This window comes from Streptomyces sp. NPDC059787 (genome assembly GCF_042732315.1).
In the GTDB taxonomy this organism is placed as follows: Bacteria; Actinomycetota; Actinomycetes; order Streptomycetales; family Streptomycetaceae; genus Streptomyces; species Streptomyces atrovirens.
In genome coordinates this window covers 1-44,363 of sequence record NZ_JBHWHX010000051.1, presented here as the reverse complement: position 1 = coordinate 44,363, position 44,363 = coordinate 1, and the positions used below count along the sequence as shown (strand labels likewise).

Genomic DNA, 44,363 nt, shown 5'->3' with positions numbered 1-44,363 from the left:
CGCCGGAGGGGCTGATTTCAGCCCCTCCGGCGTTTGAGGAGCGGGGCCCGGGGCGGAGCCCCAGGTTCGGGACGGGTAGGGGCGGCGGGGGCGAGAAAAAATCAGGCCGGACGGACCACAGCCGCCCGCGCCGCCGCCCGCGTCCCGGCCAGGGTGATCGCCGCGACCCCGGCCACCGCCACCAGCCCGACCCCCACCGTCCCGCCCCAGCCGCCCGCGTGGAACGCCAGCGCCCCCACCGTGCTCCCCACGCTGGACCCCACGTAGTACGCGGACTGATACAGAGCCGACGCCTGCGCCCGCCCCACCGTCGCCGTCTTCCCGACCGCCGACGACGCCACCGCGTGCCCCGCGAAGAACCCCGCCGTGATCAGCACCAGCCCCAGCAGCACCACCGGCAACGACCCCGCCAGCGACAGCAGCAGCCCCGCCGCGGTCGTCCCGCCACCCGCGTACAGCGCGCCCCGGCGGCCCAGCCGCCCCACCAGCCGCCCCGCCGCCGACGCCGAGACCGTGCCGACCAGGTACACCAGGAAGATCGAGCCCACGACGCCCTGCGGCAGCGAGAACGGCGCCTCGGTCAGCCGGTAGCCGATCACCGTGTAGACACCGCCGAACACCGTCATGAACAGCGCGCCGATCGCGTACAGCCGCCGCAGCAGCGGATCGGCGAGATGCCCGCGGACGGTCCGCACCAGCACACCCGGCCGCAGCGAGCCCGCCCGGAAGTGCCTCGGCGCCGGCAGCAGCAGCCGGAACGCCACCGCGCACGCCACCGCGACCACGCCGATCACCCCGACGGCGACCCGCCAGCCCCACTCCTGCGCCACCCAGCCGGTGATCACCCGGCCGCTCATCCCGCCGACACTGTTACCGGCGACGAACAGCCCGATCGCGGTCACCAGCGCCTTCGGCGTGACCTCCTCCGCGAGATACGCCGTCGCCGACGCCGGCAGCCCGGCCAGCGCCGCACCCTGCAGCGCGCGCAGCGCCACCAGCGCGCCCAGCGACGGCGCGAACGGCACCAGCAGTCCGAGGGTCACCGCGACGGCCAAGGACGCCGTCATGACCGTACGCCGTCCATAGCGCTCCGACAGCGCGCTCATCGGCAGCACGAACAGCGCCAGCCCACCGGTGGCCGCCGCCACCGTCCAGCTCGCGTCGCCCGCGCTCACCGCGAAGTCGCCGGAGATCAGCGGCAGCAGGGCCTGGGTGGAGTACAGCAGCGCGAAGGTCGCGACGCCCGCGAGGAACAGGGCGAGACTCATCCGGCGGTAACCGGGTCCGCCCGGAGACATCCGGGACTCGGAGACGGGCGGCTGGACGGAGGGAACGGATGCGACGGCGCCCACACTGGTGGACGCCCCGGTACTGGCGGGAGTCATGCCTCGAAGCTACGTACGCCCCCGCTCATCCGTCCAATGCACGGAATCGCCATAATCGTTCCCATGGAGCATCAGCAGAGGTCACGGAGTCGGCTGTCACGGACCAGTGACACACGAGACACGGACGACATGTCGAGACTGCTCGCGCCCCGCCTCGCCCACTTCGCCGGCGTTGCCCGCACCGAGCACGTCACCCGCGCCGCCCAGGAGATGCAGGTCCCGCAGTCCACCCTCTCCCGCGCGATGGTCCGCCTCGAACAGGACCTGGGCGTCGAACTGTTCGCCCGCCACGGCCGCACGGTCTCCCTCACCCCGGCCGGCCGCACCTTCCTCACCTCCGTCGAACGCGCCCTCGCCGAGATCGAGCGCGCCGCCGACGAGGTACGCGCCGACGCCGACCCCGCCACCGGCAAGGTCGCCTTCGGCTTCCTGCACACCATGGGTGCCGAGACCGTGCCCGGCCTGCTGCAGGCCTTCCGCGCCGACCACCCGCGCATCCGCTTCAGCCTGGTCCAGAACTACGGCGAGGCCATGCTGGAAGGCCTCCGCGCGGGCGAACTCGACCTGTGCCTGACCTCCCCGGTGCCCGACGCCCCCGACCTGGTCGCCCGCCGCCTCGACGAACAGAAACTGCGCCTGGTCGTCCCCGTCGACCACCGCCTCGCCGCCCGCCGCCGCATCCGCCTCGCCGAGGCCGCCGACGAGACCTTCGTGACCCTGGAACCCGGCTACGGACTGCGCCGCATCACCGACGACCTCTGCACCCAGGCCGGCTTCAAACCCCGTATCGCCTTCGAGGGCGAGGAAGCCGAAACCCTGCGCGGCCTGGTGGCGGCAGGTCTGGGCGTGGCCCTCCTCCCCCCACCGGCCTTCCCCCGCCCCGGAGTGGTCGAACTGACGGTCACGGCCCCCAGAGCAGCGAGGGAGATCGGAGTGGCCTGGCTGTCCGGCCACCCGGACACACCCCCGGTGGCGGCCTTCAAGAAGTTCCTGCTCTCCAAGAGAGGCACACTGCTACCCACCTAGGGGCGCGGGGAACTGCGCGACCGACCACCGACGGCCCGCGGCCGCGCCACGACATGACCCCCGACGGCGCTACCGCCGCAAAGACTTCCCGAACCCCGCAGCGAGCGGCATCCGCAACCCCAACGGCGGAGGCGCCGCCAAGGCATCCTGCACGGGCCGCGAGAACGCCCGCCCGAACAACACCCCCATCACGAAGTCCTCGGACAGCGCCAGCACCTCGTCCCGGTACTGACTCAACCCGTGCCCGTCCGCATGGACTTCGAACCGGCACACCTCCCGGTTCGCCTTCTTCGCCCGCGCCGCCAGCCGGAACGACAACTCGGGATCGCTGCGCGCGTCATTCGTGCCGTGCACGATCAGCACCCGCCGCCCGGCGAGCTGTTTCACCGGTTCGGGTGGCGCCGCCACGTCCTCCTCCGGCAGCCAGGGTGCCAGCGCCAGCACGGAGTTGACGGCCTCGTGGCCTCCCGCGCGGAGCGCGGCCCTGCCGCCCATGCCGAGTCCGGCGAGGCAGACGGGGACGTCTCCGTAGCGCCGTACGGCCTCGTCGGCGGCCCATGCGGCGTCGCGCGCGAGATGGGCCTCGCTGCCGTTCCAGCCCCGGTAGCGGTAGTGGACGACATGGGCGGCGAGGCTCTCGTCGCGGCCCGCGCGGGTGAGACGGCGCCCCAGGGCGCGTACAGAGGCGGCCGCCAGCACGGCGGACGGTCTGCGGCCGGACACCTCCTCGCCGCCGGGGAGCAGCAGCACCACCCCGCCCACCGCCGTCGGCTCCGGGCCGAGCGCCCTCCCCAGCCGGGCCATGCGAACCGGCATCGCTTCCTGTGCCATGGCAGAACATTCTCAGAAGTGCGGGTGTACTCCACCCGGCCGTGCGATCACTGTTACGTATCGGCGCTTCCGCCCAACCGGTGATCTACGCGCGTAGGAGTTAGAGTGCGGAAATGACGAGCCAGACCAACGCGAACACCCCGACGACGGAGCAGATCCGCCGGGCGCCCAAGGTTCTGCTGCACGACCACCTCGACGGCGGGCTGCGCCCCGGCACCGTCGTGGACCTGGCCCGCGAGAGCGGGTACCGCGGGCTCCCCGAGACCGATCCCGACAAGCTCGGCCTGTGGTTCAGGGAGGCCGCCGACTCCGGCTCCCTGGAGCGGTACCTGGAGACGTTCTCGCACACCGTCGGCGTCATGCAGACCCGTGACGCCCTCGTCCGGGTCGCCGCCGAGTGCGCCGAGGACCTCGCCGAGGACGGTGTCGTCTACGCCGAGGTGCGCTACGCGCCCGAGCAGCACCTCGAAGGCGGACTGACCCTCGAAGAGGTCGTCGAGGCGGTCGACGAGGGCTTCCGGGAGGGGGAGCGGCGTGCGCGGGAGAACGGCCGGCGCATCCGGGTCGGCGCCCTGCTCACCGCGATGCGGCACGCCGCCCGCGCCCTGGAGATCGCCGAACTCGCCAACCGCTACCGGGACCTGGGCGTCGTCGGCTTCGACATCGCGGGCGCCGAGGCCGGCTACCCGCCCACCCGGCACCTCGACGCCTTCGAGTACCTGAAGCGGGAGAACAACCACTTCACGATCCACGCCGGCGAGGCGTTCGGGCTGCCGTCCATCTGGCAGGCCCTCCAGTGGTGCGGCGCCGACCGGCTGGGGCACGGGGTGCGCATCATCGACGACATCCGGGTCCGCGACGACGGCACGGTCGAACTCGGCCGGCTGGCCTCCTACGTCCGGGACAAGCGCATCCCGCTGGAGCTCTGCCCGAGCTCCAACCTCCAGACCGGGGCCGCCGCCTCGTACGCCGAGCATCCCATCGGTCTGCTGCGCCGGCTGCACTTCCGGGCCACGGTGAACACCGACAACCGCTTGATGTCCCACACCACCATGAGCCGGGAATTCGAGCACCTGGTCGAGGCATTCGGTTACACGCTCGACGACATGCAGTGGTTCTCCGTCAATGCGATGAAATCCGCGTTCATTCCTTTCGATGAACGGCTGGCCATGATCAATGACGTCGTCAAGCCCGGATACGCCGAGCTGAAGTCCGAATGGCTGTTCCGTCAGACTGCCTCCACCAGCGGTTCTCCGGTAACGGAAAGCTGAGAGCGGCGTCCGCGGGAAACGTGAACACCGTCGACGTCCACCATCCGTCCGCATTTCGATGTTTGCGGCGGTAGGGGCCCCGTGCTTACGGTCTCAGCACCGCTCACTCCCCGTATCCCATTTCGAGGACGCATTTACATGAAGCAGTCTGCTGCCAAGACCCTCGGTGTCGCCGTGCTGGGTGCCGCCTTCGCCGCCGCCGGTGCCGGCGCCGCCAACGCGGCCCCGGCCGTCCCGGACGCCGCCCCGGCACTGGACACCGTCACCCGGGCCGTACCGGCGGAGAAGCTGTCCACCGCGCTGCCCGGCTCGGACCGGGCGCTGGCGACGGGCCAGGAGGTGGCCGGCACCGGTGTGGCGACCGCGCAGCCGGTCGCCCGGCAGGTGAGCCAGGAGGCCCCGACCGGTCTCCTCGGTGGCATGCCGCTGCAGGAGCTGCCCACCCAGGGCGTCGCCCTCAACGGGGTGCCGATCGGAGCCTGACCCCGCCAGGCGGAAACGCGCCGATGGGGCGCGACCCGGAACCGGGTCGCGCCCCATCGGCGTACTCGCGGGAGACGGCGTCGTGGAGCTACCAGGCCGCCCGAGCCTTGTCCTCCGACGGCAACAGGATCCACAGCGCTATGTACAGCAGGAACTGCGGGCCCGGAAGCAGGCACGACAGCAGGAAGATCACCCGCATCGTGGTCGCGGAGGTACCGAAGCGCCGGGCCAGCGCGGCGCACACTCCGCCGATCATGCGGTCGTTGGTGGGGCGGGCGAGGCGGCTCATTACGGCTCCTTGGTGAGCGATGCGAGGCCTCCCGAGTGGCTGCCTCTCTACACTCCACGTTACGGAGACGAAGGGGGCAAAGCGTCGCTCCACGGGGCGATCCCGACCCTGGGAATCGTCGGGGTCCTACCCTGAGCCGGCTCCTCCGGGAGGAGGGAGGTGACGGAGCGCCGTACCGCCCGGCGGCGCAGCCAGGCGCGGCCCGCCGGCACCACCGCCGCATGCGCGAGCGCCGCGCCCGCCGTGTTCAGGAGCAGCGAGTCGACGTCCACGACCTGGCCCGGCACCGCCGTCTGCAGCATCTCGACGGCCAGCGACACCAGCGCGGTCGCCGCCGTGGTGCGGATCAGTGAACCCAGCCGCGAGACGGCCGGCCGGCCCCCGGCCATCGGCAGCAGCACACCCAGCGGCGCGAGCAGCGCCAGCCCCTCGCAGATCCGGCGGACCCCCGTCGTCCAGCCCAGCGCGAAGTCGCCCCGGATGCCGTCCAGCGGCCGCAGATTGGCGGGCATCACCCAGGGGACGTCCAGGGGGCGCAGCGTGTACCAGGCGACGAACGCGAGATACGCGCCCAGGAGGAGACCCCCTGTCACACGGATACGGGTCGCGGCGGAGCCGCCGATGAAGCCTTGACGCTGCACGCCCCCCTAGACGCGGCCTTCGGCACGATCGGTTCCGGGACGTCACCCGTTCACCGCATGAGGCGTGCGCCACAGCCGCGCGCTCACCCGCCGGTGGCCTCCGAGGACGGCGGTTCCTCCTCGTCCGGACGGGACCGGACCTCGTCCGTGCACTCGTAGCGGCGCGGCCGGGCGTCGTCGGGGCCGCCCAGGATCACCGAGCCGTCGCCCTCGGCCGCCGCCGAGTCGGAGAAGGTGCACACGATCTGCGCGAGCCCGGCGGAGGTGAGGTCCGCGGGCGAGGTGCTCAGCCGCAGCGTGTCCTCGGGATCGCCGGGCCGCGGACTGCCCACGGTCGTCCCACGCCGTACCCGCGTGCTGTACCCGGCCCGCTGCTCGGCGTCCGACGGCTCCCGCGACAACTCGTCCAGCAGCCCCTGCGCCACCAGCACGCGCCGAGAGTCCGCCGCCCCGTCCGGCACCCGCACCGTCCGGTCGACGGCCACCAGCGACGACCCGCACAGCAGGAACACCTGCACCGGCAGCCCCCGCTCCGCCTGCGTCGACGCCTCCGGCCCGGCCGGGGAGCAGCGCACCCGCGACGGTGCGGGACCGAAGTCGGTCGGCACCTCCGTGGCCCGTATCCCGCACCCGGCGAGCAGCGCCGCGAGCGCCCCCGCCGCGAGCAGTCCCCGCGTACGCCGCGGGGTGGTCCGTACGTTCATCAGGCGTCCCCCTCGGCGCCCTCGTCCCCGATGGCGCCGTCCTTCTCCGAAGGGCTCTGCGCGGACACGTCCCGCGGCAGCCGCAGGGTGAACACGGCACCGCCCTCGGGGGAGTTGGCCGCGGTGATCTCGCCGCCGTGGATATGGGCGTTCTCCAGCGCGATGGACAGACCCAGGCCGCTTCCCTCGGAACGCGGCCGCGAGGCGCTCGCCTTGTAGAAGCGGTCGAAGACGTGCGGCAGGACCTCCTCCGGGATGCCAGGACCGTGGTCCCGCACCTCGATGACCACCGTGCCCCCGTCCCCGGCGCCCTCCGTGTCGTCCTCCCGTACCGAGACCCGTACCGGCGACCCGCCGTGCTTGAGCGCGTTCCCGATCAGATTCGCCAGGATCACGTCCAGCCGGCGCGGGTCGATCCGGGCGTGGATGCCGCGCTCGGCGTCCAGGTCGACCGCGTCCAGCCAGGCACGCGCGTCGATGCAGGCGGTGATCTGGTCGGACATGTCGACGTCGTCGAGGACCAGCCGGGCGGTGCCCGCGTCGAAGCGGGTCACCTCCATCAGGTTCTCCACCAGGTCGTTCAGCCGCCGGGTCTCGCTCACCACCAGCCGTACCGCGGGCTCGATCATCGGGTCGATGCCGCCGCCCTCGGACTCCAGCTCCTCCTCCAGGACCTCCGTCACCGCCGTGATCGCGGTCAGCGGCGTACGCAGCTCATGGCTCATGTCCGCCACGAACCGCCGGGACGCCTCGTCGCGCCCCGCCATGTCCGCCACCCGTTTCTCCAGCGCCTCGGCCGCCTTGTTGAACGTCCGGGAGAGATCCGCCAGTTCATCGGTGCCCGACACCCGCAGCCGGGTGTCCAGCTTCCCCTCACCGAGCCTCCGCGCGGCGACACCGAGCCGCTGCACCGGCTTCAGCACCGTCGTGGCCGCCGCGTGCGCGAGCAGCGCGGAACCTATCAGCGCCAGCCCGGTGGCGATCCCCAGCGACCAGGCCAGCGAGTTGAGGTCCTTGGCCTCCGGCTCCAGCGACTTCAGCATGTAGCCGGTCGGCCCGCCGCCGATCACCCGCGTCCCCGCCACCAGGTACGGGGTGTCGCCGTCGACGATCCGCTGCCAGTACAGATGGTGCGGGTACTTGTTGTTCGACGTGATCTCCTGCTGCTCGGTCACCGCCTCGCGCAGCGAGACCGGCACGTCCTGCAGCGAGAAGCCGTTCAGCCCGCCCGAACTGCCGTACACGGTCCGCCCGTCGGGGTTCTCGGCGACCAGCAGCACGGTGAAGCGCTGGCTGCTGGTCGCCATCTGCCCGGCGGTGTGCTGCAGTTCGTCCTGCGTCGGACGCTCGGGCAGCGAGCCCGCCCGGTTGCGCATCTCCTGCTCGAAGTCGCGCAGCACCGCGTCCTGGGTACGGGTCAGCACCGACTCGCGGTTCAGCCAGTACGCGATGCCGGACGCGGACACCGCGGCGGTGAGCGCGACCAGCCCGAACACCACGACCAGCCGCAGCCGCAGGCTGGTGAACCGCAGCCGTGACCAGACTCCCTTGCGCGCCGCGGACCAGCCGCGGGTCTCCCCGTCGTGCTCCTGTGTCACTGAGGCGGATCCAGTCGGTAGCCGACACCGCGCACGGTACGGATCAGGGTCGGGGACGACGGCACGTCCTCGACCTTGGCGCGCAGCCGCTGGACACACGCGTCCACCAGACGCGAGTCGCCCAGGTAGTCGTGTTCCCACACCAGCCGCAGCAACTGCTGCCGGGACAGCGCCTGCCCCGGCCGCCGGCTCAGCTCGAGCAGCAGCCGCAGCTCGGTCGGCGTCAGCTGGAGGTCCTCGCCGTTCTTCGTCACCGTCATCGCCGAACGGTCGATGACCAGGCTGCCGAAGGTCGCCGAGTCGGTGGACTCCCGCTCCCCGCGCCGCAGCACCGCCCGGATCCGGGCGTCCAGCACCCGGCCCTGGACCGGTTTGACGACGTAGTCGTCGGCGCCGGACTCCAGCCCGACCACCACGTCGATGTCGTCGTTGCGCGCGGTCAGCAGGATGATCGGCAACTGGTCCGTGCGCCGGATGCGCCGGCACACCTCGAACCCGTCGATGCCGGGCAGCATCACATCCAGCACGATCAGATCCGGCCGCTGCTCGCGCAGCAGCTTCAGACCGTCCTCACCGCTGGCAGCGGTCGCCACCCGGTGACCCTGGCGCGTCAGTGAGAGCTCCAGGGCCGTACGGATGGCGTCGTCGTCCTCGATCAGCAACAGGGAAGGCACGGACCCATTCTGGCCCATGGCGGCCCCCCTGTTCGACCCATGGACGGCAGATGCCCATTGAGCACGCATACGTGCCGCTACGTGCACGGACACCTGTGAAGGATCCGTGGGCCCACCGTGACCGACCTCTGTGACACGCCTGTGACAGTCGGCTGACACGGCCATGAAGGTCCCCGGGCAAGCTTCTCGGCACAAGCACAACAGCACGGCAGAACACCGGAAGTCCACGACGGGGGGCGCGAGATGAACACGCTGCACGGCACCAGCACCAGCGCAGTGATCACGCGTCTGCACGATGTGCACCGGGGTTCCGAGAAGTCCGGTGCGGCGGGCATGCGGGGGTGCGCCCGCGGCACCGGGCGTCAGCACACCACGATCATGACGGTGGTTGACGCACCCACGGGGGAGACGAACGGGGGAAACGCGTACAGGGAGGGCTCGGGGGAGCGCCGCTCGCTGTCGGAGGCGGAGTTCACCGCCTACGTCCGGGAGCGCCGCGCCTCCCTGTACGCCACCGCCTACCACCTGACCGGCGACCGCTTCGAGGCCGAGGACCTGCTGCAGAGCGCGCTGTTCTCGACCTACCGGGCGTGGGACCGGATCAGCGACAAGGCGGCGGTCGGCGGATACCTCCGCCGCACCATGACCAACCTGCACATCAGCGCGTGGCGCCGCCGCAAGCTGAACGAGTACCCGACCGAGGAACTGCCGGAGACGGCCGGTGACACGGACGCGATGCGCGGCACCGAGCTGCGCGCCGTGCTGTGGCAGGCGCTGGCCCGGCTGCCCGAGCTCCAGCGCACCATGCTGGTCCTGCGCTACTACGAGGGCCGCACGGACCCGGAGATCGCGGACATCCTCGGCATCAGTGTCGGCACGGTGAAGTCCAGCATCTGGCGGTCGCTCCGCCGGCTGCGCGAGGACGAGGTCCTCAGCTTCGGCCGTGACGAGGAGGACGCCTTCGGGGAGCTTGTCGCCTGAAGGTACGGGGGAGTCATGGGGACGCCGGGGGACGTCACCGTGACAAGCGCGGGGGCGTCGGGGGACGTCGCCGTAGCAAGCGGGGGACCGCGGGGATGCCGGGGGGCATCGCCGTAGCAAGTGGGGGAGCGCGGGGGCGTCGGGGGACGTCGCCGTGACAAGCGGGGGACCGGAGGGGGAAGCACGAGGGGGTCACGGGGGACCTCTGCGGATCCGGGGGACCAAGAGGGATCCGGGAAGATCACGGGGGATCACGGGGGAGTGCGAAACAGCGGGACTGGAGGGCCGGGGGGCCCGCCCAGTCCCGCCTTTCGTGTGCGCGCGGGGGCCGTCAGGCCGGGGTGCTCGTACCCGTCGGCGCCGTACGCCCGGCGACCGCCGCCCTCGCGAGGCGGCCCAGCGCCTCGTCCCGGTCGCAGGCGTACGCGCCCAGCGCCGTCTGACGGGCCACGATCGACCGCTCCAGCCGCATCAGCCGCCAGCCGCGGCGCAGCAGGAACGGCACCGACTTGCGGCCCTCCTTCAGATCCCGCAGGAACCGCCGCCGGAACGTCCGCACCGGGCCGCGGTTCAGGCACAGCGCGTCGGCCAGCAGGCCGAGTTCACGGCAGCGCTCGACGATCTCCGCGGCGAAGATGCCCTCGGCGATGAACAGCGGGGTCCCGCCGATGTCGACGGCCGTCTCGCCCGTACGGGCGCTCAGCGAGATGTCGTAGACGGGAACCGGCGTACGACGCGTGCGGCACAGCCGCTCGATCGCGGCGACGGCGGTGTCCGCGTCCCAGGAGCCGGGGTGGTCCCAGTCGATGTCCGTGCTGCCCGCCACGAGGGGGAGGGTCGGGTCGTCGGCCTCCTTGTAGAAGTCGTCGAGGCGCAGCACGGGAAGACCGGAACGGGCCGCGATGAGGGACTTGCCGGAGCCGGAGGGGCCGCAGAGCAGCACGACTCGCGCGGATATGGACGACTGGGAGGAGCTCACGGGACACCAGTTTGAGGCATCGCCCGCGCGACGTACGCCCCGCGGTACGGCTTTGAAGCGCGCGTCACACCTCGACTACTCTTCGCGTCGACCCGATCACCCGGTGAAGACGGCAGGTGGCAGAGCGATGGCCCGGCACAAGACACCCAGGACGCCGACCGTCCGACGCGCCCTGACCGTTCTCGCGACCGCCTCGGTGGCGCTCGGGGCCGGCGCGGCGACGGCGGCGGCCGCGGACTCCGCCCCGCTCCTCGACGACACCGGCCGGGCCGTGGGCACGGTCGCGGACCTCAGGCCCAACCCGCTGGCCGGCACGGGCGTCGATCCGCTCGACAACGGCGTCGGCACGCAGGTCGCCGACTTCCGTCCGGTGGACTCGCGGGAGGTGACGGGGCCGGTCGCCCAGGCGCGGTCGGTCGGCGGCATCCCGGTGGCGGGGCGGGCGACGGACGCGCTGAGGAGCTGACCCCTGCCGTCCGCCACGCCCTCGTCCGTCCTGCGGGGAACTGTCCCTGATGTCGTCGACGTACGGCCGCCAGGCCGCTCCGCCCGGTATCAGGGCGGGTCCGGACGTGTCCTTACGGGTGTGTGAGGACCTGCGCGACGCGCTCAAGGCGGTGGGGGCGACGTTGCCGTCCCCCGGACTCGGCGCACCCTCGTGCGCCGGGTCCGCTCCGCTCGCCCGGCCGTCCCGGCGCCGTGCGCGCCGCGATGTGCCGCAGGAGGTCGGCGTCCTCGTCACCGTGGGCATGCCCCATCGCGCTCGGGCCGCCGTCCCGCCCGGGGGAGCGGCCGAGGCGTCCGCGGGTTCGGGATGCGGCCGTGACGTCCTCGCGGCGCATCAACCGCTCCACCGATCAACTCAGTTGACGCGGTGACAGGTCGAGCGGATCCGCCTCAGTCGGTTGGCGTCAACTTCCCTTCGCACACGGTGTCTTGTGAGCCGAGCCTTGTCCGGGTGCCCCGTCCGCCCGGCCGGAGCGGCATGGTTTTTGTGGACATGTCATGCATGGGCATTAAGATCATCCAACCTTTGACCGAGATGGATGGGAAGGTTCCCCTGTGTACGACCGCACGCCGATCGCCCCGGTTCCCGGCCGGCGAAGATCCCGCATCGGACGACGAGCCCTGGCGGCAGGCCTGTTGGCCGCTCTCGTGTGCGCCCCGCTGCCCCTGTTCAACGAGCCCGCGTCCGCCGAGGCCGCGGAGGCGGTGACCGGGGCGGCGACCACGGCACAGCAGAAGTCCGGCGCGCGGAGCGAGATCGTCTCCGAGCGCACCGAGTCGACCACCACCTGGGCCAACGCCGACGGCACCACCACCGTTGAGGCGTATACCGGCCCGATCCGGGTCAAGCAGGCCGACGGCGGCTGGCGGCCCGTCGACACGACCCTCGTGGCCGAGGACGGCGTGGTGCGGCCGAAGAACGCGGCCGCCGGCATCACCTTCTCCGGCGGCGGCGCGGACGAACCCCTCGCCGAGGTCTCCCGCGGCGGCCACACCCTCGGCCTCGACTGGGACGGCAGGCTTCCCGAACCCCGCCTGGACGGCTCGACCGCCGTTTACGAAGGCGCCGTCGAGGGCGGTGACGTCGTGGTGACCGCCCTGAAGGAGGGCTTCTCCCACTCCGTCGTCCTGCACGAGCGCCCCGACGGCCCGGTCAGTTACCGGCTGCCCGTCTCGGCCGACGACCTCACCCTGCACGAGACCGCCGACGAACGTCTGCGCTGGAACGACGGCAGCGGCCGTGCGGTGGCCACCGCACCGCTGCCGGTGATGTGGGGCTCGGGCGAGAAGCGCGCCTCCGGCGAGCCCGAGGACCTCGCGGCCATCGACGTCACGATCGAGCGGGACGCGGACACCGGCGACCAGGTCCTGGTCCTGCGACCCGACGCGGAGTTCCTCGCCGACCCCGAGCTGAAGTACCCGGTCACCATCGACCCGACCGACTCCCTGCTCGGCCCGGTGACCGACACCTGGGTCCAGTACGACGACTACCTCACCTCGCAGCGCGGCTCGACCGAGCTGAAGGCCGGCACGTACAACGGCACCGAGAAGGCCCGCTCGTATCTGAAGTTCGACGTGGCGAAGTACGCGGGCAAGCACGTCCTCGACACCGACCTGCGCCTGTACTCGTACTACTCGTCCACGTGCAGCACCAGCAACTCCGGCAACCAGGTACGCCGTATCACCTCGGCCTGGGACCCGTCGGCCCTCACCTGGGCCGAGCAGCCCACGACCACCACGACCGGTGCCGTGACCTCCACAGCGGCCAAGGGGTACAACTCCAACTGCCCCGCCGGGCATGTCTCCTGGGACATCGACGGCATCGTCCAGGCCTGGGCCGACGGTCAGCCCAACCACGGTGTGCGGATCGCGGCCGTCGACGAGACCGACCCGCTCACCTGGCGCCGCTATCACTCGGCGAACCAGACGGACGGCTCGCACAACGCCGCCTACGAGCCGTCCCTGACGGTCACCTACAACTCCAAGCCCGGTACCGCGGCGGCCGTTTCCCCGCTGACCGGCGCCTACACCTCCGACACCACACCCACGCTGTCCGCCAAGGCCACCGATGCCGACGCCCAGCAGCTCACGCTGACCTTCGAGGTGTGGACGGCGACCGGCACCGCGGCCCTGCAGTCCGGCACGTCGGCCGCCGTGGCCTCCGGGGCGGTGGCCACCCGCACGGCCACCGCACTGGCACCGGGTGACTACAAGTGGCGGGCCCGGGCGTCCGACGGTACCGACACCGGTGCCTGGTCGGCCTGGCAGACATTCACCGTCGACACCACCGCGCCGTCCGCCCCCGCCGTCACCTCCACCAGCCACCCCTCGGCGTCGGCCTGGTACAACGCCACCACCTTCGCGGGCACGCTCGCCGCGACCGACGCCTCCGGCGTGAGCGGGTACGCCGTCAAACTCGACCAGAACCCGACGACCGCTGCCGGAACGACCGTCACACAGACGGCGGCCGGGGTGAACTGGTCCGGGCGCACCGACGGAACATGGTGGGTGCACGCGGCCGCCAAGGACAAGGCGGGTCTGTGGTCCTCGACCCAGCACCGCGCCTTCAACGTCGACACCACCGCCCCGGGCGCTCCCGGCGGTCCGGCCTCCTCCACGCATCCCGTGACGACCAGCGCCTACGCCGACCGCACCGCGACGTTCAACTGGTCCGCGCCCGCCGACCTGTCCGGCATCGCCGGTTACGCGGTCAGTGTGGACCGCGTCACGGACACCCTGCCGGCCACCACCGGCACCGCGCAGACATCGACGAAGTTCACCACCACCGTCGACGCGGACGGCACCTGGTACCTGCACGTCCGGGCCAAGGACCAGGCGGGCAACTGGTCCTCCACCGCCGCGCACCTGCCCTTCCGGGTCGACACGACGCTGCCGCCGAGTCCGGCGATCAGCTCGTCCACCCACCCCGACCAGACGGGCGCGTACCGGAGCGGTTCCTTCCAGGCGACCTGGACGGCGCCCTCCGGCGCCTCCGCCGGGTACAGCATCGTCGTCGACTCCGCCTCCGACACCGTGCCCGACAGCACGGCCGAGACGACCGGCACGTCGTACGCGACGACCCGCACCGAGGGCGTCTGGTACCTGCACGTGCGCGGCGTCGACGGCGACGGCACGGGCGGGGCGACCGCGCACTACCGCTTCACCGTCGACACCACCGCGCCCGGCGTCCCGGCCGTGACCTCCGCGACCTACCCCGCGGACGCCTGGGCCGGCGGCGCGCAGGTGACCGGGACGTTCACGCTGACGCCCGACGGCGCCGACACCCGCATCCTGACCTACCGCGTCGACGGCGACACCGAGCGGAGCGTCACCACCAGCGGCGGCCCGGTGGTGCTGCCGGTCACCCCGGCCACCGAGGGCAGCCATCAGCTCGTCGTCACCGCGACCGACCGGGCCGGCAACGTCTCGGCCGAGACCGAGCGCGTCTTCCACGTCGGACGGGCGGCCGTGACCGCGCCCGCCAACGGCGAAGTGCTCGTGGGGTCGGCCGATCTCGCGGTCAGCGCGCCGGCCTCGCTGACGGAGGTCACCTTCCTCCAGCGGGCGTCGTCCGCCGATCCGTGGCAGGTGATCCCGGCCTCCCAGGTCACCCGGACCGACTCCACCACCGTCTCGTGGCCGGTGCCGCTCACCGGTGGCTCGGCCCCGAAGCTGGTGTGGGACACCTCGTCCCTGTCCGGCAGCGGCAGCCGGCAGATCGGCGCCCGCTTCAGCGGGCCGTACGACCCGCCGGGGGCCGAACCGGTCTCGGTGATCGTCGACCGGGTGGAGGTCATCGAGGACGGCGGGGGCGACGATGTCCAGGAGCCGGAACCCGCTCAGGCGTACGCCCTGGAACTGGCCGAGGAGCGCGCGGCGGAGAATCCCGACGCCTTCGCCCCGCCCTACGTCGATCCGGCGACGGGCGAACTGGTCGCGCCGGTCGTGGAGTCGGCCTCGGCCGACGAGGCGTCCGCACCGATCCGGGTGACGCAGGTTCCGGCCGACGAAGGCAGCGGAGCGCCCGCCGAGGACACGGAGGACGACACCAAGCCCGACACCGAGACCACCGAGACGGAGACCCCCGCGCCACCCGCCGACGGGGCCGCGGAGTCCACCGGCGAGGAGTCGTTCGAAATGCCGGAGGACACCACGGAGACCACACCCGAGCCGGCCGGGCCGACGGTCACCGAGGAGGTCGCCCCACGCACCGAAGTGGTGGAGCACAGCGTCACCGCGCTGGAGTCCGTGCGTGACGAGATCCTCCAGCTGCCGGAAGCGGAACTGCCCGGCGTGGGCGGGCTGCGCGTCGCGTCCGTGGACGCCGTGCACAACCGTGTCGTCGTGGAGACCGAGACGGCCGCTCCGGAGCTGGTCGCGGCTCTGGGCGAGCGCTACGGCACCGACTCGGTGGCCGTGCAGGTCACTCCCGGTGTGGACGCGCTGGACCCGCAGGCGAACCGCTACAACGACACCTCGCCCTACTACGGCGGGGCGCGTATCTACTCGCAGCTGACCATGAGTTCGGCCACGTGGTGCACGGCGGGCTTCAGCTGGAAGTACAACGGCAAGTGGTACATGGTGACCGCGGGCCACTGCACCACCGGCAACGGTGCCGTCCTGAACCCCAGCAAGAGCGACTACATAGGTCCGGTCGTCCGGGACAACTGGAAGAACGGCTCCGGCTCGGTGAAGCTGTCCGGCCAGAAGTACTACTCGGGCGACCTGGCGCTGTACCGGGTCGAAAGCGGCAGCTCCGCGTCGGCCCGGATCTACAAGGGCGGCAAGACGTCCAGCTCGTCGCGTCCCGTGCACGACTACTGGCGGCGCTGGGCGCAAAGCGGTGACAAGGTCTGCACGGGCGGCATGATGACCGGCGAGAAGTGCGGCTGGAAGGTGACCGACACACAGGCGACCATCCGCTACTCGGGGGGTACGACGGCCAAGAACATGGTCGTGGCCAAGAAGACGTCCGGCTCCTGCACCATCAAGGGTGACTCCGGCGGCCCGGTGTACACCGTCGACGGCAGCGGGCGCGCCTTCGCCAAGGGGATCATCTCCGGCGGCGGAGGTGGCGGCGGCGACAACAGCGGCGGCTTCTTCGACCCGTGCTGGCTGTACTTCACCGACATCGGACTGGCCAACAGCGCCTTCCCCGGCACCGTAGCGAGGTACTGACATGCGCCGAGCCCTGTTCGTCCCGCTGCTGGCGGTGGCCCTGACCGGATGCTCGGCCCTCGGCCGGGACACGCCGTGCACCGAGGCCGCCGCGGACTCGCAGGTGTCCGTCGTGTGGCGGCCCGCCGACTTCGGCGGGCCGGATGCGGCGAGGCTCCGGCTGTGCGTGGACGGCGTGTGCGAGGAGCAGGCGTCGGGCAGTTCCGACGACCCGTTCATGTCGCTGGCGGTCCGTCTGCCCGACGACGTCGGCGCGAAGACCGTGGAGGTACGGCTCGTCGTGACGTCCGCGAAGAGCGGTGACACGGTCGTCGAGGACAGCGCCGGAGCCGAGCTGACGGAACAGCACCCCAATGGCACGTCCTGTCCGCCCACCGTCTGGACGGCGACGTTCCGTGCCCACCCCGCCGAGGGCCTCACCTCACCCGAGGGCATGAAGCTCCAGGGCTGAGCCCCTGCGCGAGGCGCCTGTTCCCGGTGTCACCGGGAACAGGCGCCTCGCGTCTCGTCGGAGGCTGAGCGGGGGAGCCGGTCCGGGCAGCACCTGTGCCGTGACCGGCTCGGGGACGCCGTAGCCACAGCACCGGCCTCGTCCTCGGCGTCACCCTCTGTCGCCGTGTGCCGGGCCGCCTTCGAGGTCCTGTTCACCGAGGTCAGCCGGATCACCGGGGCCACCGGGCTCAGCGACGGCCCCGCAGGACGCCGAGCGCCGCGATGCGTACCTTCCGAACGGGTCGATCGCCGGCGACGGACGCCGTGTCGCACCCGGCCGGCGGTGCCCGAAGAAGGCCGCGGCTCATCTGGACGGAGATGAGCCGCGGCCTTCATCAAGGGGGGCGGAGAGCCGGCGGTGCAGGGCGGCCGGTCAGTAGGCGGAGCCCGACGCGCCCAGCGAACCCGTCGGGTGCCAGACCGTCTTGGTCTCCAGGAACGCCGTCATGCGGTCCGTGCCGGGCGTCGCCGACCAGTCGTCCACAGGCTGTGGACGCAGGACGCGCTTGAGGTTGTCCGCGGCCGCGATCTCCAGCTCCTTCGCCAGCGTCTCGTCGGCGCCCGCGAGGTCGATCGCGTTGACGTCCTGGTGCGCGGCGAGCGGGGCGGCGATCTCCGCCGTACGGCCGGAGAGGACGTTGACCACGCCGCCGGGGAGGTCGGAGGTGGCCAGGACCTCGCCGAGGGAGAGGGCGGGGAGGGGGGACTTCTCCGAGGCGATCACGACGGCCGTGTTGCCCGTCGCGATCACCGGGGCCACCACCGAGACCAGGCCCAGGAACGACGACTCCTGGGGGGCCAGTACGGCGACCACGCCCGTCGGTTCGGGGGAGGACAGGTTGAAGAAGGGGCCCGCGACCGGGTTGCCGCCGCCGACCACCTGGGCGATCTTGTCGGTCCAGCCCGCGTACCAGACCCAGCGGTCGATCGCGGCGTCGACCTGTGCCGCCGCCTTCGACTTCGACAGGCCCTCGGCGTCGGCGACCTCCGCGACGTACTGGTCACGGCGGCCCTCCAGCATCTCGGCGATGCGGTACAGGATCTGGCCGCGGTTGTACGCCGTCGCGCCGGACCAACCGCCGAACGCCTTGCGCGCGGCGACCACCGCGTCACGGGCGTCCTTGCGGGAGGAGAGCGGGGCGTTCGCCAGCCACTTGCCCTTTGCGTCGGTCACCTCGTACACCCGGCCGCTCTCGGAACGCGGGAACTTCCCGCCGACGTACAGCTTGTAGGTCTTGAAGACCGAGAGTCGCGGTTCGGTCTTTTCGGTCTTCTCAGACATCGAGGTACGCCTCCAGGCCGTGGCGGCCGCCCTCGCGGCCGAAGCCCGACTCCTTGTAGCCGCCGAACGGCGAGGTCGGGTCGAACTTGTTGAACGTGTTGGACCAGATGACGCCCGCGCGGAGCTTGTTCGCGACCGCCAGGATGCGCGAACCCTTCTCCGTCCAGATGCCCGCCGACAGGCCGTAAGGCGTGTTGTTGGCCTTGGCGACGGCCTCGTCGGGCGTGCGGAAGGTCAGCACCGACAGCACCGGGCCGAAGATCTCGTCGCGGGCGACCGTGTGCGCCTGGGTGACCTTCGTGAACAGCGTCGGCGCGAACCAGTAGCCGGACGACGGCAGTTCGCAGGCCGGGGACCAGCGCTCGGCGCCCTCCGCCTCGCCCTGGTCGGCCAGCGCGGTGATCCGGGCCAGCTGCTCGGCGGAGTTGATCGCGCCGATGTCGGTGTTCTTGTCCAGCGGGTCGCCGAGGCGGAGCGTGGACAGGCGGCGCTTGAGGGAGTCGAGGAGCTCGTCGTGGATCGACTCCTGGACCAGCAGGCGGGAGCCCGCGCAGCAGACCTGGCCCTGGTTGAAGAAGATGCCGTTGACGATGCCCTCGACGGCCTGGTCGACGGGCGCGTCGTCGAAGACGATGTTGGCGCCCTTGCCGCCCAGTTCGAGGGTGACCTTCTTGCGGGTGCCCGCGACCGTGCGCGCGATCTCCTTGCCGACGGCGGTCGAACCGGTGAAGGCGACCTTGTTCACGTCGGGGTGGGCGATCAGCGCGGCGCCGGTGCGGCCGTCGCCGGTGATGATGTTGACGACGCCCTTGGGCAGGCCCGCCTGGCGGCAGATGTCCGCGAAGAAGAGCGCGGAGAGGGGCGTCGTCTCGGCGGGCTTCAGCACCACCGTGTTGCCGGTCGCCAGCGCCGGGGCGATCTTCCACGCGAGCATCAGGAGGGGGAAGTTCCAGGGGATGACCTGGCCCGCGACGCCGAGGGGGCGCGGGTTCGCGCCGTAGCCCGCGTGGTCGAGCTTGTCGGCCCAGCCCGCGTAGTAGAAGAAGTGCGCGGCGACCAGGGGGAGGTCCGCGTCGCGGGTCTCCTTGATCGGCTTGCCGTTGTCGAGGGTTTCCAGGACGGCGAGCTCGCGGCTGCGCTCCTGGATGATGCGGGCGATGCGGAAGAGGTACTTCGCGCGCTCGGAGCCCGGGAGCGCCGACCACTTCTCGAAGGCCCTGCGGGCGGCCCTCACCGCGCGGTCGACGTCCTCCTCGGTGGCCTCGGCGACCTCGGAGAGGACCTCCTCCGTGGAGGGGGAGACGGTCTTGAAGACCTTGCCGCCGGCCGCGTCGGTGAACTCGCCGTCGATGAACAGGCCGTACGACGGGGCGAGGTCGACGATCGAGCGGGACTCGGGCGCCGGTGCGTAGTCGAAAACAGGTGCCATGGTGATCAGTCCACCGTCACGTAGTCGGGGCCGGAGTAACGGCCGGTGGCCAGCTTCTGACGCTGCATCAGCAGATCGTTCAGCAGCGAGGAGGCGCCGAAGCGGAACCAGTGGTTGTCCAGCCAGTCCTCGCCCGCGGTCTCGTTGACCAGGACCAGGAACTTGACGGCGTCCTTCGTCGTACGGATGCCGCCGGCCGGCTTCACGCCGACCTGGACGCCGGTCTGGGCGCGGAAGTCGCGGACCGCCTCCAGCATGAGGAGGGTGTTCGCGGGGGTCGCGTTGACGGCGACCTTGCCGGTCGAGGTCTTGATGAAGTCCGCGCCGGCCAGCATGCCGAGCCAGCTCGCCCGGCGGATGTTGTCGTACGTCGACAGCTCGCCGGTCTCGAAGATGACCTTGAGGCGGGCGTTCGTCCCGCAGGCCTCCTTCACGGCGGTGATCTCGTCGTACACCTTCATGTAGTTCCCCGCGAGGAACGCCCCGCGGTCGATGACCATGTCGATCTCGTCCGCACCGGCGGCGACGGCCTCGCGGACGTCCGCCAGTTTCACGGCGATCGGGGCGCGGCCGGCCGGGAAGGCGGTGGCGACGGAGGCGACCTTGACGCCGGAGCCGGCGACGGCCTCCTTCGCCGTGGCCACCATGTCGGGGTAGACGCAGACCGCGGCCGTGGCGGGCGTGGTGCGGTCGGTCGGGTCGGGGCGGACCGCCTTCGCGCCGAGCGCCCGGACCTTGCCCGGGGTGTCCGCGCCTTCCAGCGTCGTCAGGTCGACCATCGAGATGGCGAGGTCGATGGCGTACGCCTTCGCGGTCGTCTTGATCGAACGGGTGCCGAGGGAGGCGGCGCGCGCCTCCAGGCCGACCGCGTCGACGCCGGGCAGCCCGTGGAGGAAACGGCGCAGCGTGCTGTCGGACGCGGTGACGTCGCTGAGAGCGTTTGGTGCAGTGGTGGGCATGGTCACCAGACGAGCATATCTACGCGCGTAGCGGCTGTACAGCCCCGTGGTGGACCGCGTACGGCTTCCACCGCGTACGACCTCCCCGGAGGCGTCGTGCAGAATCGGGAGCATGACGTCCCCCGAGCACCAGTCGTCCGACCCGGAGCCCACGAGGCCGACCGGGTCTGCGGCACCTCAGTACAAGGACCGCATCTACCGCTCGCCCGCGGGCATCGTCGGCGGTGTGCTGCTGCTCGCCGTCATCGGATGGCTCGGCGTCGACGCGGTGTTCGCCGGCGAGGGCCGCACCCCGTGGCTGGCCCTCGCCGCGATGCTCTTCTTCGTACCGCTGATCGTCGCCTACACCCTGCGCCCCGCCGTGTACGTGAACGACGACCGGCTGCGCGTCCGCAACCCGTTCCGCGTGATCGTGCTGCCCTGGGGACAGGTCACCTCGCTGCGGTCCGGTTTCACCAACGAGGTCTTCACCGAGTCCGGTGCGAAGTACCAGCTGTGGGCCCTTCCGGTGTCGCTGCGGGCCCGCAGCAAGGCGAACCGGCAGGAGGCGCGGGCCGCCGCGCGGGCCGAGCTCAAGGGCGGCCGCGGTGCGGGGGGCGCCGTCGAGGAGCCCCGGCAGCACGAGAGCGACCGGGCGATGGGCGAGATGCGTGAACTGCACGAGCGGCGGCAGGGTGCCGAGGCCGCGCAGGGTGAGGTGACCGTGCGGTGGGCCTACGAGATCGCGGCGCCGGCCGTCGCGGGGGCGGTGCTGCTGGCGGTGCTGCTGGCCGTGGGGTGAGGGGGTGACGTGGGGCGAGCGGGCTCGCCCCACGCGGGGTCTCTACCTGCTGGTCCTCGCAGTCGGGTGAGTGAGCGTAACCATGTATGAGTGAGTGTCGTTGTGAGAGCGTGAATCTGACGGAGTGGGCGAAGACGCAGGGCGTGCATCCGCAGACCGCGTATCGCTGGTTCCGTGAGGGGACGTTGCCGGTACCGGCTCAGCGGGTCGGGCCGCGCACGATCCTGGTGAACATCGACGCGAACACCACACCCGGGGCCGTCGGCGGTCTGGGCCTGTATGCCCGTGTGTCCTCGCACGAGCAGAAGAGTGATCTGGAACGCCAGGTGGCTCGGTTGTCGGCGTGGGCGGTCAAGGCCGGTCACCGGGTCGTTCGTGTCGAGGCGGAGATCGCTTCCGGGATGAACGGCTGCCGTTCCAAGGCCCGGCGTCTGCTGGCCGACCCGCACGTGACCTGTGTGGTGGTCGAGCACAAGGACCGGCTCGGCCGGATGAACGTCGGGCTTGTCGAGGCCGCCTTGTCCGCGACGGGCCGTCGCCTGCTGGTGCTGGACGAGGGTGAGGCCGAAGACGACCTGGTGCGGGACATGGTGGAGGTGCTGACCTCGTTCTGCGCCCGCCTGTATGGGCGCAGGTCGGCGGAGAACCGTGCCCGCAAGGCACTGGAAGCCGCCGAACATGGCTGACCTCCGCCCGATCGCCGCGCCGTTCGTCGCTCTCGGACCGTCCGGTGTGGCGGTACGTACCAGGCTCAAGGAGCTCACGGCCGAGGACGAGAAGGTTCTGCGCCTGGTGGGTGCGCACCTGGGCTCGCTCGCCGCGAAGGACCTCAAAGCGCGTTGCGTGGACGGCCTGGAGCACTCGACCGAGTCATGGGCGGCCCGTAAGAGGAACCTGACGGCCCAGTCGTCGTCCCGGTGGGCCGGGTCGATCACGAAGGCCACGCATGACCAGTGGGCGCTCGCCCGGCGCGGCCAGGCCGCACACGCGCAGTCCCTCGAGGCCGGTATCACGACGATCCGGCACCGGCTGTCGCTGCCGGTCGGCCAGAAGGGCACCAAGCGGGCTCCCGGCGGCTACCGCTGCGCGCACGAGTGGTTTAACAAGACACGCCGCCTGCAGGTGCTGGAGGACCGGCTCCACCGGGTCCGGGCCGACCGGGAAGCGGGACGGGTGCATGTCGTGCGGGGCGGCAAACGTCTGCTGGGCACCCGCCACCACCTCGACAAGGCGGAACTGGCCGAGGCCGAGTGGCGTGAGCGGTGGGAAGCCGGGCGCTGGTTCCTGAAGGCGGACGGCGAGTCGGGCAAAAGGTTCGGCAACGAGACGATCCGCATCACGCCCGAGGGAGAAGTGTCGATCAAGCTCCCGGCCCCGCTCGCCGGCCTGGCGAACGCCAGGCACGGCCGGTACGTACTCGCCGCGCAGGTGCGGTTCCCTCACCGGGGGCAGGAGTGGGCCGACCGTGTGGAGGCCAACCGGGCGGTGGCCTACCGCATCCACTACGACACCAGGCGCGGACGCTGGTATGTGGACGCCTCCTGGCAGATCCCACCCGCCAGGACCATCCCACTGAAAGCTGCCCTCGCCGTTGGCGTGATCGGCGTGGACACCAACGCCGACCACCTCGCCGCATGGCGCCTGGACACGCACGGCAACCCGACCGGCCGGCCGCGCCGGTTCCTCTACGACCTGTCCGGCAACACCCAGCACCGCGACGCCCAGGTACGGCACGCCCTCACGCGGCTGCTGCACTGGGCCAAAACCTGCGGCGTCAAGGCCATCGCGGTCGAAGACCTCGACTTCCAGGCCGAGAAGACCAGAGAGAAGCACGGGCGCAAGTGCCGATTCAGGCAGCTGATCTCCGGCATGCCGACCGGCAGGCTCCGCGCCCGGCTCACCTCCATGGCCGACGCCACAGATATCGCAATCATCGCCGTGGACCCCGCCTACACCAGCAAGTGGGGCGCCCAGCACTGGCAAAAACCCACGACCGGCCCCACCCGTAAGACCACCCGGCACGATGCCGCGAGCATCGCGATCGGACGACGCGCCCAGGGACACCCGATCCGGCGACGGACGACACCGCCCCGTGCACACCAGAGCGATGTGCACGGGCATCGGACCGTCCAGGCCGGACCGGACACTCTCGGGCGTGAGGGACCCCGCCCCCGCATCCTCGGACCACGGACACGATCCGTGCCGCCGGACGCGGCGCGTACGCGGGCGACCAGGACATCCAACATCGTTCGGGATGTCCGCAGCGTGCAGGAATGGGTCCAAGACTCACTCCTGCTCACTGATTAGGAACGGTTCCCTCAGATGCCGGCTGCCTCGGACAGGTCCTGCTTGATCCTCGCGAGGAGTGCCGTCGCCTTCGCGCGGGCCTCGGGGAGGCCGGTCCTCGTCGCGACCGGGACCACCACCTCCAGGTAGCACTTCAGCTTCGGTTCCGTGCCGCTGGGGCGGACGACGACCCTCGCGCCGTCCAGGGTGTAGCGGAGGCCGTCGGTGGGCGGGAGGGTCGCCGTGCCCCGGGTCAGGTCCTCGGCCTCGGTGACGCGCAGGCCGGCCAGCTCCGTGGGCGGCCGGTCGCGCAGGCGGCGCATCGCGGAGGCGATCAGACCGAGGTCCTGTACACGGACCGAGAGCTGGTCGGTGGCGTGCAGGCCGTGCTCGACGGCGAGGTCGTCGAGGAGGTCGAGGAGGGTGCGGCCCTCGGCCTTCAGTCCGGACGCCAGTTCCGTGAGGAGGAGGGCCGCCGTGATGCCGTCCTTGTCGCGTACGCCGTCCGGGTCCACGCAGTAGCCGAGGGCCTCCTCGTAGCCGTAGCGGAGGCCCTCCACCCTGGCGATCCACTTGAAGCCGGTCAGGGTCTCCTCGTACGGGAGGCCCGCCTTCCCGGCGATGCGGCCGAGGAGGGACGACGAGACGATCGACTCCGCGAACGTGCCGGTCGCTCCGCGGCGGACCAGGTGGGCGGCGAGCAGGGCGCCGACCTCGTCGCCGCGCAGCATGCGCCAGTCCGCGCCGTCCCTGACCGCGGCGGCGCAGCGGTCGGCGTCCGGGTCGTTGGCGATGACCAGGTCGGGGTCGGTCTCCCGGGCCTTCGCGAAGGCCAGGTCCATCGCGCCCGGCTCCTCCGGGTTGGGGAACGCGACGGTCGGGAACTCCGGGTCGGGGTCGGCCTGCTCGGCGACGAGGACGGGCTGCGGGAAGCCGGCCCGTGCGAAGGCGGCGAGGAGGACGTCCTTGCCGACGCCGTGCATCGCCGTGTAGACGGTGCGGGCGGTGCGGGGGGAGTCCTTGGACAGGACGGCGTCCGTGCGGGCGAGGTAGGCGTCCAGGACGGTGTCGTCGAGGGTCTCCCAGCCTTCGGTGGGGCGGGGGACCGTGGTGAGCGAGGCCACGGCCCCGATCTCGGCGGCGATCTCCGCGTCGGCCGGGGGGACGATCTGGGAGCCGTCGCCGAGGTACACCTTGTAGCCGTTGTCGCGGGGCGGGTTGTGGCTGGCGGTGACCTCCACTCCGGCGACGGCGCCGAGGTGCCTTATGGCGAAGGCGAGGACGGGGGTGGGGAGGGGCCGGTCGAGTACGGCCGCCCTGAGACCTGCGCCGGTCATGACGGCGGCGGTGTCCTCGGCGAAGTCACGGGACTTGTGGCGGGCGTCGTAGCCGATGACGACGAGGCCGTCGGTGTGGCCGTGCTTCTTGAGATACGCGGCGAGGCCGGCGGCCGCGCGGATGACGACGGAGCGGTTCATGCGCATCGGGCCCGCGCCGAGCTCGCCCCGGAGACCGGCGGTGCCGAACTGGAGGGTGCCGCTGAAGCGGGCGGCGATCCCGGTGTGGTCGCCGGCGTCGATGAGGCGGGCGAGTTCCTCGCGGGTGTCCGGGTCGGGGTCCTCGGCGAGCCACGCCTGGGCCTGTGCGGTGAGGGCGTCGTCTTGCACGGTCGGTCGGCCTCTCTCGTTGGTCGTCTGTCAGGTTTTCATGCCTGCGGGTTCGGTGGGGGTACGGGCCGCGCAACCCCCGACCCCCACCAGCACGGGGCACCCCGCAAGGCACCGGAACGGCGTGAGCCGGGAGGCATCGGCGCACCGCACCCCGGAAAAGCGGGCCGGCGCCTACAGGCGGCCGAGCACCTGTCCCAGCAGGGACCCCATCCGTGTCGCGGAGTCCCGGCCCGCCTGGAGGACCTCCTCGTGGTTCAGCGGTTCGCCCGTCATCCCCGCGGCCAGGTTGGTGACCAGGGAGATGCCCAGGACCTCCGCCCCCGCCTCACGCGCGGCGATGGCCTCGAGGACCGTCGACATGCCGACCAGGTCCGCCCCGATCACCCGGGCCATCCGGATCTCCGCCGGAGTCTCGTAGTGGGGGCCGGGGAACTGCGCGTAGACGCCCTCCTCCAGCGTGGGGTCGATCTCCTTGCACAGCGCCCGCAGGCGGGGCGAGTAGAGATCGGTGAGGTCGACGAAGTTCGCGCCGACGATCGGGGAGGTCGCCGTCAGGTTGATGTGGTCGCTGATCAGGACCGGCTGACCGGGGCGCATGCCCGCACGCAGACCCCCGCAGCCGTTCGTCAGGACGATCGTCTTCGCCCCCGCGGCCACGGCCGTACGGACGCCGTGGGCCACCGAGGCGACCCCGCGTCCCTCGTAGTAGTGCGTACGGCCCAGGAACACCAGGGCCCGCTTCGCACCGATGGCGTACGAGCGGATCTTGCCACCGTGGCCCTCCACCGCCGGAGGCGGGAAGCCGGGCAGCTCGGTGACCTGGAGCTCGGCCTCGGGCGTGCCGAGGGCGTCCACGGCCGGGGCCCAGCCGGAGCCCATCACGAGGGCGACGTCGTGGGTCTCGGCGCCGGTGAGTTCGCGCAGGCGCGCGGCGGCGGCGTCGGCTGCGGCGTACGGGTCGCCCTGGATGTCGTCCGGAAGAAGAGAAGCGTTCACGCGATGAGGGTAGCCGGTAATCGCCTACGCGCGTAGATATCGGAGTGGATGGGTTTGCGATCGTTGTCTTGCCGTTTCCCGCGCGGGGGCACGCGAAGGGGTCAGCAGGGGCGCTTGCGGAGTTCCATCACATAGTCGTGGGGCGCGCCCGCGGACTCCGCCGCGTCGGCGATCCCGCCCAGGTAGCGGGCCGCGGGAAGGCCGCCCTCGTAACTGTTGAGGACGTACGTCCAGGCCGGCTCCTCGCCGTCCAGGGTGTGCGCACGCACCCGGGTGCGGCGGTAGAGGTCCAGGCCGCCCGCGCCCTCCCAGCGGTCCAGGGACTCCTCGTCCATCGGGGCGATGTCGTAGAGGGCGACGAAGACCGCCGAGATCGGGTCCTCGACCAGCGTGGCCAGCGCGCCCTCCCAGCCCATGTGCTCGCCCCCGAACGTCAGTCTCCACCCGTTCAGCCAGCCGGTGGCACGCAGCGGCGAGTGCGGGGCGCGGCGGGACATCAGCCGCGCGTCGAGATTGCCGGCGTACGCGGCGTAGAGCGACATGGGGGAAGGGTACGGCAGCCGGAACCGGGCCCACTCCGGTAACAGGGGGGCCACGGCCGAGGCCCCCGGGCGGTCGCACGGTGAAGTGTGCGGGACAATGGAGTACGTGACTCGGATCGTGATCATCGGTGGCGGACCCGGCGGATACGAAGCGGCGCTGGTCGCCGCACAGCTCGGCGCGGAGGTGACCGTCGTCGACTGCGACGGCCTGGGCGGGGCGTCGGTGCTCACCGACTGCGTGCCGTCCAAGACCCTGATCGCCACGGCCGAGGTGATGACCACCTTCGACTCCTCGTACGAGGAACTGGGCATCATCGTCGCCGACGACACCCCGCCCATGGAGCAGGCCGCCCGGGTGGTGGGCGTGGACCTCGGCAAGGTCAACCGCCGTGTGAAGCGGCTCGCACTGGCCCAGTCCCACGACATCACCGCGTCCGTGACCCGGGCCGGCGCGCGCGTGCTGCGCGGGCGGGGCCGGCTGGAGGGCATGCAGGCGCTCGACGGATCGCGGAAGGTCGTCGTCCGCGCCGCGGACGGGACCGAGGAGACGCTCACCGCCGACGCCGTACTGATCGCGACCGGCGGGCACCCGCGCGAGCTGCCGGACGCCCGCCCCGACGGCGAGCGGATCCTGAACTGGACCCAGGTGTACGACCTGAACGAGCTCCCCGAGGAGCTCATCGTGGTCGGATCCGGTGTCACGGGCGCCGAGTTCGCCGGTGCCTACCAGGCGCTCGGGTCGAAGGTGACGCTCGTGTCCTCGCGCGACCGGGTGCTGCCGGGCGAGGACCCGGACGCCGCCGCCGTGCTGGAGGACGTCTTCCGCCGCCGCGGGATGAACGTCATGGCGCGCTCGCGGGCCCAGTCCGCGAAGCGGGTCGGGGACCGGGTGGAGGTGACGCTCGCCGACGGCCGCGTCATCACCGGCTCGCACTGTCTGATGGCCGTGGGCGCCATCCCGAACTCCGAGGGCATGGGCCTGGAGGAGGCCGGCGTCAGGCTGCGGGAGTCCGGCCACATCTGGACCGACAAGGTCTCCCGGACGACGGCCCCCGGCGTCTACGCCGCCGGTGACGTCACCGGCGTCTTCGCGCTCGCCTCCGTGGCGGCGATGCAGGGCCGTATCGCCATGTACCACTTCCTGGGCGACGCGGTGGCCCCGCTGAACCTGAAGACGGTCTCGTCGAACGTCTTCACCGACCCCGAGATCGCCACCGTCGGCTACTCCCAGGCCGACGTCGACGCCGGCAAGATCGACGCCCGTGTGGTGAAGCTGCCGCTGCTGCGCAACCCGCGCGCGAAGATGCAGGGCATCCGTGACGGCTTCGTCAAGATCTTCTGCCGTCCCGGCACCGGCATCGTGGTGGGCGGCGTGGTCGTCGCGCCGCGCGCCTCGGAACTCATCCACCCCATCTCGATCGCGGTCGACAACAATCTGACGGTGGAACAGATCGCGAACGCCTTCACGGTCTACCCCTCGCTGTCGGGCTCGATCGCCGAGGTGGCACGGCAGTTGCACACGCGGAAGGCCGGCGAGGAGGTCTGACGGCCCGGAACGACGGCCCTATACCACTTGGTGCGGGGCCGTGCGAACAACTTCTGCTATTCAGCGCAAACTGCTGAAAGCAGACGGTCGCTGGCGTTACTGTCAGTTTCGTGTTCGCTGCAGAACGTCGCCAATTGATCCTCGAAATGGTGCGAGCGAACGGGGCCGTGTCGCTCCGTGAGCTCGCCCGCGTCGTCCAGACCTCCGAAGTGACCGTACGGCGGGACGTGCGCGCGCTGGAGGCAGAAGGACTCCTCGACCGCCGGCACGGCGGTGCGGTACTGCCGGGCGGTTTTACGCGAGAGTCCGGTTTTCCGCAGAAGTCACATCTCGCGACCGCCGAGAAGACCGCCATCGCCGACCTCGCCGCGAATTTCGTGGAAGAGGGCGAGGCCATCGTGGTCGGCGCGGGTACCACCACGCAGGAGCTGGCCCGCCGGCTGGCCCGGGTGCCCGGCCTCACGGTCGTCACCAACTCCCTGCTGGTCGCCCAGGCGTTGGCCCACGCCAACCGGGTGGAGGTGGTGATGACCGGCGGTACGCTCCGCGGCTCGAACTACGCCCTGGTGGGCAGTGGTGCCGAGCAGTCCCTGCAGGGGTTGCGGGTGTCCCGGGCGTTCCTCTCCGGGAGCGGCCTCACCGCCGAGCGCGGGCTGTCCACGTCCAACATGCTGTCGGCGTCGGTCGACCGGGCATTGGTGCAGGCCGCGGCGGAGGTGGTGGTCCTCGCGGACCACACCAAGCTCGGTACGGACACGATGTTCCAGACGGTGCCCACGGATCTGATCACGCGGCTGGTGACCGATGAGCCGGCCGGGCACGACGACCGGGCGGCAACGGAGTTGCAGGCGCTGGCCGATCAGGGCGTGCAGATCGCCGTCGCGGGGGCGGGGGGTGAGGGGGGCTCGGCGGGGCGCCAGCGCCGGGACGTTCCTCTTCCCGGGCCGCGTCGGCAAGGGCCCGGAGGGCTGCGTACGGCTGTGGCGCTGGGGGCGGCGGAGTCGGCGCAGGGGGCTGAGCGGGCGCGGGTGGCGGATCTGCGGAGGCGCTGACGAGGTCTGCCCCGGGGGCTTGCAAGGCGTCCCGCGTCGGTGCGGGCCGGGAGTGTCCGCGCGGCCCGCACCGACGCGGGGCGCCGTCGCGCCCACCTGTGCCGCCTGGGAGTACCTCCCAGGCTCTTGAGGCACCGGGGAAGACATGACTGCTCGCGGAGAGCGGGGGCCTGCGGCGCGGCCCGGGTCACCCTGGACGTGACGCCGCAGGCGTCGGACGTGTCAGTCCTTGATCTCGCAGATCGCCGCGCCGGAGGTGATGGAGGCGCCGACCTCCGCGCTCAGGCCCTTGATGGTGCCGGAGCGGTGGGCGTTGATGGGCTGCTCCATCTTCATGGCCTCCAGGACGACGACCAGGTCGCCCTCCTGGACCTCCTGCCCCTCCTCCACGGCGAGCTTGACGATCGTGCCCTGCATCGGGGAGGCGAGGGTGTCGCCGGAGGCCACCGGGCCGGACTTCTTCGCCGCGCGCCGCTTCGGCTTCGCGCCCGCCGCCAGCCCGGTGCGGGCCAGGGACATGCCCAGCGAGGCCGGGAGCGAGACCTCCAGACGCTTGCCGCCGACCTCGACGACGACCGTCTCGCGGTCGACCTCCTCCTCCGCCCCCGCGTCGACCGCGGCGGCGAACGGCTTGATCTCGTTGACGAACTCCGTCTCGATCCACCGCGTGTGCACCGTGAACGGTTCGGCCGAACCGGTGAGCTCGGGCGCGAACGCGGCGTCCTTCACCACCGCGCGGTGGAACGGGATGGCCGTGGCCATGCCCTCGACCTGGAACTCCTCCAGCGCACGGGAGGCCCGCTCCAGCGCCTCCTTGCGGGTGCGCCCGGTGACGATCAGCTTCGCCAGCAGCGAGTCCCACGCCGGGCCGATGACCGAACCGGACTCCACGCCCGCGTCCAGCCGCACACCCGGCCCCGACGGCGCGTCGAAACGGGTGACGGTGCCGGGAGCCGGCAGGAAGTTCCGCCCCGGGTCCTCACCGTTGATGCGGAACTCGAACGAGTGACCCCGCAGCACCGGATCGCCGTACCCCAGCTCCTCACCGTCCGCGATGCGGAACATCTCCCGCACCAGGTCGATGCCGGCGACCTCCTCGGTCACCGGGTGCTCCACCTGCAGGCGCGTGTTGACCTCCAGGAAGGAGATCGTGCCGTCCAGGCCGACGAGGAACTCCACCGTGCCCGCGCCGACGTAGCCGGCCTCCTTCAGGATCGCCTTGGAGGCGGAGTACAGCTCCTCCATCTGGGCGTCCGACAGGAAGGGGGCGGGCGCTTCTTCGACCAGCTTCTGGTGCCGCCGCTGCAGCGAGCAGTCACGGGTGGAGACCACGACCACGTTGCCGTACTTGTCGGCCAGGCACTGCGTTTCCACGTGGCGGGGCTTGTCCAGGTAGCGCTCGACGAAGCACTCGCCGCGGCCGAAGGCGGCGACCGCCTCGCGCACCGCGGAGTCGTACAGCTCCGGCACCTCCTCCAGCGTCCGCGCGACCTTCAGACCACGTCCGCCACCACCGAAGGCGGCCTTGATGGCGATCGGCAGCCCGTGCTCCTCCGCGAAGGCCACGACCTCCTCGGCGCCGCTCACCGGATCGGGCGTACCCGCCACCAGCGGCGCGCCCGCGCGCTGCGCGATGTGCCGGGCGGCGACCTTGTCGCCGAGGTCACGGATGGCCTGCGGCGGCGGCCCGATCCAGATCAGGTCCGCGTCCAGCACCGCCTGGGCGAACTCCGCGTTCTCGGAGAGGAAGCCGTAGCCGGGATGGATGGCGTCCGCGCCCGACTCCTTCGCGGCCTTCAGCACCTTGTCGATGTCGAGGTAACTGGTGGCCGGAGTGTCACCGCCCAGGGCGAACGCCTCATCCGCGGCGCGGACATGCAGAGCGTCCCGGTCCGGGTCGGCATAGACGGCAACGCTCGCGATTCCGGCATCCCGGCAGGCCCGGGCAACGCGGACAGCGATTTCGCCACGGTTGGCGATGAGCACCTTGCGCACGATTGAGGCTCCCTCCTTGAAACAAGCCGAGTTTAGGGACTGCCGACACGGCACTTCGACCCGTCCCCACTGGTGAGCTTGCCCACACGGAGCGTGATACGAGGCTCGCTCGACCCGCGAAAGCCCTTGTCGCACCTCGGTACGCAGGACTCCTCCCGGAAACCCTAGCCGTCCTGTGTGGTCAAGGTCTCTGTGAGAGCGTGCTGCGGCCCACTCCGTTTCTTTGTGGAGTCCCTACGAATGGCCCAATGATTCTTTGCCCTACGCAGAACCCTTGTACCGAGGTTTACCCGTTAGTAGCCTTCGCGTCGGCCCGAACATACTCGGGGTAACCACAAGCGTGCTCGAAAGTGGGTGGGGCCGGTGGTGCGCAGACCGGTGGCGTGGGTCGTGGCGCTCGTACTGTTCGCGGAGGCGCTCGGCATAGCGGCGCTGAACTGGATCCTGGCCTCCGTCGTCGACCGGCAGGACATGTCGCTGGCCGGTCTCGACCCGGACATGATGTCGACGTCCTCGAAGATCGGCGGAATCGTCTTCGGGCTCTACTTCGCGCTGTGCGGCCTGGTGGCCCTGCTGGTCGCCCTGCGCGACCGGGCGCCCGCCGGGCTCGGCCGGGTACTGCTGATCAGCGCGGCGGTGGTGCACGCGCTGCTGGGCGCGCTCACATGGGGGCTGGTCGGCCCGCCCGCGTTCCTCTGCATGGTGGTCGTGCTCGCGCTCATCGTGCTGCTGCTGATGACGTACGACGGCCGTCCGGAGCAGCCGGCCGGTGCCGCTCCCGGGAGCGGCGCCGGCGGTGACGGCTCGCCGGTCACGCCTCCGGCCGCGCCCACAGCTCCGTGATGCCGACACCCAGGTCGGCGAGGAGACGCCGGACCAGGGGCAGGCTGATGCCGATGACGTTGCCGTGGTCGCCGTCGATGCCGTCGATGAACGGGGCCGAGCGGCCGTCCAGGGTGAACGCCCCGGCGACGTGGAGCGGTTCGCCGGAGGCCACGTAGGCGGCGATCTCCTCGTCGGTGGGATCGCCGAAGCGGACCACGGTGGAGGCGGTGGCGGAGACGTAACGGCCGCTGGCGGTGTCGTACACGCAGTGGCCGGTCTGCAGCGTCCCCGCGCGTCCCCGCATGTCCTTCCAGCGCGCGGTGGCCTCCTCGGCGTCCGCGGGCTTGCCGAGGGCCTGGCCGTCCAGTTCCAGGACCGAGTCGCACCCGATCACCAGTGCGCCCTTGACCTCGGGCTTCGCGGCGACGACGGACGCCTTGGCCTCGGCCAGGGCGAGCGCCAGCTCGGCGGGGGTGGGGGCGGTGACGGCGTCCTCGTCGACCCCGCTGACGATCACCTCGGGATCCAGCCCGGCCTGACGGAGCAGCCCGAGCCGGGCGGGGGACTGGGAAGCGAGCACGAGTCGCCTGCGGCGCTGAGCAGTCATGCCCTCAGGTTAGTCACCTGAGCCGGGCCGCATCACCGCACGCCGATCACGAGCATCGCCAGCACCATGGCCATGGCCAGGAGAACGCTCAGCCTCCGCAGCATGCTCTGCATGTCACGCAGTTCTTCGGGCGGTTCGTTCTCCGGGTCGGACCACAGCATGCCACCAGCGTGCGGCCCGGCAGGGCGGGGCGCCTGAGTAGGCGTACTCAAATCGGCGCCCCGCGTTGTTCCACCGTGCGTCCGCGCGGCGGAGCCGCACACGGGCACGGCCTCGCGCCCCTGAGGCCGGCTGCGGCTCAGCTCGGCCAGTACGTGCGCGTCCACGATGTCGGGCCCGGGTGCGGGACGCCGTGGGCCGCGATCCGGGACGGGTCGGACCAGGAGTCGCGGGGGGTGGGCGCGCCGGGCGGTACGGCTGACGCCGCCGCGGCGCGCGCCCGGACCACCGCCAGTGCGGCGGCCAGCTCCTCCGGGGTGGGGTTGCCCCGTACGACCTTGATCACGTCGGCTCCTTAGAGGGGGATGTTGCCGTGCTTCTTCGGGGGCAGGGATTCCCGCTTCGTACGCAGCTGACGCAGGCCCCGGACGATGTGGCGGCGGGTGTCGGACGGCATGACCACCGCGTCGACGTAGCCGCGCTCGGCCGCGACGTAGGGGTTGAGGAGGGCGTCCTCGTACTCCCGCATCAGCCGCGCGCGGGTCTCCTCGGGATCGTCCGACTCGGCGATGGTGCGGCGGTGCAGGATGTTGACCGCTCCCTGTGCGCCCATCACGGCGATCTGGGCGGTGGGCCAGGCGAGGTTGAGGTCGGCGCCCAGGTGCTTGGAGCCCATGACGTCGTAGGCGCCGCCGAACGCCTTGCGGGTGATGACCGTGATGAGGGGGACGGTGGCCTCGGCGTAGGCGAAGATCAGTTTGGCGCCGCGGCGGATGATGCCGTCGTGCTCCTGGTCCACGCCGGGCAGGAAGCCGGGGACGTCGACGAAGGTGATCACCGGGATGTTGAAGGCGTCGCAGGTGCGCACGAAGCGGGCCGCCTTCTCGGAGGCGGTGATGTCCAGGCAGCCGGCGAACTGCATCGGCTGGTTGGCGACGATGCCGACGGGCCGGCCCTCGACACGGCCGTAGCCGGTGAGGATGTTCGGCGCGAACAGCGGCTGGGTCTCGAAGAACTCGGCGTCGTCGAGGACGTGCTCGATGACGGTGTGCATGTCGTAGGGCTGGTTCGCCGAGTCCGGGACGAGCGTGTCCAGCTCGCGGTCCTCGTCGGTGACCGTCAGGTCCGCCTCCTCCGGGAACGCCGGGGGCTCGGAGAGGTTGTTCGACGGCAGGTACGACAGCAGCTGCTTGACGTACTCGATCGCGTCCTTCTCGTCGCCGGCCATGTGGTGGGCCACGCCGGACGCGGTGTTGTGGGTGCGGGCGCCGCCGAGCTCCTCGAAGCCGACGTCCTCGCCGGTGACCGTCTTGATGACGTCCGGGCCGGTGATGAACATGTGGGACGTCTGGTCGACCATGACCGTGAAGTCGGTGATCGCGGGGGAGTAGACCGCGCCGCCCGCGCACGGGCCGACGACCAGGCTGATCTGCGGGATCACGCCGGAGGCGTGGGTGTTGCGGCGGAAGATCTCGCCGTACGCGCCCAGCGAGGCCACGCCCTCCTGGATGCGGGCGCCACCGGAGTCGTTGATGCCGATGACCGGGCAGCCGGTCTTCAGCGCGAAGTCCATGACCTTGCAGATCTTCTGCCCGTACGTCTCGCCCAGCGCCCCGCCGAAGACGGTGAAGTCCTGGGAGAAGACGGCGACCGGGCGGCCGTCGACGGTGCCGTAACCGGTGACGACACCGTCGCCGTAGGGACGGTTGGCGTCGAGGCCGAAGTTGGTGGAGCGGTGCCGGGCGAACTCGTCGAGTTCGACGAAGGACCCCTCGTCGAGCAGGAGGTCGATCCGCTCACGGGCCGTCAGCTTGCCCTTGGCGTGCTGTTTTTCGACGGCGCGTGCGGAGCCGGCGTGCGTCGCCTCGTCGATGCGACGCTGAAGATCCGCGAGCTTGCCCGCGGTCGTGTGAATGTCAGGCTGCTGCTCTTCCGGCTCGGACATCGGGATGCGGCTCCCTGCCTGCTCAAAAGGGGGGACGGTTACTCATCCGTAGCGTAGTAGGGGGCCTTCCGATCGGCAGTGCGGTGTTTCCCACACCGCTTTCCCCTTCACAGACGAGGGAAGGAGATCCTCGAAGAGTCGACCGTGAGCCTCAGTCCTCGGAGCCGGGATCCGTCCCCTGTGCGGGGCGGAGGGTGTCAAACCTAGTGTGGGTCGCATGACACCCCATGCTGAAGGTACGCCCGACGGACACAGCGAGCCGGGTTCGGGACGTTGGTCCGACCTCGGCCGCCCGCCGTTGAACGCTGTCGGTCTGCGGCGAGGGCTGGTGCGCGCGGGCGGATTGTGGACGCAGGTGGACGTGGTGCAGCGCACCGGGTCCACCAACTCCGACCTCGTGGCCCGTGCCGACGCGGGCGGGCTGGAGGAAGGTGCCGTCCTGGTCGCCGAGGAGCAGACCGCCGCGCGGGGGCGTCTCGACCGGCGGTGGACCGCGCCGGCTCGGTCGGGGTTGTTCTTCTCCGTGCTGTTGCGGCCCGCCGAGGTGCCGGTGGCGCGGTGGGGGTGGCTGCCGCTGCTCACGGGTGTGGCGGTGGCGACCGGGCTGTCGCGGGCCGCGGGCGTCGACACGGCGTTGAAGTGGCCCAACGATCTGCTGGTCACGGTGGGGGGAGAGGAGCGCAAAGCCGGGGGGATCCTGGCGGAGCGGGCCGGTGACGACGGGGTGGTGATCGGCGTCGGGATCAATGTGAGCCTTCGGGACGACGAGCTGCCGGTGCCGACCGCGGGGTCGCTGGCGTTGGCGGGGGCGGCGAGTACGGATCGGGATCCGTTGCTGCGGGGGGTGCTGCGGTCGCTGGAGGACTGGTACGGGCGGTGGCGGGCGGTGGGGGGCGACCCGGGGGCGAGCGGCCTGCAGGAGACGTATGCGGCGGGGTGCGCGACGCTGGGGCGGGTGGTGCGGGCGGAGTTGCCGGGGGACCGGGAACTGGTGGGGGAGGCGGTCGCGGTGGACGGCGACGGGCGGCTGGTGCTGGCCACGGGGGAGGGCGTTCAGGAACCGGTGGGCGCGGGCGACATCGTCCACTTGCGCGCGAGGTGAAGCCACGCATTCGGCGGGGGTTGCCGCACCCCCAGGGCCTCACCCCGCGGCCCGACCGAACGGAGTGAGCTGGCGCACACCTGCCGTAGAGTTGAGCCCGGTCGATACCTGGCCATGGCAGATCGGAAGGGCACGCGTGACCGTCGACGACTCGGGTTCCACGGACGCGCAGGGCGCCGGCGAGGATCCGCTTGCCCTGCGCCTCGAACAGCTCATCCTGGGCGCCGAGCGCCGTTACACACCGTTTCAGGCGGCCCGCAGCGCCGGCGTCACCATGGAGCTGGCCACCCGCTTCTGGCGGGCGATGGGTTTCGCCGACGTGGGCCAGGCCAAGGCCCTCACCGAGGCGGACGTACTCGCCCTGCGCCGGCTCGCCGGTCTGGTGGAGGCGGGCCTGCTGAGCGAGGCCATGGCGGTACAGGTGGCGCGGTCCACCGGGCAGACCACCGCCCGGCTGGCCGAGTGGCAGATCGACTCCTTCCTGGAGGGGCTGACCGAGCCGCCCGAGCCGGGCATGACCCGTACCGAGGTGACGTATCCGATCGTCGAGCTGCTCCTGCCCGAGCTGGAGGAGTTCCTCGTCTACGTCTGGCGGCGGCAGCTCGCCGCGTCGGCCGGGCGGGTCGTGCAGGGCGCCGACGACGAGGAGATGGTCGACCGGCGGCTCGCCGTCGCCTTCGCGGACCTCGTGGGGTTCACGCGGCTGACCCGGCGGATGGAGGAAGAGGAGCTCGGCGAGCTCGTCGAGGCCTTCGAGACCACCGCCGCCGATCTGGTCGCCGCGCGTGGCGGGCGGCTCATCAAGACGCTGGGCGACGAGGTGCTCTACGCCGCCGACGACGCCGGTACGGCCGCGGACATCGCGATGCGGCTGATCGAGACCATGGCGAACGACGAGACCATGCCGGAGCTGCGGGTCGGCATGGCGTTCGGCACGGTGACCACCCGGATGGGCGATGTGTTCGGTACGACCGTGAACCTGGCCTCCCGGCTCACGTCCATAGCGCCGCGCGACGCCGTGCTCGTCGACAGCGCCTTCGCCGAGGAGCTGATCCGTACCGGTGACGCGCCCGCCTCCGAGGCGGCGGCGGCCGAGGCGGTGGCCGCGGCGGAGAAGGAGGGCGAGGAGCCGCCGAGCTACCGGTTCGCGCTCCAGCCGATGTGGCAGCGGCCCGTGCGTGGTCTGGGCGTGGTGGAGCCCTGGCTGCTCACGCGCCGGAACGGGGCTTCCGTCCCGTCCTAACCCCGACCGCCCACACAGATGCCGATGATCGGTACGCACAGGCCGGGACGGGGGTCCGGGGTGCGGTCGTCCGGCTGTGGCGGCGGCGGGTCGTGGGGGGCCGACGGGGGCGGTTCCGGCGTGTTGCGCGGGGGCTGCCGGGGCGTGGGTGAATGCGGTCCACTGGTGGTCGCGGGCGCGGTGGCGGGTGGTGCGGTCGGGGTGTCCGCCGTGTCCTCCGACGTGTCCTCCGCGTCCGGGACGGTCGTGGCGGGCCGGGCCGACGCCGGCGGCTCGGGCGCCGTGAGCGGGGTCGGGTCCTTGCCGCCCAGCGCCGTGGGGGAGGACGGGCTCGCCTCGGGGGTGGGGGTGACGGCCCCGGGCGCGGCCGGGGAAGCGGTGGGTGTGCCGGTGCCGGTGCCGGTGCCGGTGCCGGCACCGGTGCGGGGGATGGTGCGGGGGCCGGCCTCCGTGCCGATGTCCGTGCCGCCGCCCTGGGGGGCGGTCAGGCGGATCAGGGTCACGGCGCTCGCGGTCACGGCCAGGCTCCCCGCGGCCAGCAGGACCTTGCGGGAGCGGGGCCTGCGGTGGCGGCCCCGGGGGCGGGAGGTGCCTGCCGGTGGCTCTTCCGCCGGTGTGGTCGGTGTCATCGCGATCCCCTCCCCTGCGTGCGCGCCTCCGGCGTGCCGCGGTGTGCGCACGTTATGCGCTCCCGCGAGGGGTCGGGCGGGGAGCCGGAGCGATGTCACTCGAACGGGTGGCCGGGGGGTGACAAGGGAACCGGGCGTGCGCCCTTTTCCCCGGTGGGCGTGGGCTGCGATGATCGGGACGAGCGAAAGTTAACCCGCGTTAACCGGAGGATGTCGATGAGTGAGGAACGGTTCGGGGAGTTCGTGCTGGTGCGCCGGCACGATCGGGGGCATGTCGCGGAGCTCGTCCTCGACCGGCCGGGGGCCATGAACGCCGTGTCGACCGGGATGGCCCGCTCCATCGCCGGTGCCTGTGCGGCGCTGGGGGAGGACCGGAGTGTACGGGTGGTGGTGCTGAGCTCCTCGCACGAACGGGCGTTCTGCGTGGGGGCCGATCTGAAGGAGCGCAACTCCTTCAGTGACGCCGATCTGGTGCGTCAGCGGCCCGTGGCGCGCGGGGCGTACACCGGGGTGCTCGAACTGCCCGTGCCGACGGTGGCGGCGGTGCACGGGTTCGCGCTCGGCGGCGGGTTCGAGCTGGCCCTGTCGTGCGACGTGATCGTCGCCGACCGTACGGCGGTCGTGGGGCTGCCCGAGGTGTCGGTCGGGGTGATTCCGGGCGGAGGCGGTACACAGTTGCTGCCCCGGCGGGTGGGAGCGGCCAGAGCCGCCGAGCTGATCTTCACGGCACGCCGGGTGGAGGCCGCCGAGGCCCGTGAGCTGGGGCTGGTCGACGAGCTGGTGGAGGAGGGGCGGGACCGGGAGGAGGCGCTCGCCCTGGCGTCCCGGATCGCCGGGAACTCGCCGGTGGGGCTGCGGGCGGCCAAGCGGGCGCTGCGGCTCGGGCACGGGCTGGACCTGTCCGCCGGGCTGGAGGTCGAGGACGCCGCCTGGCGATCGGTGGCGTTCTCGGGGGACCGGGCGGAGGGGGTCGCCGCCTTCAACGAGAAGCGCAGGCCGGAGTGGCCCGGGGAGTAGCGGGCCGGCGGGCCCCGTTCGCTCCCTCAATGTCACGATCGGTCCTGAATCTTCCTAACCTGGAGGGATGGGTGAGGAGAGCCGGCTGGCGGCTGTGGTGGCGCTGGCCCAGGGCATGGCCGCCGCGCACGGTTCGCGGGACGCCTGGCGGGCCGCGGCCGGCGGGGCCTGCCGGGCGCTGGGCGGGAGTTTCGCCGCGCTGTCGGTGTGGGAGCGCGAGCTGGGGCGGCTGCGGGTTCTGGTGAACGTCGGGGAGCTGGCCGAGGGGGAGGAGGAGTTCCCGGAGGACGAGTCGTATCCGGTGTATCAGTTCGCCGAGATCACCGAGTTCCTGCACGAGCGGTGGGCGGGGGGCGGTGAGCCCGACGCGTGGGTGGAGACCGCCGAGGGACCCTCGGCGGGGCGCTCCGGGTACTGCCACCAGCGGGTGGCCGCGCTCAGGCGGCGGGGGCGCGGGTGCTGTGTGGTCGCGCCGATCGTGCTGCACGGGCGGGCCTGGGGCGAACTGTATGTGGCCCGGCCGGCCGGTGCGCCCGTCTTCGGACGGGACGACGCCGACTTCGCGATGGTCCTGGCCGCCGTCGTGGCCGCCGGGATCGCGCAGACCGAGCGGCTGGAGGAGGCCCGGCGGCTGGCGTACACGGACTCGCTGACCGGGCTGGCCAACCGGCGTGCCGTGGACGCGCGGCTCGACGAGGCCGTGGAGCGGCACCGGCGCGACGGGGCCGTCGTCAGCCTCGTGGTGTGCGATCTGAACGGGCTGAAGCGGGTCAACGACACGCTGGGGCATGCCGTGGGGGACCGGCTGCTGGAGCGGTTCGGGTCCGTGCTGTCGCTGTGCGGGGCCATGCTGCCGGGGGCCCTGGCGGCGCGGCTCGGCGGGGACGAGTTCTGTCTGCTGGTGGTGGGGCCGCCGGCCGACGAGGTCGTCAAGGCGGCCGACGAGGTGTGCCGGCGGGCCGTGGAGCTGGGGATCGGGGACGGTGTCGCCTGCGGGGTGGCGTCCACCGAGGATCCCGTCGGGCCGGTGCACTCCGCCCGGCGGCTGTTCCGGCTGGCCGACGCGGCGCAGTACCGGGCCAAGGCCGAGCGTGCCGCGCATCCCGTCGTGGCCGGGCGGGAGGGGCCGGACGATCCCGTCGTACGGCTCGCGGACGAGCCGTCGCGGGCGGCGGACGGGGAGCGGCGTCGGTTCCGGGGGCGGCATTCGCCGTAGCGCGTGAGCTGTCGGTAAGGGGTGAGGCGGGAGTCCGGTGGTGACATCATTGAATTCACTGCGTACGCTCCTGAATATGGATATGCACACTGTGGTGAATCGGAAAGGCGCGCAGCGCGGCCTTGAAAGGGTGGTGGTGGGAGACGGGCGGGCCTCTGGCGTGACCGCGTCCGACGTGCTCGCCGTGGCGCGCGGCGGTGCCCGCGTCGAACTGTCCGCGGAGGCGGTGGCCGCCCTCACCGCGGCCCGCGGGATCGTGGACGCCCTGGCCGCCAAGCCGGACCCCGTCTACGGGGTGAGCACCGGCTTCGGCGCCCTGGCGACCCGGCACATCAGCCCCGAGCTCCGTGCCCAGTTGCAGCGCAACATCGTCCGCTCGCACGCCGCGGGGATGGGGCCCCGCGTGGAGCGGGAGGTCGTACGGGCGCTGATGTTCCTGCGGCTGAAGACCGTCTGCTCCGGACGCACCGGCGTCCGGCCCGAGGTCGCGCGGACGATGGCCGACGTGCTGAACGCCGGGATCACCCCGGTCGTGCACGAGTACGGTTCCCTCGGCTGCTCCGGCGACCTCGCCCCGCTGTCCCACTGCGCCCTCGCGCTGATGGGCGAGGGGGAGGCGGAGGGCCCCGACGGCAGCGTGCGGCCGGCCGGTGAACTGCTCGCCGAGCACGGCATCCGGCCCGTCGAACTGCGCGAGAAGGAAGGGCTCGCCCTCCTCAACGGCACCGACGGCATGCTCGGCATGCTGGTCATGGCCCTCGCCGACCTGGACCTCCTGTACAAGTCCGCCGACGTTACGGCCGCCCTGAGCCTGGAGGCGCTGCTCGGCACCGACAAGGTGCTCGCCCCCGAGCTGCACGCCATCCGCCCGCACCCCGGCCAGGCCGCCAGTGCCGCCAACATGCTGGCCGTGCTCAAGGGTTCGGGGCTGACGGGGCATCACCAGGACGACGCTCCCCGCGTCCAGGACGCCTACTCGGTGCGCTGCGCCCCGCAGGTCGCCGGCGCCGGACGGGACACCCTGGCGCACGCCCGGCTGGTCGCCGAGCGTGAACTCGCGGCCGCCGTCGACAACCCCGTGGTGCTGCCCGACGGCAGGGTGGAGTCCAACGGAAACTTCCACGGGGCGCCGGTCGCCTACGTCCTGGACTTCCTCGCCATCGCCGTCGCCGACCTCGCCTCCATCGCCGAGCGCCGCACCGACCGGCTGCTGGACAAGAACCGCAGCCACGGGCTGCCGCCCTTCCTCGCCGACGACGCCGGCGTGGACTCCGGGCTGATGATCGCCCAGTACACGCAGGCCGCCCTGGTCAGCGAGCTGAAGCGGCTCGCCGTACCGGCGTCGGCGGACTCCATCCCGTCCTCCGCGATGCAGGAGGACCACGTCTCCATGGGCTGGTCGGCGGCGCGGAAACTGCGTACGGCCGTCGACAACCTCACCCGGGTCGTCGCCGTCGAGCTGTACGCCGCCACCCGGGCCGTGGAACTGCGCGAGGGGCTGACCCCGGCGCCGGCCACGAGGGCGGTCGTCACGGCCGTACGGGAGGCGGGCGTGGGCGGGCCCGGCGCGGACCGCTATCTCGCTCCCGACCTCGCGGCGGCGGAGGCGTTCGTGCGGGACGGGCGGCTGGTCGCGGCCGTGGAGACGGTCACCGGACCGCTGAACTGAACCGTCCGGGGCCCGGCGGCCGTTCCGCCGGGTCCCGGTACGGACGTCACAGACCCAGGCGTTCCCGGCGCACCGAGTAGACGACGAAACCGGCGCCGAGGGCGAGGCAGGTCGTGCCGCCGGCGATGTACGGGGTGCTGTCGAAGCTGCCGGTGTCCGCGAGGCGGACGTCCTCCCCCGTGTCGCCGACGGACGTCGACACGACTCTCGCCTGCTGTGTGACCTGCGGAGACGGACTCGCCGAGACCGTGTCGGCCACCGGTGTGTTCGAGGTCGCGTTCGCGGACGGGACGAACCACAGGGCGCACAGCAGGGTGCCCGCGGCGGTGGCGGTCAGCAACGGACGGAGCGCGGAAGACACGGAATATCGATCCCCTTGTGGCGCTGGCGAATTGGCCGTGTGGGCAGATGTTAGTGAAAATCGCGGGTCACAGGAAAGTCACGGGGGCCCGGGGCCGTACGCTCCGGGCATGAGCACCCCAGAGACATCACGGTTTGTACGGCTTCGCGTGGAACTCGTCCTCGAGATCGACGACGAGGAGGCGGTGACCGGGGCCGCGCTGAGCAGGATCGCGGAGGACGGCGGCATGCCGGACGAGGAACGGGTACACGCCGAGAGCGCTGTGGCGGAGGACACCGCGGAGGCCCTCGCCCAGCTCGTCGACCCGTTCGCCCTGCTCGGCGAAGTGCCGGGCGTGGAGCTGCTCCAGGCCTCCTGGAGCGGCGAGGAGATCGACTACGACCCCGACTCGTCGGAGTGGGACCTCGACGAGGACGATGACGACGAGCCCTGTGACGAGGACGGGGCGGGGCGGGCCGGCTGAGGCGTTTTGGGGAAATCGTGACCCCGGGCGGCAACCGCCACCGGGGTCCTGACGTCTCAAGCGGCGGAGCGCCGACCGGAAACCCTCGCCGTCCGCCCGGCGGACGTGGCGAGCCCCACACCCGCGGGTCATGGGGAACGGGAGCACCCGGTCGTAGCGTTGAAGGTTGTGGACGGGGTCCCTCGTCTTCGCGACGAGGCCTCGTGGGGTTGGGATTCGGCAACGATGGAGAAGCGTGTGATGACGGACGGTAAGCGGCGCAGGGGTCTGGCGGCCGCGTCCGCTCTGCTCGGCGGAGTGCTGGTGCTCTCGGCGTGTTCCGGCGGCGACGACGGTGCCTCGGGCGACAGCGACAAGGGCGGTTCACAGGCCCAGGTCGACGAGGCGGCGGCGAAGAAGACCTCCGAGGCGCAGATCAAGATCACGCCGAAGGACGGCTCCAACAACGCCTCCATCAACAACTCCGCCGCCGTGACCGTGGCCAAGGGCACGCTCACCGAGGTGAAGATGACCACCACCGACGGCACCGCCGTCGCCGGTGAGATATCCGCCGACAAGAAGAGCTGGAAGCCCAGCGCCCAGCTCGAGCGCGCCACCACCTACAAGCTGTCGGCCACCGCCGAGGACTCCGAGGGCCGCGCCGCCCACGAGAACGCCTCGTTCACCACGGTCGCCCCGGACAACAGCTTCATCGGCACCTTCACCCCGGACGACGGCACCACCGTCGGCGTCGGCATGCCGGTGTCGATCAACTTCGACAAGGCCATCACCAACAAGGCCGAGGTGCAGAAGGGCGTCACCGTCACCAGCAGCAGCGGCCAGGAGGTCGTCTGCCACTGGTTCAACGCCAACCGCATGGACTGCCGGCCCGACGAGTACTGGCAGGAGGAGTCCACCGTCACGCTGAAGCTGGCGCTCGACGGTGTCGAGGGCGCCGAGGGCGTCTACGGCGTCCAGCAGAAGACGGTCACCTTCAAGATCGGCCGCAACCAGGTGACGTACGTCGACGCCGAGACCAAGCAGATGAAGGTCACGCAGGACGGCAAGACCGTCCGCACCATCCCGATCTCCGCCGGTTCGCCCGACAACAAGACGTACGAGGGCCAGATGGTGATCTCCGAGAAGTTCAAGGAGACCCGGATGAACGGCGCGACGGTCGGCTTCACCGACGACGACGGCAAGGGCGAGTACGACATCAAGGACGTGCCGCACGCCATGCGTCTGAGCACCTCCGGCACCTTCGTCCACGGCAACTACTGGGGCGCCAAGTCCATCTTCGGCAGCGCCAACACCAGCCACGGCTGCGTGGGCCTGTCCGACACCAAGGGCGCGAACGACCCGAGCACGCCGGGCGCCTGGTTCTACGACAACTCGATCATCGGCGACGTGGTCGTCGTCCAGAACACCGGCGACAAGACCATCGCCCCGGACAACGGCCTCAACGGCTGGAACATGAGCTGGGAGCAGTGGAAGGCGGGCTCGGCGGTCTGACGCCGGCCGCGCACGCGGCGCCCCACCCCACCACCTGACCGATGCCGCCGTCCGCTCCC

Annotated in this window: 41 protein-coding genes; 20 read left to right on the top strand and 21 right to left on the bottom strand. The window is 71.7% G+C overall.

Annotation, left to right across the window (positions count from 1 at the left end; all coding sequences use genetic code 11):
• Window positions 1–101: 101 nt before the first annotated feature.
• Window positions 102–1,385 (bottom strand): MFS transporter, encoded by a 1,284-nt coding sequence (locus ACFV5H_RS32230; RefSeq protein WP_385057895.1) that lies wholly within the window; start codon window positions 1,383–1,385, stop codon window positions 102–104.
• A gap of 63 nt (window positions 1,386–1,448) precedes the next feature.
• On the opposite strand from ACFV5H_RS32230, the gene ACFV5H_RS32225 reads away from it, so the two are divergent.
• Complete coding sequence (locus tag ACFV5H_RS32225; protein ID WP_385198410.1) at window positions 1,449–2,411, top strand: LysR substrate-binding domain-containing protein; 963 nt, start codon at window positions 1,449–1,451, stop codon at window positions 2,409–2,411.
• 69 nt (window positions 2,412–2,480) lie between these two features.
• Here the strand turns inward: ACFV5H_RS32225 and ACFV5H_RS32220 are convergent, their stop codons facing one another.
• Window positions 2,481–3,242 (bottom strand): alpha/beta hydrolase, encoded by a 762-nt coding sequence (locus tag ACFV5H_RS32220; RefSeq protein WP_385198409.1) that lies wholly within the window; start codon window positions 3,240–3,242, stop codon window positions 2,481–2,483.
• 113 nt (window positions 3,243–3,355) lie between these two features.
• Here ACFV5H_RS32220 and ACFV5H_RS32215 point away from each other — a divergent pair, with 113 nt between their 5' ends.
• Both ACFV5H_RS32215 and ACFV5H_RS32210 read left to right on the top strand, forming a co-directional pair.
• The gene (locus ACFV5H_RS32215; protein WP_385198407.1) at window positions 3,356–4,513 is read left to right on the top strand and encodes an adenosine deaminase; all 1,158 of its coding nucleotides are present in this window, start codon (window positions 3,356–3,358) and stop codon (window positions 4,511–4,513) included.
• A 138-nt stretch (window positions 4,514–4,651) separates the two neighbouring features.
• Window positions 4,652–4,996 (top strand): ATP-binding protein, encoded by a 345-nt coding sequence (locus tag ACFV5H_RS32210; RefSeq protein WP_385057903.1) that lies wholly within the window; start codon window positions 4,652–4,654, stop codon window positions 4,994–4,996.
• Between the two features lie 88 nt (window positions 4,997–5,084).
• Here the strand turns inward: ACFV5H_RS32210 and ACFV5H_RS32205 are convergent, their stop codons facing one another.
• The 5 genes from ACFV5H_RS32205 to afsQ1 all read right to left on the bottom strand — a co-directional run bounded on the left by ACFV5H_RS32205 (window position 5,085) and on the right by afsQ1 (window position 8,902).
• A complete protein-coding gene (locus ACFV5H_RS32205) occupies window positions 5,085–5,285 on the bottom strand; it encodes a PspC domain-containing protein (protein WP_073932125.1) in 201 nt (66 codons plus the stop codon).
• A 59-nt stretch (window positions 5,286–5,344) separates the two neighbouring features.
• Window positions 5,345–5,926 (bottom strand): VanZ family protein, encoded by a 582-nt coding sequence (locus tag ACFV5H_RS32200; RefSeq protein ID WP_385057905.1) that lies wholly within the window; start codon window positions 5,924–5,926, stop codon window positions 5,345–5,347.
• 83 nt (window positions 5,927–6,009) lie between these two features.
• On the bottom strand, window positions 6,010–6,630 hold the full coding sequence (locus ACFV5H_RS32195) for a hypothetical protein (protein WP_385057906.1): 621 nt from the start codon (window positions 6,628–6,630) through the stop codon (window positions 6,010–6,012).
• Window positions 6,630–8,228 carry an ATP-binding protein gene (locus ACFV5H_RS32190; RefSeq protein WP_385198406.1) on the bottom strand — a complete coding sequence of 533 codons (1,599 nt, stop codon included), beginning with the start codon at window positions 8,226–8,228 and terminating at the stop codon, window positions 6,630–6,632. The genes ACFV5H_RS32195 and ACFV5H_RS32190 overlap by 1 nt, the downstream gene beginning before the upstream one ends.
• On the bottom strand, window positions 8,225–8,902 hold the full coding sequence (gene afsQ1 / locus ACFV5H_RS32185; protein ID WP_158075115.1) for a two-component system response regulator AfsQ1: 678 nt from the start codon (window positions 8,900–8,902) through the stop codon (window positions 8,225–8,227). Before afsQ1 ends, ACFV5H_RS32190 begins: the two co-directional genes overlap by 4 nt.
• A gap of 243 nt (window positions 8,903–9,145) precedes the next feature.
• Here afsQ1 and ACFV5H_RS32180 point away from each other — a divergent pair, with 243 nt between their 5' ends.
• Window positions 9,146–9,883: a SigE family RNA polymerase sigma factor gene (locus ACFV5H_RS32180; protein WP_385057910.1), complete on the top strand. Its 738-nt coding sequence runs from the start codon at window positions 9,146–9,148 to the stop codon at window positions 9,881–9,883.
• A 331-nt stretch (window positions 9,884–10,214) separates the two neighbouring features.
• Here the strand turns inward: ACFV5H_RS32180 and ACFV5H_RS32175 are convergent, their stop codons facing one another.
• The gene (locus ACFV5H_RS32175; RefSeq protein WP_385057912.1) at window positions 10,215–10,862 is read right to left on the bottom strand and encodes a uridine kinase; all 648 of its coding nucleotides are present in this window, start codon (window positions 10,860–10,862) and stop codon (window positions 10,215–10,217) included.
• 127 nt (window positions 10,863–10,989) lie between these two features.
• Here ACFV5H_RS32175 and ACFV5H_RS32170 point away from each other — a divergent pair, with 127 nt between their 5' ends.
• The 3 genes from ACFV5H_RS32170 (at window position 10,990) to ACFV5H_RS32160 (ending at window position 16,998) form a co-directional block, all read left to right on the top strand.
• The gene (locus ACFV5H_RS32170; RefSeq protein WP_385198404.1) at window positions 10,990–11,328 is read left to right on the top strand and encodes a hypothetical protein; all 339 of its coding nucleotides are present in this window, start codon (window positions 10,990–10,992) and stop codon (window positions 11,326–11,328) included.
• A 677-nt stretch (window positions 11,329–12,005) separates the two neighbouring features.
• Window positions 12,006–16,547, top strand: coding sequence for a DNRLRE domain-containing protein (locus ACFV5H_RS32165; RefSeq protein WP_385057915.1), 4,542 nt, complete (start codon window positions 12,006–12,008; stop codon window positions 16,545–16,547).
• Between the two features lies 1 nt (window position 16,548).
• The gene (locus ACFV5H_RS32160) at window positions 16,549–16,998 is read left to right on the top strand and encodes a hypothetical protein (RefSeq protein ID WP_385198403.1); all 450 of its coding nucleotides are present in this window, start codon (window positions 16,549–16,551) and stop codon (window positions 16,996–16,998) included.
• A 414-nt stretch (window positions 16,999–17,412) separates the two neighbouring features.
• Here ACFV5H_RS32160 and ACFV5H_RS32155 read toward each other — a convergent pair whose 3' ends face one another.
• From ACFV5H_RS32155 to deoC, 3 genes are read right to left on the bottom strand one after another with little or no spacing between them, the layout of a single operon-like run.
• Window positions 17,413–18,321 (bottom strand): aldehyde dehydrogenase family protein, encoded by a 909-nt coding sequence (locus ACFV5H_RS32155; protein ID WP_385198402.1) that lies wholly within the window; start codon window positions 18,319–18,321, stop codon window positions 17,413–17,415.
• Window positions 18,314–19,750: an aldehyde dehydrogenase family protein gene (locus ACFV5H_RS32150; RefSeq protein ID WP_385057920.1), complete on the bottom strand. Its 1,437-nt coding sequence runs from the start codon at window positions 19,748–19,750 to the stop codon at window positions 18,314–18,316. The genes ACFV5H_RS32155 and ACFV5H_RS32150 overlap by 8 nt, the downstream gene beginning before the upstream one ends.
• A 5-nt stretch (window positions 19,751–19,755) precedes the next feature.
• Window positions 19,756–20,709: a deoxyribose-phosphate aldolase gene (gene deoC, locus ACFV5H_RS32145; protein WP_385057923.1), complete on the bottom strand. Its 954-nt coding sequence runs from the start codon at window positions 20,707–20,709 to the stop codon at window positions 19,756–19,758.
• A gap of 112 nt (window positions 20,710–20,821) precedes the next feature.
• Between deoC and ACFV5H_RS32140 the strand changes: the two genes are divergently transcribed.
• The 3 genes from ACFV5H_RS32140 (at window position 20,822) to ACFV5H_RS32130 (ending at window position 23,797) form a co-directional block, all read left to right on the top strand.
• Window positions 20,822–21,490 carry a PH domain-containing protein gene (locus ACFV5H_RS32140; RefSeq protein ID WP_385198401.1) on the top strand — a complete coding sequence of 223 codons (669 nt, stop codon included), beginning with the start codon at window positions 20,822–20,824 and terminating at the stop codon, window positions 21,488–21,490.
• Window positions 21,491–21,600: 110 nt separating this feature from the next.
• Window positions 21,601–22,176 (top strand): IS607 family transposase, encoded by a 576-nt coding sequence (locus tag ACFV5H_RS32135; protein WP_385198400.1) that lies wholly within the window; start codon window positions 21,601–21,603, stop codon window positions 22,174–22,176.
• Window positions 22,169–23,797: an IS200/IS605 family accessory protein TnpB-related protein gene (locus tag ACFV5H_RS32130; RefSeq protein WP_385198399.1), complete on the top strand. Its 1,629-nt coding sequence runs from the start codon at window positions 22,169–22,171 to the stop codon at window positions 23,795–23,797. The genes ACFV5H_RS32135 and ACFV5H_RS32130 overlap by 8 nt, the downstream gene beginning before the upstream one ends.
• 11 nt (window positions 23,798–23,808) lie before the next feature.
• Here ACFV5H_RS32130 and ACFV5H_RS32125 read toward each other — a convergent pair whose 3' ends face one another.
• The 3 genes from ACFV5H_RS32125 to ACFV5H_RS32115 all read right to left on the bottom strand — a co-directional run bounded on the left by ACFV5H_RS32125 (window position 23,809) and on the right by ACFV5H_RS32115 (window position 26,984).
• Window positions 23,809–25,443, bottom strand: a complete 1,635-nt coding sequence (locus tag ACFV5H_RS32125) for a phospho-sugar mutase (protein WP_385058928.1) — start codon at window positions 25,441–25,443, stop codon at window positions 23,809–23,811.
• Window positions 25,444–25,617: 174 nt separating this feature from the next.
• Window positions 25,618–26,442, bottom strand: a complete 825-nt coding sequence (locus ACFV5H_RS32120) for a purine-nucleoside phosphorylase (RefSeq protein WP_073932136.1) — start codon at window positions 26,440–26,442, stop codon at window positions 25,618–25,620.
• 101 nt (window positions 26,443–26,543) lie between these two features.
• Window positions 26,544–26,984 carry a gamma-glutamylcyclotransferase gene (locus ACFV5H_RS32115; protein WP_385058935.1) on the bottom strand — a complete coding sequence of 147 codons (441 nt, stop codon included), beginning with the start codon at window positions 26,982–26,984 and terminating at the stop codon, window positions 26,544–26,546.
• Here ACFV5H_RS32115 and ACFV5H_RS32110 point away from each other — a divergent pair.
• Window positions 26,983–28,530: an NAD(P)H-quinone dehydrogenase gene (locus tag ACFV5H_RS32110; protein WP_385058936.1), complete on the top strand. Its 1,548-nt coding sequence runs from the start codon at window positions 26,983–26,985 to the stop codon at window positions 28,528–28,530. The genes ACFV5H_RS32115 and ACFV5H_RS32110 overlap by 2 nt on opposite strands.
• 134 nt (window positions 28,531–28,664) lie before the next feature.
• Window positions 28,665–29,582: a DeoR/GlpR family DNA-binding transcription regulator gene (locus ACFV5H_RS32105; RefSeq protein ID WP_383461927.1), complete on the top strand. Its 918-nt coding sequence runs from the start codon at window positions 28,665–28,667 to the stop codon at window positions 29,580–29,582.
• Between the two features lie 222 nt (window positions 29,583–29,804).
• Here ACFV5H_RS32105 and ACFV5H_RS32100 read toward each other — a convergent pair whose 3' ends face one another.
• Window positions 29,805–31,577 carry an acetyl/propionyl/methylcrotonyl-CoA carboxylase subunit alpha gene (locus ACFV5H_RS32100; protein WP_385058450.1) on the bottom strand — a complete coding sequence of 591 codons (1,773 nt, stop codon included), beginning with the start codon at window positions 31,575–31,577 and terminating at the stop codon, window positions 29,805–29,807.
• Between the two features lie 363 nt (window positions 31,578–31,940).
• On the opposite strand from ACFV5H_RS32100, the gene ACFV5H_RS32095 reads away from it, so the two are divergent.
• Window positions 31,941–32,420 (top strand): hypothetical protein, encoded by a 480-nt coding sequence (locus ACFV5H_RS32095; protein ID WP_385198398.1) that lies wholly within the window; start codon window positions 31,941–31,943, stop codon window positions 32,418–32,420.
• On the opposite strand, the gene ACFV5H_RS32090 is transcribed toward ACFV5H_RS32095, so the two are convergent.
• The 4 genes from ACFV5H_RS32090 to ACFV5H_RS32075 all read right to left on the bottom strand — a co-directional run bounded on the left by ACFV5H_RS32090 (window position 32,389) and on the right by ACFV5H_RS32075 (window position 35,113).
• Window positions 32,389–33,009, bottom strand: a complete 621-nt coding sequence (locus ACFV5H_RS32090) for a Maf family protein (RefSeq protein ID WP_385198397.1) — start codon at window positions 33,007–33,009, stop codon at window positions 32,389–32,391. The two genes, ACFV5H_RS32095 and ACFV5H_RS32090, sit on opposite strands and share 32 nt — an antisense overlap.
• 32 nt (window positions 33,010–33,041) lie before the next feature.
• Window positions 33,042–33,170 carry a morphogenic membrane protein MmpB gene (gene mmpB, locus ACFV5H_RS32085; RefSeq protein WP_258039556.1) on the bottom strand — a complete coding sequence of 43 codons (129 nt, stop codon included), beginning with the start codon at window positions 33,168–33,170 and terminating at the stop codon, window positions 33,042–33,044.
• 137 nt (window positions 33,171–33,307) lie between these two features.
• On the bottom strand, window positions 33,308–33,514 hold the full coding sequence (locus ACFV5H_RS32080) for an acyl-CoA carboxylase epsilon subunit (RefSeq protein ID WP_385058455.1): 207 nt from the start codon (window positions 33,512–33,514) through the stop codon (window positions 33,308–33,310).
• Between the two features lie 9 nt (window positions 33,515–33,523).
• Window positions 33,524–35,113, bottom strand: coding sequence for an acyl-CoA carboxylase subunit beta (locus ACFV5H_RS32075; RefSeq protein WP_385058457.1), 1,590 nt, complete (start codon window positions 35,111–35,113; stop codon window positions 33,524–33,526).
• Window positions 35,114–35,330: 217 nt separating this feature from the next.
• Here ACFV5H_RS32075 and ACFV5H_RS32070 point away from each other — a divergent pair, with 217 nt between their 5' ends.
• Both ACFV5H_RS32070 and ACFV5H_RS32065 read left to right on the top strand, forming a co-directional pair.
• On the top strand, window positions 35,331–36,215 hold the full coding sequence (locus tag ACFV5H_RS32070; protein ID WP_385058458.1) for a biotin--[acetyl-CoA-carboxylase] ligase: 885 nt from the start codon (window positions 35,331–35,333) through the stop codon (window positions 36,213–36,215).
• A gap of 136 nt (window positions 36,216–36,351) precedes the next feature.
• Window positions 36,352–37,458 (top strand): adenylate/guanylate cyclase domain-containing protein, encoded by a 1,107-nt coding sequence (locus ACFV5H_RS32065; protein ID WP_073932146.1) that lies wholly within the window; start codon window positions 36,352–36,354, stop codon window positions 37,456–37,458.
• Here ACFV5H_RS32065 and ACFV5H_RS32060 read toward each other — a convergent pair.
• Window positions 37,455–38,087 carry a hypothetical protein gene (locus tag ACFV5H_RS32060; RefSeq protein ID WP_385198396.1) on the bottom strand — a complete coding sequence of 211 codons (633 nt, stop codon included), beginning with the start codon at window positions 38,085–38,087 and terminating at the stop codon, window positions 37,455–37,457. The genes ACFV5H_RS32065 and ACFV5H_RS32060 overlap by 4 nt on opposite strands.
• A gap of 216 nt (window positions 38,088–38,303) precedes the next feature.
• Here ACFV5H_RS32060 and ACFV5H_RS32055 point away from each other — a divergent pair, with 216 nt between their 5' ends.
• The 3 genes from ACFV5H_RS32055 (at window position 38,304) to hutH (ending at window position 41,989) form a co-directional block, all read left to right on the top strand.
• Window positions 38,304–39,104 carry an enoyl-CoA hydratase/isomerase family protein gene (locus ACFV5H_RS32055; protein WP_385058460.1) on the top strand — a complete coding sequence of 267 codons (801 nt, stop codon included), beginning with the start codon at window positions 38,304–38,306 and terminating at the stop codon, window positions 39,102–39,104.
• Window positions 39,105–39,171: 67 nt separating this feature from the next.
• On the top strand, window positions 39,172–40,320 hold the full coding sequence (locus ACFV5H_RS32050; RefSeq protein ID WP_385058462.1) for a diguanylate cyclase domain-containing protein: 1,149 nt from the start codon (window positions 39,172–39,174) through the stop codon (window positions 40,318–40,320).
• Between the two features lie 76 nt (window positions 40,321–40,396).
• A complete protein-coding gene (gene hutH / locus ACFV5H_RS32045; protein WP_385198394.1) occupies window positions 40,397–41,989 on the top strand; it encodes a histidine ammonia-lyase in 1,593 nt (530 codons plus the stop codon).
• A gap of 46 nt (window positions 41,990–42,035) precedes the next feature.
• On the opposite strand, the gene ACFV5H_RS32040 is transcribed toward hutH, so the two are convergent.
• On the bottom strand, window positions 42,036–42,350 hold the full coding sequence (locus tag ACFV5H_RS32040; RefSeq protein ID WP_385058466.1) for an LAETG motif-containing sortase-dependent surface protein: 315 nt from the start codon (window positions 42,348–42,350) through the stop codon (window positions 42,036–42,038).
• 109 nt (window positions 42,351–42,459) lie between these two features.
• On the opposite strand from ACFV5H_RS32040, the gene ACFV5H_RS32035 reads away from it, so the two are divergent.
• Complete coding sequence (locus tag ACFV5H_RS32035) at window positions 42,460–42,813, top strand: hypothetical protein (protein ID WP_385058467.1); 354 nt, start codon at window positions 42,460–42,462, stop codon at window positions 42,811–42,813.
• Between the two features lie 240 nt (window positions 42,814–43,053).
• The gene (locus tag ACFV5H_RS32030) at window positions 43,054–44,304 is read left to right on the top strand and encodes an Ig-like domain-containing protein (RefSeq protein WP_385058468.1); all 1,251 of its coding nucleotides are present in this window, start codon (window positions 43,054–43,056) and stop codon (window positions 44,302–44,304) included.
• Window positions 44,305–44,363 lie beyond the last annotated feature (59 nt).

Bases quoted from the DNA above. Each gene is read 5' to 3' on its own strand.
- ACFV5H_RS32230 (WP_385057895.1), bottom strand. From the start codon at position 1,385: ATGACTCCCGCCAGTACCGGGGCGTCCACCAGTGTGGGCGCCGTCGCA.
- ACFV5H_RS32225 (WP_385198410.1), top strand. From the start codon at position 1,449: ATGGAGCATCAGCAGAGGTCACGGAGTCGGCTGTCACGGACCAGTGAC.
- ACFV5H_RS32220 (WP_385198409.1), bottom strand. From the start codon at position 3,242: ATGGCACAGGAAGCGATGCCGGTTCGCATGGCCCGGCTGGGGAGGGCG.
- ACFV5H_RS32215 (WP_385198407.1), top strand. From the start codon at position 3,356: ATGACGAGCCAGACCAACGCGAACACCCCGACGACGGAGCAGATCCGC.
- ACFV5H_RS32210 (WP_385057903.1), top strand. From the start codon at position 4,652: ATGAAGCAGTCTGCTGCCAAGACCCTCGGTGTCGCCGTGCTGGGTGCC.
- ACFV5H_RS32205 (WP_073932125.1), bottom strand. From the start codon at position 5,285: ATGAGCCGCCTCGCCCGCCCCACCAACGACCGCATGATCGGCGGAGTG.
- ACFV5H_RS32195 (WP_385057906.1), bottom strand. From the start codon at position 6,630: ATGAACGTACGGACCACCCCGCGGCGTACGCGGGGACTGCTCGCGGCG.
- ACFV5H_RS32180 (WP_385057910.1), top strand. From the start codon at position 9,146: ATGAACACGCTGCACGGCACCAGCACCAGCGCAGTGATCACGCGTCTG.
- ACFV5H_RS32170 (WP_385198404.1), top strand. From the start codon at position 10,990: ATGGCCCGGCACAAGACACCCAGGACGCCGACCGTCCGACGCGCCCTG.
- ACFV5H_RS32160 (WP_385198403.1), top strand. From the start codon at position 16,549: ATGCGCCGAGCCCTGTTCGTCCCGCTGCTGGCGGTGGCCCTGACCGGA.
- ACFV5H_RS32155 (WP_385198402.1), bottom strand. From the start codon at position 18,321: ATGTCTGAGAAGACCGAAAAGACCGAACCGCGACTCTCGGTCTTCAAG.
- ACFV5H_RS32150 (WP_385057920.1), bottom strand. From the start codon at position 19,750: ATGGCACCTGTTTTCGACTACGCACCGGCGCCCGAGTCCCGCTCGATC.
- deoC (WP_385057923.1), bottom strand. From the start codon at position 20,709: ATGCCCACCACTGCACCAAACGCTCTCAGCGACGTCACCGCGTCCGAC.
- ACFV5H_RS32140 (WP_385198401.1), top strand. From the start codon at position 20,822: ATGACGTCCCCCGAGCACCAGTCGTCCGACCCGGAGCCCACGAGGCCG.
- ACFV5H_RS32130 (WP_385198399.1), top strand. From the start codon at position 22,169: ATGGCTGACCTCCGCCCGATCGCCGCGCCGTTCGTCGCTCTCGGACCG.
- ACFV5H_RS32110 (WP_385058936.1), top strand. From the start codon at position 26,983: ATGGGGGAAGGGTACGGCAGCCGGAACCGGGCCCACTCCGGTAACAGG.
- ACFV5H_RS32115 (WP_385058935.1), bottom strand. From the start codon at position 26,984: ATGTCGCTCTACGCCGCGTACGCCGGCAATCTCGACGCGCGGCTGATG.
- ACFV5H_RS32090 (WP_385198397.1), bottom strand. From the start codon at position 33,009: ATGACTGCTCAGCGCCGCAGGCGACTCGTGCTCGCTTCCCAGTCCCCC.
- mmpB (WP_258039556.1), bottom strand. From the start codon at position 33,170: ATGCTGTGGTCCGACCCGGAGAACGAACCGCCCGAAGAACTGCGTGAC.
- ACFV5H_RS32075 (WP_385058457.1), bottom strand. From the start codon at position 35,113: ATGTCCGAGCCGGAAGAGCAGCAGCCTGACATTCACACGACCGCGGGC.
- ACFV5H_RS32070 (WP_385058458.1), top strand. From the start codon at position 35,331: ATGACACCCCATGCTGAAGGTACGCCCGACGGACACAGCGAGCCGGGT.
- ACFV5H_RS32060 (WP_385198396.1), bottom strand. From the start codon at position 38,087: ATGACACCGACCACACCGGCGGAAGAGCCACCGGCAGGCACCTCCCGC.
- ACFV5H_RS32055 (WP_385058460.1), top strand. From the start codon at position 38,304: ATGAGTGAGGAACGGTTCGGGGAGTTCGTGCTGGTGCGCCGGCACGAT.
- ACFV5H_RS32050 (WP_385058462.1), top strand. From the start codon at position 39,172: ATGGGTGAGGAGAGCCGGCTGGCGGCTGTGGTGGCGCTGGCCCAGGGC.
- hutH (WP_385198394.1), top strand. From the start codon at position 40,397: ATGGATATGCACACTGTGGTGAATCGGAAAGGCGCGCAGCGCGGCCTT.
- ACFV5H_RS32035 (WP_385058467.1), top strand. From the start codon at position 42,460: ATGAGCACCCCAGAGACATCACGGTTTGTACGGCTTCGCGTGGAACTC.
- ACFV5H_RS32030 (WP_385058468.1), top strand. From the start codon at position 43,054: ATGACGGACGGTAAGCGGCGCAGGGGTCTGGCGGCCGCGTCCGCTCTG.